The following is a 57671-nucleotide window of genomic DNA, read 5'->3' on the forward strand; positions in this document are numbered from 1 at the left end:
ACCAACTGCAAGTCGTTCTACAGCGGCAACAGTGGTGGAACGAATGCCGCCGACAGCGCCAACTTCGCGCTCATCGCGGACACATACCTCAACGGGCAGGTCATCATGACGGCCTGCGAAGCGCAGGAGTCCCGCGGTTCTGGCTTCTACATCACCAGCGGCCTGAACATCTTCAACGGTTGCCTCGCCGCCGATCCCAGTCGCGCCGCGTTGGTGGGAAGCAGCACCCCGCCGACCGTCCGTGCCGGATTCCACCTGGCGGACACGAACTCGGTACACGCGAACCCGAAGCACAACATCTTCAACGGATGCTACGTCCGCCCGGCCTTGACCTTGAACTACGCTGACGCCGCCGCCACGGACATGTACTGCGGCACCCACGCCGTCTACATCGATGACGCGGGCAGGGCGAATCGCGGCGACATCTACACCTTCGACCAAGCAGCCTACGACGCCTCGAAGCTCGGAGGGCCTGGCATCTCGAACGGTCGGAACACGGGGCTGCGCGTAGACGGCACGGCATTAACCTAACGCGACGAGAGGCAGATCATGTCGACCACCATTATCGGCGAGTACAAGACCGTAACCATCACCAATGGGCAACCTTCCACCGGCCCCATCGACCTATTGGGCAACCGCCTGATGGGTATCATCTGGCCCGCTGTCATGACGAATTCCGCGTTCAAGGTTCAGGTGTCCGGCAACGGCATCGATTTCGTTGACCTCAAGACGACCGAGGCGGCCAGCGCCGACCTTTCAGTCACCGTCTCCGTCGGCGAGGCGATCCCGATCACGAATGCTGCGGTACTCGCTGGCTGGCGGTGGATTCAACTCGTGGGCTCATCGAACGAACTCGGCGATCGCAGCCTGATCCTGGCGGTAAGGCCCGTTTAATGGGGCGTCTGCTCACCCTCCTCAGTCCGCGTGGTACGGGAGACACCACGGCCCCGAGCGGGTATGCAGTGGCGTTCACCACAGACCCGATCAGCGACGTCAACGCAGCGGCGGCCGCCTTTCAGATCACGCTGGCGGAGGTCGGGGCAACCTTCGATTACACGATCACCAGCTCCGGCGGCGGTACACCCGTGGCCGGCTCTGGAACTATCTCGACGGCTACGCAGAACGTGACCGGGGTGAACGTATCTGGTCTGAACGACGGCACACTTACCTTGTCGCTGACCCTAACCGATCTTTCAGGCAACACCGGGCTCGCTGCCACCGACACCGTGGTCAAGGCGTTCGCCCCCACCGACATTTCGAACATCGCCCTGTGGCTTGATGCGGCGGACACTAGCAGCATCACGGCATCGGGCGGTGCAGTGAGCCAGTGGAACGACAAGTCCGGGAACGCGCGCCACGCAACACAGGGCACACCGAGTAACAGGCCCACATCGGGCTCACGCACCCTCAACGGACTCAATGTCTTGGACTTCGTCCGCACCTCGCAGCACGTGCTTGAGCTCCCGTCTGGGATGTTCGGAGTATCGGCCGGACCGAACACGGTGATCATCGTCGCTTCAGCCGACGATACCACTAACAACCACCGCCTATACCAGGGCAGCATCTCTGGTACGGTCGGGGTGTCCGTTCGATACGCCTCTACCACGACCATGGGGGTTCAGAACCGCACGACCCTGACTCTCACAAACATCACTATTACGCGAAACACGAACCCTCATGTGTTCGGATTCCGCAGGTCGGGAACCTCGATAACGCCGTTCTATGACGGCACGGAAGGTTCAACAGCCTCCACCGCTCAGGATGCAACACTCACGACGCTAGGCATCGGGCGCGATCCTGCGGCCACCACGGATAGTACGGACGGGCTGTTTGCCGAGGTTCTCGTATTCGCCAAGTCGCTTTCGAACGCCGAACTGAACAAGGTGGGCAACTACCTTGCCAGCAAGTGGGGCGTTACTTGGGCTGGGGTGTAGGCGGATGGACTTTGAAGTGAAGGTGGAGGGTCTCGACCGCATCCAGAACGCTACGCAGGAGATGCAGCGATCTGTCGAGGCCGAACTGGTCAAGGGCCTATTCGCCTCCGCCAAGCGCGTCGAAGCCGAGGCCAAGCGGAGCATCACGGCGGGGGGGAAGACCGGTCGCGTCTACCGTCGCCGCACGGTCACCCACCAGGCTTCCGCTCCGGGCGAGGCCCCGGCATCCGACACCGGGCGGTTGGTCAACTCGATCAACTCCTCCGTCGAGGGGTTGGACGGCGTCGTCGTGGCCGGCGGCGGGCTGGTCAAGTATGCCCGCATGCTTGAGTTCGGAACCGCCAGGATGGCCGCCCGTCCCTTCATGTTCCCGGCCCTCGAAAAGAGCAAGGCCTGGATCCGCGAGCGACTCGCTAAAGCCGTCCGCATCGCGGCGGCGAAGTCCGTGGGGCGCTGATGCCAACACCGGATAACGCACTCCAGGCCGGCATCTACGCCCGGCTGACCGGCTACGCGCCGCTGACCACGGCGTTGCGCGGGCAGCGAGTGTTCGATTATGTCCAACCGAAACAGTCTGCCCCCTACGTCGTGATCGGCGACGACACCATCGGGGACTTCAGCACCAAGAACGGCAACGGCTGGGACTGCACGCTCACGATCCACGTCTGGGACTTCGAGAAGGCGGGCCGCAAGTCGGTCAAGGCACTGCTCGGGCACATTTACGACGCGCTACACCGGCAGGAGGCCAGCGTCAGCGTTTCGGGCTTCGCACTTATCGAGCTGCGCTTCGACGGCTTCCAGGCCACGTTCCAGGAGACCGCTATCGAGGGAGAGAACGACCACTACTACCACGGCGTCGCGCGGTATCGGGCGCTCGTGCAAGCAACTTAGAGCAACATCCAAGGAGGGATTATGGCATTACAACGTGGCCGCGACATGGTCATCAAACTGGGTTCGGGGCCGTCCGCGCAGCTGATCGGGGGGCTGACCGAGACGTCCATCAGCATGAACGGCACCGTGATTGACGGCAGCACGAAAGACACCGAGGGCTGGCGAGAACTGGTGGAGGACGCAGCGCTCAAGTCGTTCAGCATCGCCTGCTCAGGCATGTTCAAGGACTCGACCACCGACGACCTGATGCGTCAGAAGGCGTTCGGCCAGACCATCGACACCTACACCCTGGTCTTCCCGAACGGCGACACCATCGTGTGCGACTTCCAGATCACCGGCTACAGCCGAGCCGGTTCGGTCGAGGGCGTGGAGACCTACAACTACACGCTCGAAAGCTCCGGCATCCCCGTATTCACCAAAGCCTCAATCTAAAGGAGATAACCTATGGGCACCCTGACTGTTCAATCCTGTGACCGCGACGGCCTGCAATACACCCTTGGCGCCGCAAGCACCTCGGACAACTTCGCCAACGACGGCAAGACGCTGCTGGTCTTCGTCAACGCCAACGCATCCTCGCGCACGTTGACCATCGCGGCCAACGACACCACCAAGACCGGCTACGGCGACATCGACGTGCCGAACACGACCATCACCGTCCCCGGCTCCGGTACCAACGGCGGCCGCCTGATCGTGGGTTTCTTCCCCCAGGCCCGCTTCAACGACGTCGGCGGCCGCGTGAACTACACGCTCGACAACGCCACGGACATGTCCGTAGCCGCCGTCAGCGTGGCCTCCCAGTGACGGCCTTCGAACCTGCCCGCCCTCGTTATGTCCTTCCCTTCGCCGGGAAGGACTACGAGCTCTTCGGCACCATGGAGGTGATCGAGGCCATCGAGTTCTCCATGAAGGAAAGCGTGCTGGACGTCTGCTTCCGCGTCATCGACATGGGCGTTACGGATACCGCGAGAGTCATAGCGGCTATCCTCTCGGCCAGCGGGCACAAGGATCACTCGCCTCGTTCGGTGAGTCAGGCCCTCATGGACATGGGTGTGGCCGGGCAAGCGTTCACCGTGCTGAGAGCACATATCAGCTGCTTCCTGCAGATCATCCTGCAGCCCCCCGAACTGCGCGAGGAGACCGCGAAGCGGATGGGGGAGGTGATGGGGAAGTTCGACGCCCGGACCGCTTCCCCTGGCGAGAATACCAGCAGTTCTGCCTAGGGGCGCTGCGCTGGCCGCCATCCGAGTTCTGGAAGGCCACGACGTGGGACGTGATGCGGGCGCAGAAGGGATACCTGGCGAGCAAGGGCGTAAAGACAGACCAGCCGCATCAGCACAAGCCCACTAGCGAGGACGTGAAGCGATGGAAGGCGTTGATTCGGGAGGCCGAGATTGAAGAAGCCAAGCATAAGCAGGAAGCGAAATGACGGATATCGGTGAACTCGTAGTCAGGATCAAGGCCGACGCTGCTCAACTGGAGCGCGAGATCAAGAAGGCGAACGGCGTCGTCAAGAAGAGCGCAGGAGAGATGGAGCTTTCCGTCAGCAGCCTGCGTCGGCAGTTCATCGCACTGACCGCGGCCATCGGCGGAGCCCAGATCGTTCGGTCGATCATGACCTACGAGAAGCTGCAAGCGTCGCTCAAGACCGTGACGGGCTCCGCCGAGGCTGCCAGTCGGGCTTTCTCCCTGATCGAGGGCTTCGCTGCGACGACCCCGTTTTCGCTGGAGCAGGTAACTGCCGCATTCATCAAGCTGAAGGCCCTTGGCCTGACTCCTTCCGAGGAAGCGTTGCGCTCCTACGGGAACACCGCCTCCGCGATGGGCAAGTCTCTCAATCAGATGATCGAGGCCGTCGCCGACGCGACTACCGGTGAGTTTGAACGCCTGAAGGAGTTCGGGATTAAGACCCGCCAGGAAGGCGACTCCGTGGTGTTCACCTTCCAGGGGATGTCGACCAAGGTCGGTAAGAATGCGGCGGAGATCGAAGGCTATCTCCGCAAGATCGGCGACGTGAACTTCGCCGGGGCGATGAAAGAGCAGGAGAACACGGTCAGCACCGCCCTGTCCAACATGGGGGACAGTTTCGGCAAGCTTGCCAAGCAGATCGGCGACGCCGGCCTCAGCGAGATCATCATCGCGATTGCTAACACGATCCGCTCAATGAACGAGGAGATGGCGGAGACGATCCGCCTGATGACTCAGATCAATCAGGCAGGCACGGCGAACAATACTGCCTCTCCGATCGACCTTCAGGACAACTTCCCCACCACGACGGATCGGATGCGATTTGGCCAGCGCCCGAGGAGGGCATCGCAGGTCAGCGACACCCCATTCGGCCCTGAGTTTCAGCAGCCACGGTCCGCTTCCGTGGACGAGAAGGCGGTCGAGAGGATCAAGAAGGGGCGAGAGGCGCTGTCAGACTACAACCGCGCCCTCCGCGAGGAGCAAGTGCTTCTCGGCCTCTCTGGCCGCGACCGGGCTGCGCAGGAGTCGAGATTTCGCGTGGAGGAGATAGCCCGCAAAAGCGGCATCAAGCTCACAAATGAGCAGATCGAGGCGAACGCCGAACTCGCGGCCTCGAATTACGACCTGCAGGAGGCGCAGGAAAAAATGAAAGAATCTATGCGGGAGGCGGAGCAGATCCGCGCCCTGTTCTACGATCGCCTGACCAGCAGCCTGACCGACGTAGTGTTCCGCGCCAACAGCGCCCGCGACGCAATGCTCGGGTTCGCCGAATCCATCGCCCGCGCCGCCTTCGAGCGAAAGGTTGCCGGGCCGCTGGCAGATGCCCTAGTCGGCAGAAACGGCGGAACCGGCCTGTTGGACAGTGTCTTCGACAGCATTGGCGGCGCGTTCGGAGGCTTCTTCGCAGACGGTGGCCGCCCTCCAGTGGGCGTCCCGTCCATCGTCGGTGAGCGCGGGCCGGAGCTATTCGTGCCTGATTCAGCCGGCACCGTCATCCCGAACCACTCGCTCGGCGGGCAGTCCGTGACCGTGTACCAGAGCTTCAACCTGAACCCGGGGGCCACCGAGCAGACCGTGGCCCAGCTCCGCAACCTGGTGCCGAGCATCATGGCCGAGACCAAGGCCGCGGTGTTCGCCGAAATGCAGCGTGGCGGCACGGGTAGCAAGATCATCGGAGCGAGGAACTGATGCCCATCGACATGCCCACCCTCCCAGGATTCAACGGCAGCCGCTTCGGTTTGGAGACAAATACCCAGCGGTTCGAGAGCCCCTTCACCCGCTCCGTGCAGCGAGTCGCCCTCGGCGGCTCCCGATGGATCGCGACCTACAGCCTCCCCCCGATGAAGCGGGAGCGGGCCGCCGAGTGGCAGGCCTTCTTCCTGAATCTGGAGGGCGGGGCGAACACGTTCAACGCCTTCGACCCGGACGCAAGGCGTCCGCGAGGGGTGGCGACTGGCTCGCCGCTTGTGAAGGGCGGTTCCCAGACCGGCAGCACGCTGAACATCGACGGCGCGACCGCGAACATCCTGGCATGGCTCCGGCCCGGCGACTACTTCTCGGTGAACGGCGAGTTGAAGATGGTCACCGCCCCGGCGAACACGGACAGCAGCGGTGAGGCGACGATCAGCTTCAAGCCCGCCTTGCGGAACAGCCCCCCGGACAATACGCCCATCATTCTCGACAAGCCGACCTGCACCATGGCCCTGGTGGACGACCAGCAGGCCATCTGGGAGTGCGACGTGGTCGGTCTGTACCAGCCTAAGACGTTCTCGGCGATCGAGGTGTTTAGCTGAGGAACGGCTCTACTGGACCACTACGTGCCTGCCCATGAACAGGAGATGGAGGCCCGTTGCCCGGTCGTAGTAGATGACGAACAGCGGTCGGCCTTCCGAATCCGTTGCCCTCATCAAGTGGCACAGCTCGTGTCGTTTAACCCTGACGCAGCCGCCGAGATTCGCCTGATCGATGGCGGACTCCAGCGCAGCCTGCTGGGAAGGTCGATTCGATTCGGTCTCCATACGCCGTCAACCGTATCAGAAACAACATAGCCGTCAACGATTTATGACCGACACCCTGAACCTAGACCGCGCCATCCCGACCCTGACCGAGGAATTCGACCGCCTGCTCGAGTGGCGACGGGGCTGCACGCAGGTAGACGCCAAGCCGCTCCCGTTGAACGACCCCGGCTTCAATTGGGCCGCCGGATACGTCTGGAACCACCCGATCGTAGGCCCTGACGCGCCGAAGGAGAAGTGGCCCGCAAAGAAAGCCGCCTCCTACCCGGCGTGGACCTCGAACCTTGGCTCCGGCGCCGTGGATGTCTGTCCGAATGGCGACATGATCCGCAGAATGGGCCGCAGCCTGGGGCCGTTCGACCTGTCGGGCAGCCAGGAACTTCTGGTATCGGCGAAGCCGCTGCCCGCCTACCTGGCCAAGACCGTTGGCCCCCAGGACCGGGTGAACGGCGCGGCCCCCGCCTACATGGGCGGGGCCTTCGTCAGCTTCCCCTACTCGCAGACCTTCGGCGTGTTCGAGATGCGGGCAAGGATCGCCAAAGGCAAGGGCCTCTGGCCTGCGTTCTGGCTGCTGCCGTGCGACCACTCCTGGCCGCCCGAGATCGACGTGATGGAGGTGCTCGGCAAGAGCCCCGAGACCGTCGTCTCGACCCTCCACTTCAAGGACCCGTCCGGCAAGCACAAGCAGGCGTCCGGGATCCTCAAGGGGGCTGACCTGAGCCTCGCAGTCCACGATTACGCCGTGGACTGGGGGCCGGAGGTCATCCGCTTCTACCTCGACGGCCGCCTGTTCTTCACCCATCCGACCCCTGCCTCCATGAAGAAGCCGCATTACCTGATCGTTGACCACGCCGTCGGCGGCCCGAAAAGCTGGCCAGGAGCGCCAGACGCGACCACCAAATTCCCCGCCCAGATGAGGATCTCCCACATCCGCGCCTGGCAGCGGCCCGAGTACCTATGACCGGAACCCGCGACGCAGCCACCGCCACCCTGACCGCCGCCGAGCAGGACCTCATCCTGCCCGTGCTGTTCGCCAAGCTGGAGTTCGACAGCGGCGACGTGCTGGCCCATTCCTGGCTGGGCGAGATCACCTGGGGAGGCGACACCTACCTCGGCATCGGCCAGTTCGGCGGGGTGAGCCCGGCGGGCGAGCCGAGCGACCTTTCTCGCTCCGGCCTGTCCCTGACGCTCTCGAACATCCCCGGTGCCATGGGGGCGCTCGTCCTGGGCGAGTACTACCAGCGCCGCCGGGCCACGCTGTATCTGGGCTACCTCGACCAGACGACGATGCAACTCGTGGACGACCCCGTGATCGTCTACCGCGGCCGCATGGACAACTCGCGCATCAAGCAGGACGGGAAGACCTTCACGGTGACGGTCAACGTCGAGAGCGCCTTCGCCGCGTGGGACAAGCCGCAGATCAGGCGGTTCAACAACGCCTATCAGCAGTCGGTGTACCCCGGCGACCGGGGCTTCGAGTTCGCGGAGCAGGCAGCGGATAAACAAGTAGTTTGGGGCGGGAAGCTGACGTGAGGAATGAGGGCTGGGAGGCAATTCTCGCCGAGCACATCGAGCAGGCGAGGAACAATGCATTTGAATGGGGCATGAACGACTGCGCCCTCTGGTCAGCCGACTGGGTCAGGAAGGCCACGGGCGAGGACTTCGCCTCGACCTGGCGCGGCCGGTACACGACCGAGACTGAGCTGAACGCCCTGCTGGCCGCGATGGACATCGAGTCGCCGGGCGACATCGCCTCCGAGCACCTGCCCGAGATGGACGTGCCGTTCGCCCAGCGGGGCGACATCGTGCTGCACCCGCAAGGCTGCCTCGGCATCTGCAACGGCCTGGACAGCTACTTCCTTATGGAACAGGGCGTGACCCGCATCCGCACCCGCAACTGCGTCAAAGCCTGGGCGGTGCGCTGATGGGTCCGGCTGTTCCCGTCGTCGCGGCCCTCGCCGGCGCGGCAGCATCCTCGGCCATCGGGGCGACCGCCATCGGCGGCGCTTTCACCGTGGGCCTCCTGAACGCGGGCATCGGCTTCAGCGCGGGTGGCGCCATCGCATTCACGGGGGCCATCGCGGGCTTTGCCGTGTCCACGGCGGTGAACGCCGTCGGCAGCCGCATGGTCTCGAGCAAGCCCAAGCCGGGCGCGAACACCGCCCAGGAGGTTCGCGGCCAATCGGTCATGGTCCGCTCCTCGGTCGAGAGCCACAAGATCATCTACGGCCAGACCCGCGTTTCCGGCCCCATCGTGCTGGTCACCACCACGAACAGCGGTCCCGATTCCACCGGCGCGACGGTGACGGCCGACAACCTGTTCCTGCACATGGTCATCCCTCTTGCCGGGCACGAGGTGGAGGAGATCGGCACCGTTTATCTGAACGACGTGGCTGTCAGCCTCGACGGCAACGGCTTCGTGCAGACCGCCCCGTACCTGAAGGACGGCAAGTCCTACGTCCGCATCAAGAAATACCTGGGAACCGCCAGCCAGACGGCGGACCCGCTGCTTATGGCGGAAGTGTCGAGCTGGACCTCGGCCCACCGCCTGCAGGGCATCCCGTACCTCTACATTCGGATGCAGTGGAACCCGGACGTCTACCCGAACGGCACGCCCAACGTCAGCGCCGTGGTCAAGGGCAAGAAGGTCTACGACCCCCGCAGCGGGCTGACCGCCTGGACCGACAACTCCGCCCTGTGCGCCCGCGACTACCTCGCGTCCGATTACGGCTTCAACGTCGACGCCGACGAGTTGAACGACGACTTCTTCGAGGCCGCCGCCAACGTCTGCGACGAATCCGTGGCCCTCAACGCCGGCGGCACCCAGAAGCGGTACACGACCAATGGCGTGATCGACACGGCGGCCTCCCCGCTCGACAACCTGAACGCTCTGGTCGCGGCCATGGCCGGTACGGTCACCTACGTCCAGGGCAAGTTCCGGGCCTACGCGGGCGCCTACGACGCCCCGGTCGGCGACATCGACCTGGACATGGTGGTGGACGGCATCGACGTGGTCGAGAGCCCGCCCCGCCAGGACCTGTTCAACCGCGTGCAGGGCACCTACGTCGACCCGAACAAGAACTGGCAGCCGACCGATTTCCCACCGGTCACGAACAGCCTGTACGAGACGCAGGACGGGGGCGAGGTCATCCCCCGCGACGTGGTGCTGACGCTCACCAACCACCCCGAGGCCGCCCAGCGCATCGCCAAGATCATCCTGGAGCAGGGACGCCAGGGCATCCAGGTTGAGCTGAAGCTCAAGCACAGCGCCCTGTCCTACGCCGTGTGGGACACCGTGACGCTCACCAACACCCCGCTCGGCTGGGAGAGCAAGGTCTTCCGCATCAGTAACTTGCAGACGGAGGGCATCGGTCCGATCACCCTGAGCCTCCAGGAGGAGAGCGCGGCCAGCTACGACTGGGCGGCCGGTCAGGCGTCCACCTACGACGCGGCCCCGGACACGAACCTGCCCAGCCCGTTCAACGTGGCACCGCCCGTGTCGCTGACCGTGACCGAGGACTTGTACGTCACCCGCGAGGGGGACGGCGTGAAGGCGAAGGCCATCATGAGCTGGGTCGCCTCGCCGGACGCCTTCATCTATCTATACCAGCCCGAATACAAGCTCGCGTCCGATACCGAGTGGATCCCGCTACCGCGTACCCCTTCTACGACCGCCGAGGTGTTGGACATCGCGCCGGACATCTACAACTTCCGGGTCAAGGCGATCAACACGCTGAACGCTTCGTCGGTGTACACCGAGACCACCAAACAGATCTCGGGCCTCGCGGCCCCGCCGACCGCCCCGCAGAACCTCTACTGGACGGCCATCGGCGGGTTGGCCTACCTGAATTGGGCTCCGTCCCCCGACCTCGACGTGCGCATCGGCGGCAAGTACGTCTTCCGCTACTCGCCGGACACTTCGGACGGGTGGGCGAACAGCACCACCATCGGCAACGCCGTGCCGGGCAGTTCGTCGCAGGCTCTCCTGCCGCTCAAGACGGGCATATATCTGGTGAAGGCCGAGGACTCAAGCGGCGTGCAGTCATCCACCACCTCCAGCGTCATCGTGACGCAGGACACGATTTACGCCCTGTCGGTCATTGCCACGTTGACCGAGGACCCCACGTTCGGCGGTTCGAAGACCAACTGCTCGGTCTCCGGTGGCGTTCTCTCGCTCACCGACACAACCCTGCCCGGGACGTACCTGTTCAGCAGCAAGATGGACCTCGGGAGCGTAAAGCGGGTGCGCCTCACTGCGAAGTTAAAGGCCGCCGTGGTGAACCCATCCGACTTGTTCGACAGCCGCTCCGGATTGTTCGACGACGCGGAAGGCAGTTTCGACGGTGACGACACCGCGTCCGCTGATGCCGTGGTGTTCGTGCGGTCAACGCAGACTGATCCCAACGGCAGCCCGACGTGGACGGCTTGGAACCGACTGGATTCCGGTGAGTTCGTGGCAAGAGGGTTCGACTTCAAGGTAGAGCTGGTGTCATACGACTCAGCGTTCAACATCGAGATCAGCGAATTAGAAGCAGAAGCAGCGGAGTTGTAAGTGTCCCAGCATGATTTGGTAATCGATAACGCCACGTTCCCGTCCGTCCGTTCCGATGTGAACAGCGCCCTCCAGGCCCTCGGCAGCACGAGCAAGGGCAACAGCCGCCCGGCCACACCGTATGCCGGGCAGTTATGGCTCGACGACAACACCCCGAGCGCCACCGTGTGGTCGCTCTACATGTACGACGGCAGCGACGACATCAAGCTGGGCGAGTTCGACAGTACGGCCAACAACTTCATGCCGTTCGTCAACGGCGTCTCCCTGACCTCGTTCCTCTCGGCCTACACCTTCCCCGGCACGGAGGCCAGCCTCGCGTCGGCGTCCACCACGAACCTCGGCTCAACCGGCGTGTTCGCCGTCTCGATCACTGGCACGACGACCATTAACTCGTTCGGCAGTTCCGCCAGCACCTCGGCCCCGCTTTATTTCATCCGGTTCACCGGCGCCCTGACCATCACCCACAACGCCACCAGCCTGATCCTGCCGGGCGGGGCGAATATCACCACCGCGGCTGGGGCCACGGCGACAATGCTTTACCTCGGCTCGGGAAACTGGCGGATGCTCTCCTACGAACCCGCGCTCGCGGCCAACCGCCTGATCGGTGTGGGCTCGACCGGGGGTAAGGGGGCCGTAATTCCCTCAGGGGATTTCACGTTCAGCGGCTTGAACATGGGCCTCAACACCGGCACCAGCGCCAACCAGATCGTGAAGCTGGATTGGTCAGCCAGACTCCCAGCAGTGGACGGCAGCCAACTCCTCGGCATCTCGGGTATGCCTTCCGCCGTGACGGGCACGCTCTCCGGTGGCTCGACAGTCTTCACGGTCGACTTCACGACGTATTCGGCCTACAGGCTGGACATCGTCGAAATGGTATCGAGCCCAAACGGCGCGTTCACCATCGATCTCAGTAGCGATGGCGGATCGACTTACGTCAGTGCCACTCGAAACAACCGGGACAACGGAAGCGCAGCAAACACCACGTCTGATGGCAACTCTGGCGCCGGCTCGTCTCGCTACAACGGCTCCTTCGTAATCTCGCAGCCCTCTGCGTCTGGTGAAACCTGCCTCATCGGGTCCGGGGCGGTATCCGGCTCAACTGACACCGCGGCACACGTCCGACATGGGAGCAGCGCAGCCATCAACCGAGTGCGTATCACAGGATCATCGATCACTTTCACCGGTGGGAATGTCATCCTCCAGCCCATTTCCAAGCGTTAACCATTGCCTCGTTGCGCCTACGCAACAAATGGTATAGACTTTTTATAACCAGTCTAGGAGTAGATAATGATTGTCGACATTGGCGATACCCTCCGAAATCATGGCTGGAAAATCTTCATCTCGACTGTATCCGTCATCGGCACCACCATCGGCGGTGCGTACTGGTCGCTCGATAAGCGGCAGTCCTCGCTGGAAGACTCCCAGATCATGATCGAGAAGAACATCTCCGAGATCAACGGCAAGATGGACGTTGTCATTACGCTCCTAAGGGGTCGCAAATGAGCAAGGTCCATACCCTCGATACGCCCGCCTCCTACGCCTACGAGGACGAGGATTGCATCGTGAGGGTGACGGACAAGGCTGGCGAGCCCCTCACGAACGCGGTCGCCTTCTACGCGCTTTGCAAGGCCGCGATCGACCTGCTCATCGACTACGGCGACGAGGCCGAGGACTGAATGCGGCGCGAACCCTACGACGAGGCTTACAAGGCTGAGATCGTCAGGAGGGTTCTGGCAGGAGAAACCGCCGAGGCCATCAGTCGCCAGCCAGGGTCACCGAGAGGTGCAACCATCCGCGAGTGGGTTGTCAAGGCGAAGCATAAGGAGGCCCTCAAGGCCACAGTACGTCAGCACGTCGAGCCGAGGCCTGTCGTCCTGGCCCCCACCATCGAAGCCCACCGCCCGCGCCGGGTGCTCGTCATCCCCGACATGCACCATCCCTTCTGCCACCCCGACGCGCTGGAGTTCCTGAAGGCTGTACGCGATGCGTACAAGTGCGATTCCGTGGTGTGCCTCGGGGACGAGGTGGACTGGCACGCGCTCTCGCGCTACGACCACGACCCGGACGGCTTATCACCCGGGGGAGAGTTGGAGGCGGCGCTGGTCAGCATCGCCCCGTTCTACACCGCCTTCCCCGACGTGCTGGTATGCACCTCGAACCACACCGTGCGCGGCCACCGCAAGGCGTACTCCGCCGGCATCCCCGCCGCGTTCCTCAAGCACATCAGCATGGTGCTGCACGCTCCCGACGGCTGGGAGTGGAGGGATGAGCACCGCATCGACGGCGTGTCCTACATCCACGGCGACGCTGGGCGCTCCGGCCAGTACGCCCACATCCACTACATGAAGCAGGCCAAGCGCTCAGTGGTCATCGGGCACATTCATGCCTTTGCCGGAGTGGCATTTGAAGGACAGCACTTCGGCATGAACACGGGCTGCCTTATCGACTCGGAGGCCTACGCCTTCGCCTATGGAAGAAAGAACCTGCTCCCCGTATCCCTCGGGTGTGGCGTGGTCATCGAGGGAAGGGAGGCGCATTTCATCCCGATGCACCTGGACGACAACAAACGATGGACAGGAAAGTTATGAAGGCAGAGGAGATCGCCCGCAGGGCGGCGGATCTGGTCGGGGGCGACCGAGCCAGGCAGCACGGCGACAAGCACGAGACGCACCGCAACATCGCCCGACTGTGGAGCGCGTGGCTGCGCCATCCCGTTTCGGCGGCTGACGTGGCGGCCATGATGGTGCTGCTGAAACTGGCCCGCACCAAGGGCGGAAGCCTCAACACGGACAATTTCGTGGATATGGCGGGCTACGCCAGCATCATGGGAGAACTCGCCGATGGAGCCGACTCGTAATGCTGTTCTCGAAAGACTGGCTCTTCTGCTTGAGCGGGAGTGCCGCCTGGCTGGCGTGGATATTGAGCCGGAAACGACGAAAATCATCGAAAAGCTGAAGAGGAACCATGAAGGTATCGGATCGCGGGATCGCACTGATTAAAGACCACGAAGGGTTGCGGCTGGAGGCGTACCTATGCCCCGGCAACGTCTGGACAATCGGCTACGGCTCCACCAAAGGCGTGAAGCAAGGCATGAAGGTGACCAAGAAACAGGCCGAGGAAATGCTGCGTCGCGATATTGGCAGGTTCGAGCGGGCGGTGAACAAGTTGGTCACCATGGAATTGTCGCAGGAGCAGTTCGACGCGCTGGTGTCGCTCGCCTTTAACATCGGCGAAGGCGCGTTTGCAAAGTCCAAGCTATTGGAGGTTCTAAACGCGGGGAAATATCGCGACGCAGCCGCGCAGTTCCCGAAGTGGCGCAAGTCGGCGGGCAAAGTGCTGCCTGGCTTGGTCAAGCGCCGCGCCGCCGAGAAAGCCCTGTTCCTCGAAGGCACCGCCCCCGAGCCCTTGAAGCCGCTCACCAAGAGCCGTGAACTGATCGGCAGCACCGTGGCTGCGGTCGGCACTGCGGGCGACGTCGCCCTCTCCGAGGCCAAGGACGCGATCGAGCCGGTCATCGGCTACTCGGAAACCCTTCGCTGGCTTTTCATCGCCCTCGTATTCGTCGGCCTCGGCCTGACCATCTATGGGCGGCTCAGCAACCGGAGGAAGGGCATTGTTTAACGCGAAACTGATTGCCATCCTCGCGCTGTTGTGCATAGCTGCGGGGGGTGGGCTTTACTGGAAGGGCTACTTCAGCGGCAAGGCGACCTACGAGCAGCAGCAGGTGAAGAAAACGAATGAGATCAAGAGGAAACATGCGAAGGTCAAGCGCGACGCTCCTGGCGACACTGATAAGCAGCCTGTCATTGAGTGGCTGCGGCAACGCACCCGTCAGTGACGCGGCACCCGAGCCGTACTATCCATCCTGCGAGACCGTCCGGCACCTGAACCAAGCCAGCACCCCGGACATTGTCTGGCGTGACGTGCGCGGGATGGTGATCGTCATGGAGCAGCTCCGCGAGACCATGCCCGAGGACGAGCGGCCCCGTTTCGGTGAGTGCAAACTGTGAGCGTCGTGGTCTGCGACTTCTGCGGCAAGCGGCCGCCCGAGGGCGAGCTCATCGTCGCGGCACCAGGCGGACAGGTCCACATCTGCGAGTCCTGCGTGTTCGTGTGCCAGAGGGTGATCGAGGAGGAGAAGCAGAAGTGTTCTGGCGCAGCTGGATAATCGCCGCGTTTGTGATCGAGCTGCTGACGGGTTGTGCCATGTGCCCCATCGACCCCTCCGGCTGCCCGCCGTTCCCCGTAAGCTACGAGCCACGTCTATGAACGCCGTGAGCCCCTCCTTCGTCGCCCGCGAGGCCGAGCGCATGGCCCAGAACGCCAGCGGCAAGCAGGCCATGCTCCTGAACCACATCGCCGTGGGCTGCATGGTCGCCATGGCGCTGCCAGCAGTCCTGCAGGCGTTCAGCGCGGTATTCCGCAGCACGAATCACCTGACCCACGCCCAGCGCCTGAACATGGAGCGTGTGGGCCGTCAGATCGACGAGAATAGTATGTGGGAGGGAGACAGGCGGCGGTAGGGGGCGAACACGCGGCCCGCCCCACTTAATCTCTACGCAACCTTGGCGATGGTCCTACCTTCGTCGTTGCAGATGTATGCGAAGCACTCTACGGCAAGGCGATGCCACTGCCCGTCCTTCTCATAATCCACGAAGCGTACTCGCACGCCCTCGGGGCCTCCGGTAGAGCGATTATCGATCGATTCATCGAATGTATGTACAGCTGAGGGAGATAGACCCGTGGTGCGAAATACGCCGGGTCCCTTCGTCAGCGTGTCGTGCAATTCTCTGTCCGAAACAAATTGAAACCCGCTTTCGTGGATCTCCACGTCGGTCACGTTCTGAATGATACGCTGGGTATTGCGGTTCGTCATAACTTTTATAAGCATATTTATAGTCCTTCTATTAATGCTAATGACATTGTCGCCTCAATGATGCGACTTGCAAATAGTGAATCAGACGCCGCCTTAGGTCAAGCGCACGATCGCTGTAGTCGCTTCTATTTCCGGTTGGCTCCCCGCCGCGGGCATGCTACACCTTGTCGGGCCGAATCCCAGCCGACCGCCCAGCATGTCCTTCGCCAGCCGCTTCTCCTCCAAAGATCGCCCCGACTCATTCGTGGAACGTGTCAGGCCGTCTCGCGGCCAGGGGCTTTTCTCGTTCTCCGAACCCCCTCCCCATACCGTGCACGGCCCGCCAGGGCCTTCCTCCGCGACCGTACCTCCCCAGCCGTCCGCTTCAAGCTGCAATGGGTCCCCTCCCATTTCGCTTGACCCGGCCGTTGCTGAGTCGGTTGATCGCTCCGACGTCAGGCCCCCGCTCGCGGGGCCTTCAACGTCTCAAGGAGGTTCCATGGACAATCCCCTCTCATCAGGCGAGAAAGCCAAAGCCCGCGACATCCTCGCCGCCATCCGCACGCTCAAGACCGTCGAACGCGAGCAGCGTCCCCCCACCGACGACGAGATGCAGGCCCTCCGCCGATTCGGCGGCTTCGGGGCGGTGGCCCTCTCCATCTTCTCCGATCCCGTCACTGGCCAGTTCAAGGACGGCTGGCGCGAGATCGGCGAGGAGCTCCGCTCGCTCCTGACCCCCGAGGAATACGACTCCGCCAAGCGGACGACCTTCTCCCAGTTCTTCACCTCCCCCGTCGTCATGCGGGCCATGCACGACGCCCTTTCGCGTTTGGGCGTTCCTACCACCGCGACCGTGCTCGAGCCGGGATGCGGGACCGGCAATTTCATGGCTCACGCTCCCGCAGGTCAGCGGTTCATCGGCGTCGAGCTCGACTCCCTCACCGGCCGCATTGCCCGCGAGCTGCATCCCTCGGCAGATATCCGCATCGAAAACTTCCGCGACTCGAAGCTCCCTCCTCTCGACGCCGTGATCGGCAACGTCCCCTTCGCCAACGTCCACCTCGACTTCCACGGCCGGAAGCTCTCCCTCCACGACTTCTGCATCGCCAAGTCGGTCGAGGCCCTGAAGCCCGGCGGCGTCCTCGCCGTGGTCACCAGCCACTTCACCCTCGACAAGCAGAACGCCGCCGTCCGCGAACTGCTCGCCTCGCAGGCCGACTTCCTCGGGGCCATCCGCCTGCCGAATGACGCCTTCAAGCGGGAGGGCACGGCGGTCACCACGGACATCCTGTTCCTGCGTAAGCGGGCCCCCGGCCAGGCGCCGAACCACGCGGACCCGGAATGGCTGGAAACCTCCGAGATCGGCATCGCCGGGGCCGACCTGCCGGTCAACCGCTACTTCCTGAACCACGACGAGATGGTCCTCGGCGACTGGAGTCGCGAGCACCTGCTCCACGGGGCGGTCGGGTTCAGCGTGAAGTCGAACGGCGACCTGGCCAGCCAGCTCAAGGAGGCCATCGCCCGGTTGCCGCAGGTGAAGCAGTCCGAGGCGGAGCGGCCGAATCCGCCTCCGGCCGTTCTACTAGACCCCGAAAAACGAGTAGATGTAGTAGAAGTCCAAGTAGAAAAACCAGCCTTCGTCCCGCCCCCGCCGCTCCGGCATATCACCGAAGGCTCCCTGTTCGTCGGCGACGACAAGGTCATCCGCCAGGTCGAGAACGGAACTGCCGAGCCCGTCACCTACTGCGGCGTCCTCCTCAGGTCCGACGGCACGCCCCAGGCCCGAAAGATCGGCTCGCTCATCGGGCTGCGCGACCTCGCCCGCCGCGTGCTCCAGTCCCAGAACGAGGGCTGGCCCGAGGCGAACCGCCAGGAGGCACGCCGGGCGCTCAACGCGGCCTACGACCGATTCGTGGCCCAGTACGGCCCGGTCAATAAGACCACGTTCACGGAGACCAAGAACGGCACCATCCGCCGCATGCCCAACCTGGTGAAGTTCCGGGAGGACCCGGACGCCATGCTCGTCATGAGCCTCGAGGAGTACGACGAGGCGACCGGCAAGGCGGAGAAGGCCGCTATCATGAAGCGGGACGTGGTCGGCCCGAAGCCGCCCGTCACGCACGTCGCCTCCGCGGAGGAAGGGCTGCTGGTCTCGCTGAACGAGCGAGGGGCCGTCGACCTGCCGTTCATCGCCTTGCTCTACGGGAAGCCCGAGGAGGCCGTCGTCGCCGAGCTTGGCGACCTGATCTTCAAAAACCCTGAGACCGGGAAGTTCGAAGTCGCCGACGACTACCTCTCGGGGAACGTCCGCCACAAGCTCGCCGTCGCCGAGAAGGCAGGGCCGGGGTATGCCCGGAACGTCGAGGCCCTGCGCTCAGTCCAGCCCGAGGACGTGCTACCCGGCGACATCGACGCGAACCTGGGCGCCCCATGGATCCCCGAGAAGGACATCAAGGCGTTCGCTGAGGAGCTCTTCGGCGGCTCGTTCACCGTCGGACACCTGAAGAAGGATGCCGTCTGGAGCCTGGAGCCCGACTACCGGGCCATCCAGTCGGTCGCGGCCACCGCCGACTTCGGGACCGGCCGGATCAACGGCACGGAGCTGCTCGCCCAGGCCTTGAACCTGAAATCACCGGTCATCTACGACACGATCCGCGGCGTCAACGGCGACGAGCGGGTCCTGAACCCGACCGAGACGCAGGCCGCCAAGGAGAAGCAGAAGCTCATCAAGGAGCGGTTCAAGTCGTGGATCTTCGCCGACCCCGACCGCACCGAGCGGCTGGTGAGGATCTACAACGACACCTACAACAACATCCGGCCACGGCTGTTCGATGGCAGCCATCTAGATTTTCCGGGGATGAGCAGGGCGATCACGCTCAAGCCCCATCAGGTCGACGCGGTCTGGCGGTGCATGACGGCGGGGAACACGCTGCTCGCGCACGCCGTCGGAGCGGGCAAGGCCCAGCCACTCGACGCGAAAGTCCTGACACCAACTGGCTGGGTGCGGATGGGCAACCTCCGGCCGGGGGATAAGGTAATCGCGGGCGATGGCACCGTGACGCAGGTCACTGGAGTTTTCCCGCAAGGTGAGAAGGCAATCTGGCGGGTTGCCTTCTCCGATGGCTCATCTACGCGAGCATGCGGAGAGCATCTCTGGCTGACCCAGACGAGTGCGGAACGGCAGCGATGGAATGAGGCGAAGCGCGAAGGGCATGTCACCGTCAAGGGGCAACCCAAAGTCAGAACTACGGAGGAGCTAGCCCGAACTATTCACGAACGGCACTACGTGCCGCTGACCGGCCCGGTTGAATTCACTGCCGTTGAGTTGCCACTCGACCCATACACCCTCGGCGTGCTCATCGGCGACGCATCCTTCCGCCAGTTCTCGGTCCAACTGGCAGTCCCCGAGTCCGTTCAACTCGATTACCTCGCGCTGCCCGCTGGCGTGACGGCGAAGACCTGGTCGAAGCCGGGGAAGTGTCCCGTCGCGTGGATGGTCGCGGGCGGCGTCAGGCCGAACCCGCTCAACAAGATCATCCGTGAGCTTGGGCTGTGGAACTTGAAGAGCCGCGACAAGTTCATCCCTAACGACTACCTCTACGCCTCCCCGGCCGACCGCCTGGGGATGATCCAGGGCCTGATGGATGCCGACGGTGGGGTGGTGGGGCGGACGGCCCGGTACACCAGCTACTCGGAGAGATTGGCCGACGGAATGGTCGCGCTGGTGAGGAGCTTGGGCGGCATCCCGCACAAGCGCATCATGGAAGGCGCTGCGCCAGGAAGCGTCAAATTCACCGTAGACGTAAAGCTGCCTGATGGAATGGTTCCATTTCGGCTGAAGCGAAAGGTGCTAGCCTGGAAGGGGTCCACAATAAATCGCCGCACCCCGAAGCGGTGCATCGTCTCTATATCCCCTGACGGGGTCGCACCCTCCCAGTGTATCGCAGTAGCCCACCCGTCGCGCCTCTACATCACGGATGATTTCATCGTCACCCACAACACCTACGAGATGTGCGCCGCCGGAATGAAGATGAAGCAGGCTGGCATCATTAAAAAACCGATGTACTGCATCGCGAACAACATGCTGGAGCAGTTCGCTCGCGAATTCCTCCAGTTATATCCTGATGCCAAGCTTCTCGTCGCGACCAAGGAGGATTTCACGCGAGAAAAGCGAAAACTCCTGACGGCTCGGATCGCTTCAGGAGACTGGGATGGCATCATCACCACTCATTCGAGCTTCGAGCGGATTGGTATGTCGCGTGAGTTCCAAGAGCGGTTCCTGCGCGATCAGATCAAAGAATACGAAGATCTCCTGATTGACAAGGCCACGCTGGGCCGGAACATCACGAAGACGCTAGAAAAGCAAAAAGTGGCGAGGGAAGAAAAGCTCAAAGCTCTTCTGGCTGAGGACAAGAAGGACAGTGGTTTGGTCTTCGATGAGTTGGGGATTGACCACCTGTTCGTAGACGAGTCGGCGATGAGTTTCAAAAACCTCGAAACTCCCACCAAGATGGAGCGTGTCGCAGGCATCCAGACCAGCGGCTCCGAACGGGCCTTTGATCTGTACATGAAGTGCCGCTACCTCGACGAACGCCACCCTGGCCACGGCGTCACGTTCGCCACAGGCACGCCGATCACGAATACCATGGTCGAGATGTACACCAACCAGCGGTTCCTCGACCCCGAGGGGCTCCGCTCGCGCGGCATCGAGCACTTCGACGCTTGGGCCGCCACGTTCGGCGAGGTTGTGGACTCCATGGAGATCTCGCCCGACGGTGCATCGCTCCGGCCCCGCAGCCGCTTCGCGAAGTTCGTGAACCTGCCCGAGCTGGTCCAGATGTTCCGCGCCTTCGCCGACGTGCAGACGGCGGAGATGCTGGACCTGCCCCGGCCGAAGCTTGAAGGCGGGAAGCCCCAGACCATGGCCTGCCCCATGTCCGAGGAGCAGAAGGGTTTGCAGGCGGGGCTCATCAAGCGGTACGACCGCATCCGCAACGAGAAGGTCGATCCACGCGAGGACAACGCCCTGGCGATCACCACGGACGGCCGCAAGCTGGCCCTCGACGGCCGGATGCTCGGGACCGGGGGCGACTTCCCGGAGTCGAAGATCAACGCCCTGGTCAGGAACGTGGCCCGGATCTGGAACGCGACCGCCGAGAAACGCGGCACGCAGATGGTCTTCTGCGACATGGGCGTGAACGCAAACCCGTTCTCGGCCTACGACGAGATCGTGGAGAAGTTGGTCGACCACGGCATCCCACGGGCCCAGATCGCCGTGATCGGCGATGCCGACACCGACGCGAAGAAGCAGGCACTGTTCGAGAAGGTCCGTCAGGGCACCGTTCGCGTGCTCCTGGGCTCGACGTCCAAGATGGGCACGGGCACCAACGTCCAGAAGCGACTGGTGGCCCTCCATCACCTCGACGCCCCCTGGAAGCCCGCCGAGGTCGAGCAGCGAGACGGCCGCATCCTCCGTCAGGGCAATGAGAACTCCGAGGTGGCCATCTACCGATACGTCACCGAGGGTTCGTTCGACGCCTACATGTGGCAGGCGTTGGAGACCAAGGCCCGATTCATCGCCCAGGTGATGAGCGGCGACTGCGCGGTCAGGAAGGCCGAGGACATCGGCGGCCAGGAGCTGAGCTATGCCGAGGTGAAGGCCATCGCCTCGGGCAACCCGGCCGTGCTGACGCTGGCCGAGGCCGACGCCGAGCTCCAGCGGCTGGCTATTCTGCGGAAGAACCACCTGGACGAGCAGTACCGCGCAAGGCAGTCGGTCAGGGACCTCCCCGACGACATCCGGCGGCTGGAGAAGCGGCTGGAGGGCTTGGAGGCCGACAAGGCGACACTCGCGAAGAGCGAGGCTGTTCCGTCGCAGGAGGCAGTCGCCGATCGCATGAAGCGGATGCCGGAGAAGGTGAGCGAGACCTACCGCACCCCGCTCGGGCGATACCGCGGACTGGAGGCCAGCCTGATCCTGCACCCGCTCGGCGGGACGGAGGTCGTGCTGGACGGGGCGACCCGACGCCGGGAGACGCTGCTGCGGGACAACCCCGGCCCGCGTGCCGTGCTGAACGCGCTGGAACGGCTGGCGAACAGCTATGACTACGATTGCCGGAGCCACCGGGCGGAGATCGGTGTGAGGCAGGGCCAGCTCAAGGACTACGAGGCCCGCCTCGGAAAACCGTTCGAACATGCCGACTACATGAGCCAGCTGGCGGGCCTTCGCGACCTGCTCAAGGCCGGCCTCTCGGAGAACCCACCCGAGGGCATCCCTCCCGCCGGCGAGGTGGCCGAGAAGATCAAGGCGTTGCGGGAGGCGAACACCGTCGAGGCCGCCCCCGAGCGTGCGGTGAGGAAGGCCGCAAGGGCCGAGAGGCCGGTGACAGCCCGGCTCAGGGAAAAGCTGGCCGAGCAGCAGGCGGCCGAGGTGCCAGCTTCGGTCGAGGCCAACCCGGAGCCGGACGCAGCCCAGCCCGAGCCTGTTCAGGCGCCAGAGCACGTGGTCGTCCCCATGCCGGACCGGGTGAGGCTGACGAACGGCCACGCCAAGGCGGTGGTCAGCCGCCGCCAGGCGAAGGCGGAGCAGTTGAGACTGTTCTGATCATGCCGACTGGAACGGCAGAAGGAGCTGCTGGCCAGGGCGTGGCGACGACTCTGTATCCAGCGAGGAGATGGTCACGCCGAGCAGCCGGATACCTTTGCTGACCGGGAAGAGCGGCTCGGTGAGCGCGAAGACCAGCTCCTCGAGCATGGCCCGCGATGCGACCGTTTCATCGAGGGTCCGGCTGCGGGTGATCTGCTGGAAGTCGGCGTACTTGGCCTTGAGAGTCACCGTCCGCCCCCGGATGGTCGCGTTCTCGCAGTACGTCCAGACCTTGCTGATGAGCGGATCGAGGGCGGCTCGGGCCTCCTCGGGCGTGAAGATGTCGGTGCTGAACGTCGTCTCCGCGCCGACGGACTTTCTGACGCGATCGGGGGAGACGCGCCGCTCGTCGATGCCCCTGGCCAGCCAGTAGTAATACGGGCCCGCCTTGCCGAAATGCTCCTGCAGGAATTCCAGAGTCTGGGCCTTGAGGTCGATGCCGGTGTAGATCCCGAGCCCCTCCATCTTCGCCTGCGTCGCGGGGCCGATCCCGTGGAACTTCCCCACCGGCAGGGCCTCGACGTAGCCCGGCCCCATCTTCGGCGTGATGACGAACAGGCCGTCGGGCTTGTTCTCATCGGAGGCCATCTTGGCCAGAAACTTGTTGTAGGAGACGCCGGCGGAGGCGGTCAGGCCCGTCTCGGCGCGGATCCTGGCCCGGATCTCCTCGGCGATGTTGGTCGCCGATGCCATGGCCTTCAGGTTCTCGGTGACGTCGAGATAGGCCTCGTCGAGCGAGAGCGGCTCGACGAGCGGCGTGTACTCGGCGAAGATGGCGCGGATCTGGTGCGACACCGCCCGATAGATGTCGAACCGCGGCTTCACGAAGATCAGCTCGGGGCATTTCCGCTTCGCCGTGACCGAGGGCATCGCAGACCGGACGCCGAACCGGCGGGCCTCGTAGCTCGCGGCCGCGACCACGCCCCGCTCGTGCGAGCCGCCGACAGCGATGGGCTGCCCGCGTAGCTCGAGATTGTCACGCTGCTCCACAGACGCGTAGAAGGCGTCCATGTCGACGTGAATGACCTTCCGCTGCCGATCAGGCCCGACCACGTTCGCTTCCCCGGGCTTGATGACCTCGCTTCGCCCTTCCCTCTCTCGAATCGGCCCGGCGCTGGCCGGTTCATCACCACGCCGACCGGTCTCGTCAGTAACCCTATCACGCAAATGGCCACTAGTGAACAGGCGAGCCTGCGCGATAGGCCGACTTGGCGACCACGATGCGGGGATTGGTGGGAACGGCTGGGATCGAACCAGCGACGCCAGCATCTTCAGTGCTGCGCTCTACCTAACTGAGCGACGTTCACAGGATTTGATATTGGCACCAGTAGCGCGACTCGAACGCGCTCCGCACGGTTTTGGAGACCGGCATGCTAACCCTCACAACCTACTGATGTGAGGTCACCAGCTAAATCGAGGTCGTGGGAATGGTAGGGCGGGCAGGATTCGAACCTGCGAAGCCGAAGCGACGGTTTTACAGACCGCTTCCTTTGTCCGCTTGGATACCGCCCCGTAAGGGCGGCAATATCGAGATCCGTTGTCCATATGCCTAGCCAATAATTGGTAGCGGGAGCCAGATTTGAACTGGCGTCCTCCAGGTTATGAGCCTGGCGAGCTACCGGACTGCTCCACCCCGCTTCGATGACCATATGGCATCTGCTGTCTTGGCGCAAGCACTATGTTGCAAGCTGCCGCTGTCCTGTTAAGATGGGCAATCTGTCGACCACAGTCGCCCTCCCAACCCTGAGGCTCCCATGGCCAAGAGAGCAGCGAAGGCCGCCCCCAAGCGCATCGAGCCCGAGGACGAGAGCCAGGACATCGAGGAGCAGGTGGCCATCGAGTCGCAGGAGCCCGATGAATCCGGCGTCAAGGGGATGACCAAAGCCGAAGCGATCCGCCGGGCCCTAGCTGCCGGACACGAGGGGCCTCAGGAGGGCACCGCGTATATCCTTAAGGAATTCGGGATCGAGGTCGCGCCACAGCATTTCAGCGCCACGAAGTCGCAGATGAAGAGCCGGGAGACCAGCAAGAAGTACAAGCCGGGGCGAAAGTCCAAGGCAGCGGCCCCCAGCCAGGGGGTCGAGGGCTACCTGGCCCCGCCTCCGAAGCAGGCGCCCTCGGGCGGAGAACCCGACCTGCTTGAGGCCATGGAGGCCATGAAGCCGCTGGTCGCCAGCCTCGGCGCCGAGAAGGTCAAGCGCATCGTGGACCTGCTGGGGTAGCGTGCCTGTGAAGGGCTATCTCCCCATCCTGGTCACCGTCGGATTCAGCGCCGTCGGCGTGCTGGGCGACTACCTGCTCAAGCTCGCCAGCGCCCAGAAGGCCCCGCTGCGCTCCGGCTGGTTCTACGTCGGCTTCGCCGTCTACGCCTCGACCGCGTTCGGCTGGGTCTACGTGATGCGGCACCTGAAGCTGGCGACCATCGGCGTCGTCTACTCGGTCTCGATGATCCTGCTGCTGACGGCCATCGGGGCCTTCGCCTTCAGGGAGTCGCTCAACGCCTACGAGGTCATCGGGCTCGTCATGGCCGTCGCCTCGCTGGTCTTGCTGATGCGGTTCGCCTGATGAGTCGATCCGCTTACGCGGTCTGTTTCGAGATCGGCTACCCCTCCCCGGACCATCCACAGCCATGCCCGCCCGAAAAGCCAAGCCCGAGCGCGACGTCACCAAGGCCTACCCACTCTCCCAATTCGCCGACAAGCTCCGGAGGCTGGCCGACGCCGTGGAGGGCGGCCAGCGGTTCCGCATCCAGGTGGCCGGGGAGCGGGTGTCGATCCCGCCCGACGCGATGATCAGCGTCGAGCACGAGCGCGGCGAGGACGGGGAGGAGGTCGAGTTCCAGATCACCTGGAAGTCGCCGGTGCTTCCGGAGAAGACCGAGAAGCCCGCGGCCAAGGGGAAAGCGAAGGCCGGAGGCGGGGCGAAAGCCCGGTCGAAGGAGGGTTGACCGTGCTCTGGCCGAAGGTAGCTCCGGCGATGGATGAGTGGTAAAATGACGCAAGACTTGCGTCCTAGGAGGATGCCACTTTGGATCCGCAACAAATCGTACGCTCTCGCTTTCCTCATGCCCAGGCGATTCACCGGGAGCCGGTCTACGTTCTCGGCCAACGAGAGCCGTACATGCCGGGCGGCTGGGTGGTGCTCTCCTCGCCAACCCTTGGTGCAGAGCATCTTGGCAGTGGGCCGACCGAAGACGCTGCTTGGGCAGCCGCTGCAGATACTATCAGCGAGCAGACTTCCTCTCCGCGGCTCAGCTTCAAAGAGTGGCTAGAGGAGCAGGCGAAACGTGAGGGGGGTGTCGAACTACGCCGACGGCTTATCGAAGATTGGAAGGACGCTGTTGCTGACCTGCTCGCTCAGATGATTAAGTGGCTCGCGGAGGAAGACACCCAAAAAGTCCTGACCGTCGAAACGGGAAAGATCTCAAAAGAGGAGCAAGGATTAGGGATTTACGACGTCGCTGCTCTTCGCATCAATCTGGCGGCGAAATTCGTTGAGGTAATTCCAGAGGGACGCAACATCGTGGGTGCCATAGGCAGGAGCGGGGACCTTGGGCTCCGTGCCGAGGGACGGGTAGACATGCGAAACAGGACGCGGAAGTACATGCTTTTCCGTGTTGCCTCTGCTGATGCCAAGAAGTGGAACATCGTGGATGACGACAATTATACGATCCAAGATTTTTCGAAAGAAACCTTTGTGGCGGCGTTGCAGGATCTTCTGTCATGAGGACGCTGGACGATGCCTGGCTGTGGTATGAGGATACCAAAAAAACGCTCCGTCGAATGGAGCGAATGGGTAATCGTTATTGGGACAGGATTCCGTGGGATGCGCCGCCTTGGAGGGGCGACCGACACTTCATCGACCTGACCAAAGAGGCGATCGTTAGAGCTGCGGTGAATGCGTCAGTGCATCTCGACGATTTGGCTGTGGTGGTACTGTTCTCGGTTTTCGAGGCCAACGTGCGTGGCGCAATCCTCGACCAAATGCAAGCCGAGGAACCACAATACCAACACCGAGCGATTCGAGATGCCATCAGGGCGGCTCGGGACCGTATTGGTGAAGGGAGTTTTTATGCCGTCTTGTCCTCGTTTAAGGGGTCGGACAACAACCTGATCGAAGACGTAAACCAAGTCCGGAAATACCGTAACTGGGTTTCCCACGGCAGACGTGGCGCACAGCCCGCCTTGGTAATCCCGCCAGTCGCTTTTGAGCGGCTGAAGAAGTGCATGACTTTGTTTTTCCCGCCCGTTCCCGAGGAGTGGGTGGCCATCAGTGCTTACTATGTGTGGGAGGAAGAGACGCGACCTGGCGCAAGAGATTCGGTCTACTGGAATAAAGGGAAAACCCAACTGCAGGAGATGATGAGAACTGGCGAACTTTCACTACCTTAATATTATGGACGCTGCTCGTCCTAAGTCCGCTTAGCACCGTTGCTTGGCTATCACTCAATCAATAGATTCTCAGCGATCATCAAGAATAGGAAGGCGAGAGGCCCATAATCCAAACTCGATGACCCTGGCATCGGCCTGACTTATCTCGACGTCGAGGGCACCTCGGGCATCGTCCACGTCGTGCCGGACTCAGGTATGCGCGGTTTATCGGTAGGAGCCTTCTGAGATCCCGCTAGCCAAGAGCCGGTCAATGGCCTATCCTGCTCGCATGAAACGCTTTATCGCTGCCTTCCTGCTCCTCGTCTGCTGGCCTCTCCCGGCTCTCGCTGGGGACTTCGCGGCCAAGGTCGTCGGCATCTCCGACGGTGACACGCTGACCGTCCTGACCGCCGAGAAGCGGCAGGTGAAGGTCCGGCTGCATGGGGTAGATGCTCCGGAGACCGGCCAGGACTTTGGCACGCGGGCGAAGCAGGCCGCGTCCGAGATGGCCTTCGGCCAGCAGGTGACCGTTCGGGAGATGGACCGGGACCGCTACGGCCGCACCGTGGCCGAGGTGTTCCTGCCCGACGGCCGCTCGATGAATCATGAGCTCGTCCGAGCTGGGATGGCGCACTGGTATCGGCAGTACGCCCCCGCCGACCGCGAGCTGGCCACGCTGGAGGCCGAGGCGAAGGCAGCGAAGCGAGGGCTATGGGCCGTGCCGCCCTGGGAATGGAGGAGCGGCAAGGGCGTCCCCGTTACGGCGGGGGTCTTGGGGAACCGCCGGAGCTTCGTCTACCATACACCGAACTGCCGGGGCGCGGCCTCGATGAGCGAGAAGAACCGCGTCCCGTTCAAGACGGCGGCAGAGGCCGAGTCGGCGGGATATCGGAAGGCGGGGGATTGCCGGTGGTAGAGCCCCATCGCGCGCTGGCGTTGCTTCGGGGTCCAACTCTTGCGGTTATTCGCCATGCCTCCGAAGAGCCACGACATAGCTGATTGGCAGTTGCAAGGGACGATCAATACCACTCGAGTGTCCCGCGGCGTGATGCCATGAGTAGCCATGACATCGCGTGTTTGGATAGTGCGTCCCGTCTCTTCGCCTGATAGGCCCGCACACCCGACACCAGGGTTCCTACGGCCGCCACCCCCGCCACCATCGTCAGAGCCGGGATATTGAATCCTTCGCCGACCACTGACGATCCCACGGTGGCGATGGTCCCGATGCCAAATTCCTTGGAAAGTAAGGCGTCTGTCCTGCTGCGTTTGAGACTGTCCTTCAGTTCCTGTAGATCGTCCCGCACGTCCTCTTCATATTGCCTCTCGATCTCTCGGATGTCAGCGGTATCTCCCTGGCAGGCTGCAATTCGTTTAACGTAGGCGTCAATATGATTCATAAAATTATGGCGCATCTTCCTGAGCCGCTTCCCCGGCTTCTTCAACTCTTGCTCTCGAAGTTCGATGAGCTCGCCGAGCGTAAATTGATCTGGATCGAGCACTTTGACGGCGATGGTGACCAGTCGCTCCACGTCGGCGCTCGCTTGACCATCGGGAACCTTCTGGATCGCGGCTATGGATCGGGCCAGCAGACGGTATGAATTCGTTTGATCTGTGACGAGCCGCTTTTGCGTTCCGGCGCAAGACTCGGCGAGGATCGACATTATCGCCAAGCCTACGTTCCTGCTCATGACCCAGTCTTCGTAGGGTCCGAGGTTGTCTGGCATGGCCAAATTTGTTTGCTTGAGCGCTTCCAAAGTCTCGCCGAGGAACTTGTCCGGGTAGATAAGGTATCGATTAGTTTCAGGGATCCGCTCGTCCCACCGGAAATCATCCGGCAGAGGAGATGTAACGAGCTCTTCAATCAATTGATGGGCCCGCTTCTTCTGCGTCCGATTTGGGACCACCCCCGCCCCGATTAACTCAACGGCTTTATTGAATTGGGGGCTGGAGTACTCATTTCGGAGCTGAAAGCCTTCGTGGGGGACGATAAACTCCAACCGATCCCAGAGAAGTAGCGCAGTTTTCAGCAGGCTTTCGTCGCCGTGAGGGTTATGAGGGCCGCCACCTCGCAGCACGGTATGGGGGTAGTAAAGCGCGGTCAGCATGGCCCAACTCCTAGTCGGCCAATTCCAAGTTCACCGACGCCCTGTAATGCACCGGCTCCAGCAGACAAGTCTTCGACAACGCCCCGCTCAGTATGTATACCCGCGGCCGGCGCGAGAAATCGAAGACCCGGTAGAGGTGGAACCGCTCCTCGATATCCTCCGAGCAACGTCGCTCGTTCTCCGTGACCACGAAGGGGAAGTACTTTCCGAGGCACGTTGTCTTGACCTCCAGGCATCGCTCACTATCGTCGGCATCGTCAAATGAGAGCACGTCGAACCCGACGCCATCGCCGCAGGTCTGGGAGATCCATTCTACTCGGCTCGCCAGGTCGTCACGTCCTGCAGCCAGAAGTCGCTTCCTCTCTATCTCCAGCGTGAACTGCTCCCCCATCTGCCCTAGCTGTCGATTCAGGGCGTCCCGCCTCGCGAAATCGACCTTACGTCCCCGCCGCGAGAGCCAAGGCTTTGAATCGCCGCTCGGAAGCACCATCCGGTCGGGCGGATCGTCGAAGTAGCCCTCCACGCCCCCCTCAGCTAAGGATGGTGACGCTGAAGGGTTCAGCACGGGAGACGCCTCCAACTCCTTCGCCAGCTCGGGATGGGAGTCCAGGTAGGCCTCGACCACCTGGGGAAGGAGCCGCTTCTGGTAGTTCTTGGCGGGCTTGTAGCCGTTGATGTAAGGCAGCCCCATCTCCAGTAGCACGGCACTGATGTTCTGGTGCTTGAACTCGACGGAGCCCTTGCTCCGGCCGTTCAGTTGCTCCCGGAGGGCCTGGTTGCGCCCAGCTTTGTTGAAGGGCCGGTCGGCCAGGTCGTGCCGCAGCATGTCGAAATAGTCGGCGACGATCAGTGAGACTTCCTCGGCGGTCCAGTCTGCACGCTTCTCGGAGTCGGTCGTCTCCTCGCCTTTCTTCTCGACCTCGAATCCCAACTGCCGCAGAACTTGGTTCGCCTGGCCGGGTGCCTCCCCGCCGCTGAACGCCTCCGGCCGCAGAATTTCGCCGTGAAGGTGACGGAAGGCCAAGCCGATCACCGCCTTGGGCGGGTAGCGGCGCCCCTCGTAGACGACCTCGTAACCCGTTGGCGCGCCGAACGGATGCTCGACCCCGGCGTCTAGCTCGCCCAGGGCGAGCCTGACGTGTTCGGCGGTCAGGCCTTTGGGAATCGATTGTGGCATCGCGGAAAGCAGCGCTACAGGACGAATCGGACCACGGTTCCAAGATCGTAGCTGCTCGAGATCGTCGACGCCAGGACACTGACCCCACGCACGCCCGGATGCGCTGGCTAACGCTCTTCAGGTGGCAACTCGGCCAGATCCGCTCGCGCCTCGGCTTACCCGATGTGCCGGGCTTCGCCCTTGAAGACTTCGCGGCCATGCCAATCGAGATGCTTCGGCTCCGGCCGCCAGTCAGGGTGCTGGGCTTCCCGAATCGGCCTGCCGTGGTAGGCCAGCAACGCCTCTTGGAAGCCGGTGGTGCCGTTCGCCTGGTCTGAGACGAGCAGCACGCCTTCCCTAACGGTGAAAGCCCCCAGGTCGAACGTCTTGTGGTGCAGGACGCAGAGGGCAAGGCCGTTGTCCTCGGTGTCGGGTCCGCCAACCTGGTGCCAGCGGATATGGGCGGCGTCCAGGGCGATGGACACCGAGCCGAGCCGCACGTCGAAGCCGCAGACGGCGCAGCGAAACTCGTAGGCCTTGAGCACCCGCTGGCGGAAGGCCGGATCGCGCTTGCGGCGGGTGACGGCCGTCTCCAGCGTCAGGCCGACCGCGTTCAGGATGTCCGGGTGGAGCGACTCTGGGAAATGCTGCTCGAGGATCCGGCTGGCGATGGCAGCGACGAGGCCGGGGTCAGCGGAAAGGGCGGCCTGCACCTCAGGCGAGAACTCGGCCCGGACGTCGTGCGTCCGCAGCTCGGTGACCCGGGGGATGTCGTCGCCGGTCTTTAGAGTCAGGCCCTCCGGGGCGTGGACTGTCCAGACGGCGTCGCGCTGGAGCCGCCAGAAGGGCTGCTCGGGGTGGTCAGACTTGCGCGGCGGACCGAACTCGCGAAGCAGGGCGGTGAGGTCTGGCTCGACCTGCTGGAACGAGAGATCCTTCTGGCCCGCCTGCCACCGACCGAGAGCGTAGAGGACGAGGAGCGGCTTGTGCGGGGCGCGCTGGTCGCCCTGCTTCCAGATGCTCAGGCCGTCGAAGCGGTGAAGGACGGTTTCGCTGCCCATGGGTGCCCCATCATGAAGCTAACCGACTGGTGCCACGAACGCCACAGCCCGGATGCTGGATGGGGCCGCACACCCGCAAAGCCGGTAGCGTTTGGTCTACCGTGCTGGGCCTGTCGTACCGGTTGCAGAGCCGTCCGACTCCGACCTGATGCAGGCGGGGCAGATGCCCCCGACATTCTCGGATGTCCTCGCGGGAGGGGCTGGGAGGATACCATTCCCGTCAGCATGTCCGTCGAGGATCTCCTGGACGCGCTGGACGAAACTCGAGTGGTCAGCGGCGTACATTCCCCCTCTGGCCCCTTCATAACCGCAATTCCAAGCAGCGAGGGCTTGACCGTAGCGGAACGCATCAGCCAGATCACTATCGGTTAACTTTTGGAAGCCTTCGGCCCCGCCCCTACCCGCCCGTTCGATGAAGCCGGCGGTGCACCAATCCCCCGAGCCAGCCGTGTCGCGGATCGAATCGACCGGGAACGCCTTCATTTCAACCCATCGACCCGCCCGGTGGCTCTGGGATACACGACGATATCGCAAGCCAGCCTCGCCAAGCGTTTCGACCTGCAAGCGCGGGATCCCCTCCATCCCGATCTCGGGCAGCTCCCGCAGCCTTTCGTGCGAATACTTCACGATGTGGGCGGTTTCCCAGGCCTGGCGAAAGAGAACCTGGTTCCCGATGCTCGATGGCTCGAATACGACCAAGGCGCCATTCTCGGCGCACGCCTTGGCGAGAATGATTCCTCCCGGCGTCGCCCTGTCGAAGAAATAGACCTGAGCCCCCGCCGCCATCGCGGCGATCTCTTCGGCTACCGTGGCGAGGACCGGCTTGAACGCCGGGAACTGCGACCCGCACTCTGGGCATCGCCATGAGAAGGAATGCCGGGGAATGTTGCCGCTCCCCTGAGTGATCCGTTCCACGATCACGGGCGTGCTGCCATCATCAGCCGTGCTGATAAAACGGTCGGACACCCCCCATCGTCGAAGGTCCGCGAGGATGCGATCAGCAGCGGCACCCGACCGCAGGCGGGCGACAGGTTGGGAGTTCCAACCAAGGTAACGCAGGGCTATCAAGACGTTTCCGCAAGTCCCGCCGGCCCAGTAGCTCGTGGGAGCTCCGCTCACCTCGCTGATCACGATGTCGAGCGCGAGAAGTCCCGAGCCGACCACTGCAGGGTGGCTCATGTCTGGGCGCATGGTAGCCTGCTTTCGTGATCGCTTCATGTTCCGGCTCCTTCCGAATCGTGAGGCGTTCCGTATGCCTCGCCGTGCAGCCACAGATGGACGAATTCCCCCGCCGGGCCCGAGATCCGCGCATCGAGGCGGTCGAAGTCGACATCGTAACCGATGGCTTCGACGTACATTACCGTAAAATTTTGCTCCAGGGCAGCCATCAGGGCCCCCAGGGAGAGGGCCTTGCTGCCCACCGGTGACAGGACGATCTGCGACCCCCCGACTTCCGAGAAGACTCGCCGACGCGCGTCATCGATCCGTAAGATCGACCGGTAAAGATCGACGGGGCTCTTCTCATCCGCGTACACCAGATCGCGAGCGTCTACCTGCCAAGACTCCTGCAACTCCACCGCGTATTCTTCGATCAGCTCGTCGGATAGTCGAGGTCGGGCGGCTGGGAACGGCAAGATCGGGCAGACAACGGTATCGGGCTGGGCGTTCCGAATGACCTGGTAGATCTGCCGAAGGATCGCCTGCCTGCCCCGACTTAGCTGCGGCATCCAGAGCGTCGCGGCGCGAGACTTATCGTGCAGGCCCCAGCCTCCCCGGAAACCATGTATCGGGGCCGGGAGGTCCCCCGTTATGGATCGGATCGCATGATCGGTCGGCGGCTCGTCCATCACTACGACGTGCAGGTTCCTCGGGGTACCGTTGCCCCCTCGCTTCACGGTCTCGAGCAGGTGGCGGATCAGCGGGAAGGCGACCCCAAGGGAGAGGGCACTAACATCAACGAAAATATCCGTGAACCCTTGGAGCGAAATTCCGTTGACGAGCGAAACGGCATTCCTGCCGCCGACGGCCGCGTTGTCGGTGGCGAGGACCTGAATATGGCGGATCATCGCGTTGGGTAGCCAGGACCGCAGTAGAGCGCAATTCGCCTCCGCCCTCCTGAGTAGCTCCGGATGCGGGCCGGGCCTTTCCTCCCGAAGGAATAGTCCCTGTAACCGCCCGGCAGCCACCTCCGTCATGAGCTCACAGATATGTGTGGACCGAGGATCGAAGCCGCCCCCGGCGACGAGCATAACCCGACGGTCATCGTGAGATAGGTATTCGCGGATGAATCCGGCGGCATGAACGCCCCTGTGGTAGATGCAGGGGTCCCAGCGTCGAGCCACGCTCATGACGGCCGCTCCTCAAGCAATGCGGCCAGGGCCTCCGCCTCGCCCTCAAGAAACCCGCCACGCCTTAATGAGAGACCGTGCGCCAGGTTGACCATTCCGCCTAGCTCCAGAAGGCACCAAATTTTCGATCCCTGCTTGTAGTTTGGGACAAGAAGGATGGCGTTATAGGCGACCGCGAATTGGAGGACTCGTGCCAGATCGGGGTAATTCTTCGCTAGATTCTCGAACTCCTCCTGCGATATGCCGTAGGAATTCGGTGTAAGCCATCCGTTCGGCTCCTGCGTGACTTCCACGCACCGCTTGCCAATCCAGGTGACGAGCTGCCTAACCTCCTGGAAGTACGGAAACGACCATTTATTGATGATCCATTCGGCCCGCTGCCGAAGTAGCCGGCTCTGTGTCCCTGCGCTGAGTTGAGGCCCCTTCGATCGGATTACCTGCGTGGCCACTGTCTCAACCAGGACTGCCGACAGCTGTAGGAACAGCTCGGCATTTTCAGAGCTGGAATCGCAGAGATCGTCGATCCCGAAATAGAAGGGGCGATTGTATCGGTGCAGGAGATGGAGCTTGGCCGCCTCGTGTACGTCCGAGTTCGCAGCGATAGGGCGAGAGGGCTCCGGGTCCGTCTCGAAGAGAGTCGCGACTTTTTTCCTCCGCCGATCGTAGCGATGCAAGAGCACCATCAGCATCGCGAGGCGAACATCCGGCGGGACGGCACGCCCGCCCGAGCGGAAGCTGTCAACTTCTTTCTCGAATTCCTCACGCCGTGAATCCGTCACCCTTAGCCGTCGCTGAGCGGCGTTGACCATCTCACCGTACTCGCGCAAGGCGGATGGGCTGATCGATTCCTCTTGATCACTCAGCAGGTCAGAGAGGACGATCAGCCGCCTCGGCCCCAACAAGGAGTGCTTCTGGAGGTACCGTCCGGCCATGTCTTTCGCCATTCGCCGGAATGCAGTGCGCTGCTCCCTCCTGGGGCCACTGCTCTGGAGCAGTACGATTTCGATGTCGCGACCGGCAGTCAGGCCGGGAAAATCCGCCTCGGCCCGATCTTCGGTGACCGCGTTCAAAGCCTCCTGGGGCAGGAGAATATCAAACCGCGCGATCATCCAACGGGCGATCCGCAGCTCTCTCCGAGCCAGCCAATGCTGAAGCGCCCGGAATTGGCTCGGATGTAGGACATTAGCGTCATCGAGGATGACGAGGGGAAGGAGCGACAACGGCGAGGTGGCATCGTTCTGAGGGACGACCTCGATCCGGTCGATCACGTCGAAGGGGCGATAAGCACCGGTCACCGCCGGGCTGAGGTCTTCCTCTCGGGGCGCTATGAGAGCTCCGACGATCTCGTAAGCGGCTGCCTCTACCTCTCTAGCCCTCGCCAGTACCCCCTCGGCGTCCGGCCCTCCGATAGCATCAACCGCCGTCTCCGCGTCCGAGCGGGGAACTATGCGTATCCGCGAAGCCGAAACGCCCTCCGACGCTAAATGGCGAAACCATGCCAGCACCGCTCTGGCCTGAACAAAGGTTGTCAGCAGGCCGATCTTCAAGGTTTCGTTATAAGGAAATTCCCAGAAATCCCGATAATCCGTCTCCATGGTGAGACGACAGCCGATCACCGCGGGCCGGTCATCGACGATCCCTCCACATTCCACCAGCGCCCCTGCCAGAGACTGGTATCCCGACGAGCTCCGGTTGCGCAGCAGGGCGGTAAGGGTCGGATACTCGAAGAGTCTCGCCAGGGTGGTCTTGCCGCTGCCGGGCGTCCCCTGCATGAACAGCAGGCGATCGTAGAGCGTTCCCGCCTGACCGCGGCCGCGCAGGAAGAATGTGACGGGCTCCGGGCTTACCACCGCCAGGAAGGCCTCATCGTCCCGTAGGTATTCGCTGGCGCGTTTTAGGAACGGGTTCTCCATCCCGGTGTGCCCTCTTAAACGTGCCTCTGACGCCTGCGGAACAGCGGCCGCATCGCGTGCTTATCTTCGCCGCCCAGGGTCTCGGCCCAGAGCAGAGCGACCGAATTGTTCGGCGTGTTGTGCTCGAGTATTAGCGGCAGCGCACAACTACCGAACCCGAGCCGCGCATCATGGCCGCCGAGCTTCATGTGCTTGGTTTCGATTGTGTCGTCGTAATATCGATTTGTTAGCGCGACGAAATCCGGGTGGCTCCCCGCGTCGATTGGCGTGCCCTCCGGCAAGACGATTCCGAAAGAGAACTCCACGGAGTTGAACCAGCTCCCCTCGCCGTGTTCGGTGAGCGCGGCCTTCTGCCGCTCCTGCACGACGCGCTGGGCTCGGTGCGTACCGATATAATGGTGTACATTGAGCGTCCACCCGCTCTCGAAGTGGGTGGGAAGAACTTCCTGCACCTCTTTCCAAAACCTCGCCAGCTTCCCTTTCCATTTATCGCCCTCCTTGCGAAGGAGCGTCGTGCCGCTGGCGATGAAGTCGTCGATCAGGAATATGGAGGAGAATCTCGCCGACTTGTCTTCGGCCCGGAGGTCGTCGAGCAGGTCATCCCACTTCTCCCGATTGATCCTCGGCGCGGTAACTACCTGCTCGTTGCTGATCGTGCCCGCGTTCGCCCTCCTGAAGACATCAATCCTGGCCCCGTCGCTCAGTTCGACGAACAGAGTCTGCCGCAGGAGCTTTCGATAGAGCTTGGAGGGCTCTTCGGCGGCCCACACCCTGTATGGCGGTATGCCCAATCGCGCTGCGACGGCGTTCTGAAGCCGCCATTGCACCGTCTCAGGGTAGAAGAGCTCGACTAGATGGTTCATCTCCGACGTGCTGATATACACAAGGGAGCCGCGGATGAGCCCATAAGCAGCCTCCCTCTCGGCCGGGGAGAACTGCTGGATCCAGTCCGCCAGGGATTCGATAAACCTCATCCCGGCCAGGAAATCCTGGTAACCGTCGTATTTCATCCGTGACATCAATCGCAGCCAGTCGAACTCCTGGCGTGAGCGATCGGTGTCCCACCCCATGATCTCGCTTAGCCGGCCGAGGATGAAATCCTGGTTCATCGACCACCACGTTTCGTCGCTATGGGAGCTAATCGTAAGCCCTTGCGAGTCGTCTTCAGCCTGCGCAGATAGCCGATGGTTGCCTGTGAGCCTCGATGACCGGCGGGGGCGAGATTCCACGCCCCCTTCGGATCAGGAGATACTTCGTCAGCGCTCAGCGAGTGAGCGCTGTCCAAGAGCGCAAAGTCGTTTCCAGGCCAGCGACCTCGGTCGCCGATTCGCAGCACGGGCCTGCCGTCCCCTGCCATCTCGGCCACCCGCTCGACCGCAGTGAGTTTGGTCGTTTCCGGCGCCACGATATCAACCGAATGGCCCGATCTCAGGGCTACAGCACCAGTGTAGCTCGAAGAGAGCAGCAGTGCATGGACGTACTCCCAGAGCGGCCCGGGAAAGACCCCGTCAGCAGGCGTCAGGGTGATCTGCTTCAAGCGGAAGGAGAAGGAAGCCAGCCGCGTGATGTATGGATCGGCTCGCATCCGGTCGGCGACTCGTTGGAGCTCGGGGCCAACTTCTTCGCGACCGTCCGGGCACTTGTCGTCGCCTAAGGATCCAACCTCAGCACCGTTGTAATAGCCGATGATCACTTGGTCCCACAAATCTCTTGGCAGGGCCTGTTGGAGGGATCGCCGCACCGATTTCCCTCGCCCCGTCGCAATCCCGATGTATCCCCCGGCGCGAAGGAGCCGCTCGAACTCTGCGGCCATGATATCCGGCAGGGGGCCGTATCGCTCGCCCTCATGGCATAGCGTGCCGTCGTAGTCCAACGCGAGACCGCCGTAGGCGGAATCGGTCAGGGTGGAGCAGGCCAAGCGATAGGCTTCTCGCCACGAATCCAGGCGCCCGGAACGCGACAACTCGGCGACCTTCGTGCGGGCCTTTCGTTCGATGGCAAGTTGCTCACCCGGCGGCAAGCCGCTATCCTCAGACGTCAGACCTCGATAGACGTTCAGGTGGTAGATTTCCCTCCCAAACGACGGAACTCCGGGGTCCCCCGGATCGAATCCCCTCGCTCTGCCAGCACTCGCCGTCACGAAGAAGCCCCGAGACATTGCGGCGATCGCCGCGAGATAACCGGAGTGCGACACGTCGAGCCGGACGACGGGGACATCCGGCGGCAGTAAGCCGAGCATCGCGTCGGCAATCTGGCGATCGTCATCGCAGATGATCGCCAGAACCGCTGATTCCGGACCCCGCTTCGCAATCCAGTGGTGCCTGCCATGCGCGAAGTGCCGGTAATCGGCCACCTGGACCGACCCGACGGCGGCCTCCGTAAACTTCGATTCGATGTCGATGGCGGCTGGGAGGGTTGAGGGGCCGTGAAGGACGACGAGCGTGTTGCGGCTCCACAACTCCGCGCACCGGATGTCGATGGCCTGGGCATCCGTCCACGAGTGGTCGCAGATCAGATCGTAGAATGAGCGGGGCAGACCTGGGTCGGCGCCGAGAGCATCGGCGTAAGCGCGGGCGAGAAGGACCGAGAACGCCAAGAGGGAATTCACAGCAAGAAAGCCGTCCTTGCCGCAGGGCGGGGCGAAATCGAAGAAGTCCACGAAGCGATACTTCGCGGCGGCATCGGCTAGCGGAGACTCTGGTGTGGCACACCATGCCATCAGACTCCTCGGCTCCGCCGAGATGAGATGGCGGAATCCTCCAAGAACGTCCGGATTCTTCCCACCAGCAGTGGGGATGAAGACCGCCAGATCGCGCAGGTCAGCCGGGGACGCTATCAGTTGGAGTGGCGTCATCGCCTGGGCGATGCGCTTGGTGTGGTGGGTGTGCAGGGCGGCCGCGAGGTGGGCGACCGTAAAAGAGCCGCCCGAGCCGACAGCGAGGAGGGGAAGGCCAGTCAAGCCGCGGAATGCCCGAACGATGCTGTCGAGCGGGTGCCTCATGGACCATTCAAAGGTGGCCGGCAGGGAATCTAGCTCGGCCGCAAAAGGTTTGCCCACGGGCGATTTCCATGAATGAGCGGGTTGGCCAAGCCACCGGAATCACCGCGCCTCCGTCACGAAACCGACCGCGAAACGGCCCAGCCTCCCTCGTGATAGGTGCGTACCGATGACGTTGCATGGCCCCCGAGGCGCACTGACTCTCGGTCGGGCCGTATGGCGAATGCCTATTCTATCGACCGTGCACGGCGAATTCTTGGGTGAAGCGGCGGGGCATCTGACTCTTTGACCACTAATGGCCGCAAGTTCCCTAATATAATATGCTCCGTCAATCCTCACCACGCAGGTTCAGTTTCTCGTGCCTCCAACCCCTGTCCCGAGACTCGCCGTCAGGCCGAGTCGCAAGCCGCCATGCGGTGCCGATTAGCGGCCAAAGCGACGTCCGCCATCGCGTTGCAACCCCAATGCAACCCAGCACGCGGGCCACGTACGCAAGTCTTTTCAGAAAATTGCTTTAAGGAAACGAGACGGCGGGTGCAATTCCCGCCGCCTCCACTTCGCAGCAAACTGTTAACTGATGAGAGTTTGCGACAACAGGCGACGCAAGCCCCGGCCCCGCCGGGGCTTGTTCGTTTTCGGAGCCTTCCTCGCCTTGGTCGTCGCCGACACGCGGTGACAGGTCGCGACCCGGGGCGCCGCCCCGATTGCAGACATCGTGCAGACAGCCTGCGGAGGCCGAGGCGAGCAGTGAGGGAAGGTTGCTCAAGGGCCTCGGCCCGGTCCTCCATGCCGATGTGGGTGGACTTGGCCGTCTCCCAGATGTCGGCGTGCCGGGCCAACTCCTTGGCCTCCATGATCGAGGCGCCCGAGCGGACCAGCCCCGTGATGTGGCTGTGCCGCCCGGCGGTGTCATCCCCGGCCTCGAGGCAGGGTTACGTGCAGCCCAAGGGTGCTTCCTTTACTGAACTTGTCAGCACAAACAGACAAAACATAATATTTATGTCAAACAAATTGAATGAGTTTCGTGACATTCTTAGCGGGCCCTCTCCTCGAACAGCTCGTCCCGGATCCCGGCCCGGAGCTTGATTTCCTTGATGGCGCAGTAGACGACCGGCACGACGAGCATCGTCATCACCTCGATGAGCATGCCACCGAAGCTGGGGATGGCCATTGGGACCATGATGTCGGACCCTCGGCCGGTGGACGTGAGCACCGGGATCAGGGCAAGGATGGTTGTCGCCGTGGTCATCAGGCACGGCCGCACCCGACGCATCCCGGCCTCAATCGTCGCGACCCTCGCGTCCTCAACCGTCTCGATCCGTGCCGAGCTGAAGCTCTGGTCCAGGTAAGTGGTGATGACCACACCGTCGTCGGAGGCGATGCCGAAGAGCGCCAGGAAGCCGACCCAGATCGCCACGCTCAGATTGATCGTGTGCACCTGGAACAGCTCGCGCATGTTGGTCCCAAAAACCTCGAAGTCGAGGAACCAGTTCTGACCGTAGGCCCAAACCATCAGGAAGCCGCCTGCCCAGGCGACGATGATCCCGGAGAAGACGAGTAATGTTGTCGGCACCTGTTTGAACTGGAAGTACAGGATCAGGAAGATCAGAAACAATGCCAACGGCAACACGACCGAGAGTGTCTTCTGGGCCCGGACCTGGTTCTCATAGTTTCCGGAGAACCGGTAGCTGACACCGGCCGGCAGCACGAACTCGCCCGACTCGATCGTGTCTCTCAGGAAGGCCTGGCAGTCCTCGACCACGTCGACCTCGGCAAAGCCTGGCTTCTTGTCGAGCAAGACATAGGCGACAAGGAAGGTGTCCTCGCTCTTGATCGCCTGCGGGCCGCGGACGTAGCGGATGTCGGCGAGCTGCTCCAGCGGGATTTGCGTGCCGTCGGGGGCGGGAACCAGGATCCGGCCGAGCGTCTCGATCTGGTCGCGTAGCTCCCTCAGGTAGCGCACGCGCACCGGATAGCGCTCGCGTCCCTCGACGGTCGTCGTGATCCGCTTCCCGCCGATGGCGACCTCAATCACGTCCTGCACCTGTCGGATCATCAAGCCGTAGCGTGCGATGGCGTCGCGGTCGATGTCGATCTCCAGGTACGGCTTGCCCACCACGCGGTCGGCGACCACGGCCGACGGCTCGACGCTGGGAACCTGCTTCAGCAAGCCCTCCAGCTCAAGGGCAACCCGCTCGATCGTCTCCAGGTCCGGCCCACGCACCTTCAGGCCCATCGGCGCCCGCATGCCGCTCTGGAGCATGACAATTCGGGCGGCGATCGGCTGGAGCTTCGGCGCGGAGGTAGTGCCGGGGATGGTGGCGGCGTCGACGATCGCCTGCCAGATGTCGTCGGTCGTCCGGATCTCGTCGCGCCACTGGCGATAGGGGCGTCCGGAGGGGTCGGGGACCAGCTCGCCCCGATCGTCTCGGGCGAACTCGCCGGCCTTCTCGTCGTAGCGGAAGTTGAGCCGGTGGCCAGACGCGTCGGTAATGTACTCGGACTTGTAGGTGATGATCGTCTCGATCATCGAGATCGGCGCCGGGTCGAGCGGACTCTCCACCCGGCCGAGCTTGCCGACCACGAGGTCGACTTCGGGGATGGCGTTGATTGCCATGTCCTGAAGCTGGAGCACGTCGAGCGCCTCGCCGATCGAGGCGTGCGGCATGGTCGTGGGCATCCACAGATAGGAGCCCTCGTCCAGGTCGGGCATGAACTCCTTGCCCAGCCCGGGGAACGTGTGCGCCATCGTGACCCAAGGCTTCGAGAGCCGGACGTCCTCCGGGTCGCCCCCGGCCTGACCGACCGCCCAGGGGACGACGCCGAAGACCCGGTCGAACCCGAGCCAGGCCGAGGCGCCCAGCAACACAACCGTCACGGGAACCGAGAGGAACAGCAGCTTGTGGTCAAGGCACCAGCGCAGCAGCGGCCGGTAGATCACCATCTGGAACAGCACGAAGGCCCCGAGCAGCCCGCCGATGAGCGTTGCCACGAAGGCGAGGTTGCGGAGCAGGCCCTGTTCGACGCCCAGCGGTTCCCAGTGCCTTGTCAGGACAATGCCCACGACCGCCACGACCAGGGCGTTGGCCGTAGAGACGGCGGCCCGGCGGGACCACGGCGGCAGCGCCGGCTCGACGAGCCGGTAAGCTCCCAGTCCCGCAAGGATCGCCCCGGCCCACCACGCCAGCGTGACACCGACCACCCCGCCGGCCACGATCAGGCTTATCGAAAACAGTGCCTTCAGCTTGCCCGTCCCAGCCCGCCGAGTGAACAGGACATGGGCCGCCGGGGGAATGATCGTCAGGGCCACGATCACCGAGGCGATCAGCGCGAACGTCTTCGTGAACGCCAGTGGCCGAAAGAGCTTTCCCTCGGCGCCGATCATGGTGAACACGGGCAGGAAGCTGATCACCGTCGTCGAGACGGCCGTCAAGACCGCCGAGGCCACCTCGCTCGACGCTCGGTAGATGACCTCCAGCCGGGGCTCGTCCGGGTCCGCCTCGTCAAGGTACTTGAGAATATTCTCGCAGACGATGATCCCCATATCCACCATTGTGCCGATCGCAATTGCGATGCCGGAGAGGGCCACCACGTTGGCGTCGACCCCGAAGGTCTTCATGGCGATGAAGCACATCAAGACCGCCAGGGGCAGCAGGACGCTGATGAGGAAGGAGCTGCGCAGGTGCATCACCATCACGATCACGACGATGATCGTAACCAGAATTTCCTCGACCAGGGCCGTGTTCAGCGTGCCCAGGGTCTCGGAGATCAGACCGGCTCGGTCGTAGAAGGGGACGACCGTGACCTGACTGGTCGTCACCCACTCGGGCCAGTCCTCGCGGGGGGTTCCCCGAAGCCAGCTCAGCCACTCCTGATCGTTCAGGCCGCCGCCATCGGAGAATGCCTTGAAGCCGTGCCCGGCGGCGAAGGACTCGACGGTGTCGCGGTCGATCTGGTCGAAGTCGACGTCGGCGGTGGTCGGCAAGCCCGGGGCAATTTCGGCAATCTTCGCCTTGATGTTCTTGATCGCCGCCAGCGGGTTGTACCCGTAACGGACCACGACCACGCCGCCGACGGCCTCGGCCCCGGCCTTGTCCAGCGCCCCCCGGCGGAGGGCCGGGCCGAGGGAGACCGTCGCCACGTCCTTCACGCGGATCGGGACGTTCTCGTTCTGTGTGATCACCGACTTCTCGAGATCTTCGACCGACTCCAGGAAGCCGAGCCCTCGGATGACGTACTCGACCTTGTTCACCTCGATCGTCCGGGCGCCGACGTCGACGTTGGACATGCGCACGGCGTTGAAGATTTGATCGAGCGTAACCCGGGAGGCGCGCATCGCGTCGGGGTCGACATCGATCTGGTACTCCTGCACGAAGCCGCCAACCGAGGCGACCTCGCTAATCCCCTCGGCCGCCTGCAAGGCGTAGCGGACGTACCAGTCCTGGACGGTGCGCAGCTCGTTGCGATCCCAGCCTCCGGCGGGGTTGCCGTCGGGGTCTCGGCCTTCGAGCGTGTACCAGAAGATCTGACCCAGGGCGGTCGCGTCGGGCCCGAGCGCCGGCTGCACGTCCTCGGGCAGCGTGCCGGCAGGCAGGCTGTTGAGCTTCTCCAGCACCCGGCTCCGGGACCAGTAGAACTCGATCTCCTCGTCGAAGATGATGTAGATTGACGAGAAGCCGAAGAACGAGTAGCTGCGGATCGTCTTGACGCCGGGGATACCCAGCAGGTTGACCGTCAGCGGGTAGGTGATCTGGTCCTCGACATCCTGCGGTGATCGGCCCATCCACTCGGTGAAGACGATCTGCTGGTTCTCGCCAATGTCGGGGATCGCGTCGGTCGGCACCGGGTCACGCGGCAGGCCGCCGAGGTCCCAGTCGAACGGTGCGACCATCGCGCCCCACGCCGTCACGGCAATGACGACCAAGGCAACGACAAGCTTATTCTCCAGGCAGAAGCGAATGACCCGGTCGAGGGTCGACGCCCGGGGGGGCGATTCGGGCGGGGCGTGCTGCTGGGGCTCAGTCATGGTCGTGTCCCTCCTCGGAGTCCCGAGCCGAATCGCCCAGGGCGACCCGCTGCACCTCGTCGACGCAGCGGAGCATGGTCGCCCCGTAGTAGGGGTTGCGAGGCTGCTCGCCGGCCTGAAGCCAGGCGGCGCCCCGGCCGTCGAAGGCCATCGGGCAGTGCATCCGGTAGACGTCCCCGCCGATCTCGGGGGCGAAGGTCTCAAGAATGACCGGCATCTCCTCGGACAGGAGAGCAAAGCCGGCCCGCAACGGCTCAATTCCGGCTGCGCCGGCCATCCGGTCAATGGCCGTCCGCAAGTTGGCTTGCTCGCGTTCCCAGGTCTCTCGGGCCTCGCTTTCTAGGGCCGACGCATCGATGCCGGCCAACGCCCGGTCGAGTGCCCCGGCCGCCTCGCCGGCGCGAGCCGGGTCGTCTGAGGCCAGGGTGTCCTGGGCCTGAAGGTAGGCGTTCCAAAGTGCCTTCAATTGCTCCCGGAACGCAGGGGGGGCCTCGACCGGCCGGGGGCCGACCGTCTCGGCCGGCGGGCCGTCCCAGATCAGCGAGGTGTCGGTGGCGCAGGTCAGCATCGTTGCGCCGAAGTAAGGGTTCCGCACCGCTCCATCGGCCTGGAGCCAGGCGGCCCCTTTGTTGTCGAAGGCCATCGAGCAGAAGTGCTGAGAGATTGGCCCGACGGATGTTGGCAACCCAAAGGACGAGACAACGGTCAGCATGGTTTCGGACCACGACTTGAAGCCGCCTCGGAGTGCCTCAAGGTCGTTGGCCTGCTGGAGAGGCTCGATCGCCGCGAGCAGTTCGCCCCGGGTAGTCATCCAGGCGTCGTGCGCTTCCCCCTCCAGCAGCGTCATGTCGATTGACGAGAGTGCCTCCTCGGCCTGATCGACCGCCGATCGGGCGCGGTCGGGATCGTCGCCGGCAAGGGCTTGCTGGGCGTTCTGGTAAGCGTTCCAGAGGCCGGTAAGCTGCTCCCGGAAGGTATTGGAGACGTCGAACGGGCCGTTGGCCAGCAGTGTGCCAGGGTCATCGGTCACACCGAAGCGGTCGCGGAGTCGCCCGATGTCGGTCATTAATTGCCCGACGGCGTCTCGGATCCGGCGGTCGCTGGCGGCCCAACGGCCCTCGACAGCGTCGTTGCGGAGCTGCATCGCCAGCTCCTTCCAGAGCATCGCGGCGTGCCCGTCGAGCTTCTCGGCATCGACCCCGGCAATCGCCTGCTCGAGGGACTGGAGGGCGGCTCGCATCGCCTCGCGGTCGCCGGAGTCCATTGCGGAAGCCGCCTCACCGGCCGCCGAGAGGACCCGGCCGAGCTGCCCGGCGACGGAGGGCGGTAGCGCCAACTGATCCCCGCCGCCGTCCGAACCAGCATCGGCCATCGCTCCTTCGGGGTTCATCATGCTCGGCTTCGCGGCGATCTGCAGGGCACTGTCGAGCTTGAAGTTCCCCTGAGTAACGACTCGTTCTCCCTCCTCCAGACCGGCCCGGACGATGTAGGAGTCACCGGCTCGGGGTCCGAGGACGATCTCGCGGCCCTCGTAGGTTGGCCTGTCGGCGTTGGGCCGCTCAACGTAAACAACCGCCCGGGTGCCGGTCTTGAGTACGGCCGAGGCGGGCACCACGAGCGGCTCGGCCGACTCGTCGGCCGCGGCCGCGGCCGAGACGTAGCCGAGCGTCTCGGTCCGCACCAACGGCATGCCGCAGACGTCGCAGTCACCGGCGATGTCCTTCACCACTCCCGGGTGCATCCGACAAATCCATTTCCCCACCAGCGCCGCGTCCATCACCCGCCCGGCCGTGGCGACCTGGGCTCGCACGACGGCACGGACGAACATGTCGGGCTTGAGCTTGCCGCTCGGGTTCGGCACGTTGACCCTCACCTTCACCGTGCGGGTGGCGGCGTTGAGGACCGGGTCGATGAAGGCGATCGTCCCGGTGAAGACCTCGCCCGGGTAGGCCTCGCTGGTGAACTCGACCTCCTGGCCATAGCGGAGCCAGGGCAGATCCGATTCGTAGGCGTCGAGCTTGACCCAGAGGCGGGAGAGGTCGGAGATCGTGTAGATGCGGGTCCCCGTCTCGACGTAGGCCCCTTCCTGGAGGTTCTTCTGAATGACGATGCCAGACATCGGAGCGTAGATCGTCAGGTGGTCCGACGGTTCCTGCTGGGCCTCGATCTCCTGAATCTGCGCCTCGGTCAGTCCCCAGAGCCGGAGCTTCTCGCGGGCCGACTCCAGCAGCCGCTCGGCCCCAAGCACGCCGGAGGACGACCGCCGCTCCTGGGCGGCCTGGCGGGCTCGGATCAACTCGGCCTGGGCGGAATACAGCTCGGGGCTGTAGATCGAAACCAGGTGGTCCCCCTCCTGCACCTCGACGCCGGTGTAGTCCACGAACAGCCGATCGAGCCGGCCGGGGACCCAGGCGGTGATGTAGCCGAGTCGAGTCTCGTCGTAATCCACCTTGCCGACCATGCGGACGGTGGCCGTCACATACCGCCGCTCAACGGGCTCGACTTTCAGGTCGAGCAGTTCGCGGGCCTCCCGGCTGATGGAGACCTCGCGGAGGCCCTCGGCCTCCTCGCCGCCGTCGTCGGTGGCCGGGATGAGATCCATGCCGCAGAGCGGGCAGTCGCCGGGGTTGGGCTGGCGGATCTGCGGGTGCATCGAGCAGGTCCAGACGGTCGCCGCTGAGGCCCCCGGAGACGCCGCCCCAGCCTCTCCACCACCATCGCCGCCTCCCTCGGGGGCCAGCAGCGATCGGCCAAGACCGATACCAATGCCCAGCGCCGCCAGTACGACGACTGACGTCACCAGGCCGCCTGCCAGCCGAGAGACTCGACCCGAGCGACGGGATGGATTGGGGGATTGCGACGGGGTCGGAGGCCCGGACAGGGCCGGGGCGGCGCGGTCGGGCGACGGCTCGGATTTGGAGACATGTGCAGACATGGGTTACCTCCCGCACGCCCGAGTGGGCGTTCGATCGATCGGGGCGGGCATCGAGACAAGGGCGGCCATCGCAGAGACGAAAATCAGGTCGATCGGGACGATAAACCGATCAATTTTTTCAAATGGTCGTGGCAAGGCCTGTGAAGCAAAGGCACCGGGACAGTCCCCAGGCGCGACCCACCGCCGATCGAGCCGGCCGGCACAACTCGGGCATCCCTCGTGCGGGGCTCAAACACACAGCGAGGGACACCATCGGGCCGACCGGACCCGGGGCGACGGTGGGCCGCCCCGGGGACCGTCCCCGGATCGGCGGCCGGGGAATGCCCGGCCGCCGACGGTCGGGTCAGCCCCGGGGACCGTCGTCGTGATCGTGGCCTTGCTCGTCGCCGGTCTCGCCCGAGGCGGCACCGAGGTAGGTCTCGGACTTCTCCTTGACGGCGGGGATGCAGGCCGGGCAGCAGACGAAGACGGACTTCTCGCCCCGGCTAACCTTGATCGGCCCGCCCATGGCGTTCAGGTCGGCGGCGCTGATCGGGCAGGTCCCCTGGGCAGCCACGGTTTCGCGGTCGGCCTCGGTGGCTTTCCTTGCGGAGATGACCGAGCCGAAGCGGCGATCGGGGGCAGCCTCAACTTTGGGCAGGCAGCCGCGGCAGCAGAGGTAGAGCCGATCGTCCTCGCCACGGGTCACCCGGATCGGGCCGCCCATCGCGTTGAGGTCCTGACCGCTGACGGGGCACGTCGCCTGGGCAGAAACGCCGAGTCGGTCGTCCTCGGTCGCGGAAACAGCGACGATCTCGGCGGGAGCCCCGAGGGCAAAGGGGAGGGTGAATTGCGCCGTCTTCTCGGCGGGGTTGGGGAGTTTCCAGACCTGGATCGTGACACGCGTTCCCTCGGCCGGCAGGCCGCTCAGGTCGGCGTCGAGCGCCAGGGCGTTGACAGGCCCACCCTCGGTCGTTGCGACGGGCTGGAGTTCGTACGGGGCTGTATACTGCTTGGCGCCGGGCAGCAGGAAATACGCCCGGGCCTTCAGGCCTGCGACAACTCCCCGAGCAAGGTCGACACCCATCGGATAGACCTGCAGGCCGTCGGCTCCGATGACAACCTCGAACGCGTGGTGGTCGGTTTCGGCGACAGTCCCGCCGTGCTCGGAGTGGTGGCCCTGGGCATCCTGACCATGCTGATGCTGGTCATGCGGGTCTTCCCGCGGGGCTGCCTGAAGAGTCGAGGCGAGCCCGAGTGCCAGGGCGAGCGTAGCCGCGGTCGCGAACGGGAAGAGGCGACGAGGGGAGGTACGACGAGAGAGGCGGAAGGTCATGATTCGGAGACTCCTGAACGTGATGATCGTCATGCCAACCATCCGGCCGGCGGGAGAGTCCCGCAAACTGTGGAGGCAGTGCGGCCTGCTCGATCCGCCCGTCGCGGCCGATTTCGGTTCTCGGCCGAGAGAGGATGTGGTCGGATCGGGGAGATGCCGGTCCAAGGCACGGACGACGATCGCTGGACCAGCGATTTCGCAATTGGCCGGAGCGGTGAGGTCCCAACACCGAGTGGTCGGCGCGGACCGGTCCAAGTGCTAGTTCAGGAGATGGAGCGTGCGCAGATAGATTGGCACGCGAGGAAACCCGGCGGAATCGGAGGGGGCCGGGCGGGAGTCCGCGCCGGAATGGTTGCCGGAGAGGATGGCGGAGACGAACGCCAAAGACAAGGGCGAGGTGGTGGGTCGTCTCTCCGGAAGACGGGATTCCGATCGAGAGGCGGGAGGGGCCGACTCGTCGGCCGGGCAGACGCAAGAATGGCACGAATCAGCGACCGGAAGAGCCGCCGAAGGGGTGATACGTTCTGATCCTGGGGGAATGACCTCGGACGACGGCGCGGGGGCCGAGCAGCAGCAAGCAACCGCCTCACGCTCCATCCGGCAAGCGGCAGATTGTGAGGCCGTCTGGACACCCTTCGAGCAGGCCAAGGCCGCGTCCGCCGCGCAGAGCATGCCGAGGATCGCGATCACTGCGATCCAGGGAACTCGACGGCGGTAACTGCGGAAGACCATCAACAGCATTCCTCGATGGTGCCCAGAGAAATTAAGGTATATTTAGGTTATCGCCAGCGAAGCGATCGGTCAAGGACGATCTGAGTGGAGCCTGTGCTGGCCAAGCGCTCACAATTCCTGGAGAAAGTTCAAGACTCCCAGGCTCAGACGCTGCGACAGAAGGATCGAGTACGCCCAGTTTCAGCAGGACCAACCGAGGCAGCTGGGCCTCGCGGATCGAACACGGAACTGGACGTTGGCAGCCGCCTTGCCGAGGAGCTGGTAAAGCGAGACAACTCTCAGTCAATCCGAGATTCAGTCCCAAGACCGCCGAAGACCTGCTCTGGAACTGAGAACCCCTTTCTCCCGTACCGATACCTCAGGATCAACAAAGCGTTCGTGGAGTGAAGGTGTCTGATGGCTCGATCATTAAAGAGGTGAACCACCCTAAGGATAACGCGCCGCGCGCGGAGCGGACGGTGAGCCGCGTCGCCCCCTCACGGCGTTGCCTCGCCGCCTCCGAAGGCCTACGGGCCTGGGAGAGCCATCCTCCGAGGAGTCCAAGCGCACCGGGTCACCGTTCACTCCACGCTCGTCGTTCGTGGGCAAGTCGATCGTGACCACCTGCCGGCAAAGACGTTCAAAGGAATCACCTGGAGTTTTGTGAAATGATCAACAGGATCGCAAGGAGACGATTGGTTCGGTCGGCGCTCGCAAGCAGCATGGTGATCGCGTTGACGATGGGGCTGATCCCGGACTCGGCGTGGGGACAGATGAGTGTTCGGCGCCGACCGCTCGGCGGTTACGGGGCGGCGACCATCGCCCGGTCCTACCGCATGGACAAGGGCGCGGCGTACATTCCCTATGGCGGCGGCTTCGGAGGCTACATCGCTCAACGAGTTCTGGAGCCGACGTCGCCGGTTGCCTCGGTGACAACCCCGCAGCCGTCGCCCCGCACAGCGATCGGCGGCACCAGCATGGCCCGAACGCCGATCGGTGGCGCCTCCCGCATGAGAGAACGCCGCCTGGTGCCGTCGGCCGGGTCGATGGGGATGACAGGCATGATCCGCTCCCCTGCCGTGGGGAGGCCGGGGGTGATGCCTCCCCGGCTCAGCTCACCGTTCGGATCGCCCTCGGTGCTCGGAGGCGGTTGAGTCGATCGTCATTCAGGATTGGTCCGGTCGCTCTCGCGTCCGGAAAACGGACCGGAGCCGATGGGTGGAGGAGGTGGAGGGGCTTCATCGGCCGGTGTGGCGTCAAGGGCCTCCGTCGGGGGATGGTCCCTGAGCTGAATCCCGACGGCTCGCTCCAGCGAGGCGAGGCTCTTGTTCAGCTCGGCCTCGAAGCGGGCCACCTGAAGGTCGATCTGGAGGACCTCGCGCCAGGCGCTGATCAAGGTCAGGAAGTCAACGCGACCGGCCTGGTAGTCGGCCACGGCGATGTCCAGTGCATCTCTCGCTCGGGGGAGAATGCTTTGCTGAAACAGGTCGAGCGTCTCTCGCTGGGCGCGGGCCCGGGAGAGCAGATCCTTCAGCTCCCGGTAGATGCCGTCTCGCTCGGCGTCGTAAAGTTTGGCATCGGCCACGGCCCGGGCCTGGGCCTCGCGGATGGCGCCGTCGATCTTGGCCCGGTAGATCGGCAGGTTGAAACCGACGAACAGGCCAAGGTTGTCGTTGCCGTTGGCCACCGGGGATATGGCGTTGTCCTCAGAGACCAGGCCGTAGTTGAAGCCGAGCGTGACGTTGGGCGCCGAGCGTTTCTTCGCCAGCTCGACGGCCGCCGCGTCACGCGCGACAGCGGCGAGCCGGCCCCTCAGTTCCGGCCGGGAGGCGACGGCCAGGCGGTAGAGCCGGTCGATCTGCCCGGGGACGTCACCTGCCGGTAGGTCGAGGGTCGTCTGCAGGGGGGCCTCGGGGGTGACGTGCATCAGCTCGGCCAGATCGGCGCGGGCCGACTCGATCCCCTGGCGGATGCCGACGAACTCGCGGTCGAGGTCGGCCAGGGCGACCTCGGCGCTGAGCACGTCCTGCTGGCTCGACTGGCCGCTTTCGTACTGGATGCGGGCGATCTCGATGAAGTCTTCGACCAGTGCCCGGTTCTGCTCCAGGATCTGGGCCGACCGCTCATTGGCATAAAGATCGGCATAGGCCCGCTTCACCGCCTCAACCACGTCGAGCTGGGCGGTCACGAGCTCGGCAATGGCGACCTGCACGTCCTTCTCCGCCGCCTCGCCGCGCAGGGCCAGCGTGCCGAACCAGGGGAACTGCTGCGCGATGAGAAGGTTCCAGGGTACCTGACCGGCGGCAGTTTGCAGGCTATTGCTGCCGCTCGGGTAGATCGTGTTCGAGACGACCGGATCGTCGAGTGATGTCACCTGCGGAATGCGGTGCTCGAGTGCTTTCACATTAAAAGAGGCCGCCTGGACTGCCCGGTTCTCGACCAGAGCGAAGCGGATGTAGTCGTCGACCGGCCGGGGCCCGGAAAGCTCTGGGGGTGCCGGGGCGGGGTCAAGCGCAACGGCCATCGGGTCGTCTGGACCGATTGTCTGGGGAGGCCGGATCGAGGCATCGTGCAGATTCCCAGCAACCTCAGCATACTCCGGCGTGGAGCCGGGCAGGGCGCATCCGCATCCGAAGCCACCAGCCAGCAGGGCCGCCCCCATTGCGGCGGACCAGCGTCGTGTCATCGTTCCCCTCGCTCCGGTTCAACGGGAGCCGGCGCGCCGAGACGCCGACGGAATTTCGAGGATGAGCCCAAGATCATTCAATCGGACGTTCGAGGGATCGGCCTTTGCCGATTCTCCGGCCAGATGGCCGGACCCGTCTCCTGCCGATCATGCTTGAGCGAACCTCCTTGGCTAGGCTTTCCCACGAATGACGAACTCAGGGTTGACGGTGATCCGGTGCGCTCGGACTCCTCGGAGGATGGATCTCCCAGGCATGTAGGCCTTCGGAGGCGGCGGGGGAACGCCGCGAGGAGGGCGACGCGGCGCGCCGTCCCCTCCGCGCGCAGCGCGTCGTCCTCAGCGTGGATCAGCTCCTTCTTAATCGAGGGGAGGAAGCTCTCCCTCGGCGCGTGATTCCAGCAGTTCCCCCAGCGTCTCATACTGCGGGCGATCCCCTCGCCGGCCAGGATGCGTTCAGGTACTCGCTGGGATACTGGCTGCCCCGATCCGAGTCGGCCACCCGATCGGTCCCGGGCATCCGCCGCATGATCGCCATCTCCAGGGGATCGACAACCAGGCGACTCTCGATCCGTTCCGACCTTGACCAGCCGCCGATCCGTCGCGTGCGCAGGTCGTTCACCGCCGCCAGCGACGACCAGTCCCCCCGCGTCGAGAGGGAGGCGATATCGGCCGTCCAGGTCCAATCGGCCCCCCGGTTCCAACGCTCGCCCCGCAGGCGACGCAGTTCCTCCTCGGCGGGGGACAGGTTCTCCTTGCCGGGGAAGGTCTGGTCCTCCTGGGTGGCCAGAGCCTTGCTTGCAGCTCGGGAGCAGGAACTGGCCCAGGTTTCGCGAGTAACCCCGGTGAGGCTCTCGCCCCCTTCGGTCACCCTTCGCTCGACCTCAGCCTTGAACGCGGCGGTGAAGGACCCTCGACTCGTTGCCATCGTTGACCTCCTCACGAGTAGTTTGCGCTCTGATCTGAGCACTCACCATTCGAGGGGAAGTCCACCTCAGTCTCCTGCTTCAGGGACAAACTCTGATCGAGTCGTCGAATCCCCGGCGTCCATTATCCTCGAACGGCTTCAACCGCTCCTCGGAAGATCCGCAAGCCGTCTCCTTCGGGCCGAGACGCGATCCGAGTCCATCGAGGATGGTGAATAAATTCGAGAAACCGCTCCGGGTGAGGCATGAGTCCAAAGATTCGACCAGTCGGGTCAATCACGCCCGCAACTCCCGCAGGAGAGCCATTCGGATTGCTCGGGTATAACTCGGTCGGACGATTTGATTCGTCAATGTAGCGAAGGGCGAGCTGACCGGCGGCAGCCAGGGAGTCGAACGCTTCCTGGCTCTCGACAACGAACTTCCCTTCACCATGAGCCACGGGAAGCTCGATCGGATCTCCGTCGGGAAGAAAGGGAGACCGCCCGGGAGACGTGGCCTGAAGTCGAACCCATCGGCACTCGAAACGCCCGGAATCGTTGTGAGTGATGGTCGCTCGGGGCCCTCCAGGCAAGAGCCCTGCTTTCACGAGGACCTGAAATCCGTTGCAGATGCCAAGGATGAGCCCACCTCGGTCATGAAAGCGCCGAAGCGCATCGTCGAGGGCCTTGAGCCGAGTCGCCAGAATGCGACCGGCGCCCAGGTCATCTCCATAGCTGAACCCGCCGGGGATGGTCAGGATTTGGAAGGCATCGAGCGCCCCGGGACGCTCCAGAACTCGGTCGATGTGGGCCGTCTCAACGTAAGCCCCAGCAAGTTGCCAGGCCGCGACGGTTTCCTCATCGCAGTTTGTACCAGGAGCCCGAAGGACGATCGCACGGGGCAAGGGCATGGTTCCACGGGGAAAAAGGCCAACTAACGAGGAAATGTCAATTGATCGGAATCAGGAATGACGAGCCCAAAGAGTGCTTCCATTCCTTAAAGGCGATCGAGTGTGCAAGGGACGTTTCGACCGAAACGAAGAACTCGAGCACGTCCCTTCAAGTTCAACCCCGAACCGGCGACTACCACGTCTGAGGACCGTTTCAGTCATCGTCTCGATCATCGTCGAGATCAAAGCTTGAGTCGAATCCTCGGTAGCGGTAGCGATTCGGGGCAGCTCTCTAGTAATCGCCCGTATTGTCGTACTCGGGATTGGCGCGGTAGGAGAGATCGCGGCGGATGAGATCGGCCTCGTAGATTTGGACCACGAAGTCGGCCGCAATTTTCAGTCGAGAGCTGGCCCCCTTGAGGGATTCATCACGAGAACCGCGTCGAAATTCGACGACCCCGACGTGCTTGGCCTTGTTCTTGACATAATTGATCCCTGGGATGCCATCGGCGTCTCCAGAGATCAAAAGGGCAACGTCATAGGTATCCTGAAGCGCGACCATATCAACGGCCATGCTGGTGTCGAGCCCTTTTTCGGTGAGGTTGTGATGCAGGAGGTCGACCTTCCAATGACCTTCCTGGCGAATCTCAACGAAGTCCGTGGCCGACTGCACACCGTGGTAAAAGCGCTTCTTCCGTTCCAGGGCCCGACGCTTTCCCTCGTACCATTCACGTGTTTCAGCGAAGCAGAGACCCCAGGCCTCGTCCAGCCGACGCTCGGGGGAAATGTCTGGAGACTTCCGGATCACGTCTTCGACATAACTGTCGCGAAGTCTCGGATTCAGTTCAAAACGGTTCCGAAGCCGGCTCTCAGCCTTGGAATCGTTCAGGTCCCATTCATCCATTTTGCCGACAACATACCAGTAGATCCGAGCATGCTGTGCAGATTCCCAGGGAGCCCCCTCGGCAAAGGTTCGGCCCCAGTGACTGACACTTTGCTCAAAAATATAACGGTAGAATGAACCGTAATCGTCGACACGAAGGTTCAGATGTTTCAGGACACCGTCGAGGTTCGAGCCATCGACAAAGGTGACGAAGCGCTGCATCTGCGCATTCCTTCCGGGCGGGTCACCGGTTCAAGAGGTGATGATTAACAGAGTCGAAACCATGATCATCGATCGGACGAAGCCATCGCGTCCGTAAATCAGCGACGGACGCATCGATCACCGTCTGGCCAAGCAGGCCTCGAACGGACAAACGGGGCCCGTGCTCCGGGGCGGCAACGACGGTTCCGAGGCGACCCACAGGCAGTCCCTCGAAACGATCGAGTACCTCGGCAACGTGCTCCGGACGAACTTCAAGCAGAAATCGAGAGGGGGATTCGGAGAACAGGAGAATCGGATCACTTGCGGCATCATCGAGACAGGGGACATCGCGTACCGAACACTCGGCCCCAAGCGAACCGGCCAGGCACATCTCGGCGAGGGCAACGGCGAGGCCCCCCTCGCTCAGATCGTGGCAGGCTCGCAGCCACCCGCGAACATTACAGTCGTGAACCGCTCTGAAGATGGCCAGCCCGAGTTCGGGGTCAACCTGAGGAACCCGACCGCCAGCCTCTCCCAGGTGTTTGAGGAGGGCCGAACCTCCGAGTTCGTTCCGCGTCTGGCCGACAATCAACAGGTGGTTTCCTGCGGCCTTCAGGTCCATCGTCAGACACTGACGCACGTCGGGAACCTGGCCGATTGCAGAGATGAGCAGCGTGGGAGGAATTGCAAGACTTTCCCCCTCATGCGTGTATTCGTTGTAAAGACTATCCTTCCCAGAAATAAAGGGAGTTCGATACGAAAGCGCTAAATCGTGACACGCCTGCGCAGCCAGAACGAGTGAGCCAAGCGTTTCGGGCCGTTCTGGGTTACCCCAGCAGAAGTTGTCGAGCAACGCGATCCGATCGGGATCGGCACCGACGGCAACCACATTTCGAATCGCCTCGTCGATCACACAGCCGGCCATGGCGTAGGGATCGAGATCGCCATACCTTGGGTTCAGGCCGCACCCCACCGCGAGTCCTCGCAGCGAGCCGCGAACGGGCAAGACCACCGAGGCATTTCCAGGCCCTTCCTCATGTTCGCCGACCAGTGGTTTGATCACGGTTCGGCCTTGCACCTCGTGGTCGTACTGTCGAACGATCCATTCCTTCGAACAGATCTCCCAGTCATGCAAGAGGGCGAGAAGCTCGGCGGTATACTGGTCTCGCTCCGGAAGCGAGAGAGCGGTCTCGACTGGAGGAGTGAAGGCCGCCTTGCGCGTGACCTTGGGCCGACCCTCGTGGAGGAAGTGCATCGAGAGATCGCCAACAACCTCTCCGTGATAGCGCAGGGTTAACCGACCAGTATCCACAAACTGCCCAAGATCGGTGGCCTCGACCCCCTCGGAGGCGCAAAGCGAAACCAACGCGTCGAGATGTTCTGGTGGGACGGCAAGAACCATCCGCTCCTGAGCCTCGGAAATCCAGATCTCGGTATACGAAAGCCCTTCGTATTTGAGGGGCGCCCGCTCCAGATCGACCTCGGCTCCGAGTTCCGCCCCCATTTCTCCGACGGCCGAGCTGAATCCGCCCGCTCCACAATCGGTAATCGCGCGATAAAGCCCTTGGGATCGGGCTTGCAGCAGGGCATCGAGGACCATCTTTTCGGTGATGGCGTTGCCAATCTGCACGGCTCCACCAGAGAGTTGCTCGCTCTCTCCGGTCAATTCAGCCGAACTGAACGTCGCGCCATGAATGCCGTCGCGTCCGGTCTTGCCACCAACGGCGACAATTCGATCTCCCGGATTGACGGATTTGAATGCCATTCCTTTTGGGAGAACGCCGACTGTTCCACAAAAGACGAGTGGGTTGGCCAGATAGCGTTCGTCCGTGACAACGGCGCCGTTGACGGTCGGGATTCCCATGCGGTTGCCGTAGTCGCGGACCCCGGCAACCACCCCTTTGAGGACGCGGCGCGGGTGCAGGACTCCGGTCGGCAAGCCATCGACAGGAGTGTCGGGAGGGGCGACACAGAAAACGTCAGTGTTGCAAATCGGTTTCGCGCCGAGCCCCGTTCCCATGGGGTCGCGAATCACACCACCGATGCCGGTATTCGCCCCCCCGTACGGGTCAATCGCAGAGGGGTGATTGTGCGTCTCGACCTTGAAGCAAACGTCATGCTCGTCGTCGAACCGGATCACTCCGGCGTTGTCCTCGAAGACCGAGACAAGCCAGTCAAGCCCATCCGCTTCTAGGTCCTTGGTTGCCTTGAAGATGGTCTGCTTGAGCAGATTGTCAATCACCTCGCCTTCGAACTCGACCCGACCTCGGAGGGTTTTATGAGAACAGTGCTCGCTCCAGGTCTGAGCAAGCGTTTCCAACTCAACGTCGGTCGGCTCGCGCCCAAGTTCAACGAAGTGGGCCTGGATCGCCCGCATCTCGTCGATCGAAAGGGAGAGTTGTCCCTCTCGACTCACACGCATCAAGGAGTCGTCATCCATGTTCCGTAACGGAACATCGACCCGAGAAAACGTGTAAGGGCTCCCTTGACCCAAATGATCCAGTGTCAAGGGTCCGACGATCGCCTGTTCGACGGCGTCGTTGGCCAGGACTCGGCGGATCAACGCGTCAAGGGAGTCGGTTGGTCCCTCGATCATGTACGTGCGAACGGAGCGGACCTCAGCGACGGCAAGGCCAAGATCCCGAAGAACCGCCCGCGCACTTTCCGCAACCGGATCCGTGACCCCGGGACGGGGCAGCACGTGAACCAGGGCATTGTCGAAAACGGGACGAGACGTCCCCTTCGGTTCCTCCTGGTTGGAGGAAATCGCGAAGGTCTCGACGATCGGGTCAGCGAGAACCTGTTCGGCCGCGCGACGGAGATCGGATTCCGAAAGTTCGCCTTCAACGAGAAATCCGCGAGCCGAGCGAATCGTCCAGGAGCCGCCGAGCCCCAGGTCGGCGGCCTCAGCCGACACCCGACGGCCTTCGGAATCGGCCAGGCCGGGGGCGGGATCGATCTGAAGATGCCAGAGCATGTAGACGTTGCAATTCCAGGTCAGAGTCGTTCAAATCGGCAAACGTTTCGATCGATGACGCTGACTCGGGCGTCGTTCCAAGATCGATTTGCCGCACCAGAGAATCCAAACGCATGGCTCGAAACGGTTCATGGAAGGATCCATGCAAACTGAGATCGTGTCCAGGTCGCCGTTTGAAGAGCTTAGGAATTCATCCGAGTATCGGTGAGTCGGAGTCTGCGCGTCAAGGTCTCAGTGGGGGCGATTCACGACGAAAGCCCTCCCGACACGTAATGTGCCGGAGGGCTTCGCTGATTCGTGATCGAATCTCAGATCAATTTACTTCAAATCACTCGGA

The 57671-nt window shown here is 63.3% G+C and carries 51 protein-coding genes and 4 tRNA genes (2 of these 55 cut by a window edge); 33 read left to right on the forward strand and 22 right to left on the reverse strand.

Annotated elements, in window-relative coordinates:
• The 24 genes from GA615_RS13420 to GA615_RS27845 all read left to right on the forward strand — a co-directional run.
• Nucleotides 1-531, forward strand: partial view of a right-handed parallel beta-helix repeat-containing protein gene (locus GA615_RS13420; protein ID WP_152051822.1) — the end only. 1026 nt of this gene lie to the left of the window's left edge; only the last 531 of its 1557 coding nucleotides appear in the window; the start codon falls outside the window, past its left edge; its stop codon occupies nucleotides 529-531.
• Nucleotides 532-549: 18 nt separating this feature from the next.
• Nucleotides 550-894 carry a hypothetical protein gene (locus GA615_RS13425; RefSeq protein WP_152051823.1) on the forward strand — a complete coding sequence of 115 codons (345 nt, stop codon included), beginning with the start codon at nucleotides 550-552 and terminating at the stop codon, nucleotides 892-894.
• 68 nt (nucleotides 895-962) lie between these two features.
• Nucleotides 963-1934, forward strand: coding sequence for a hypothetical protein (locus GA615_RS13430; protein ID WP_152051824.1), 972 nt, complete (start codon nucleotides 963-965; stop codon nucleotides 1932-1934).
• A 4-nt stretch (nucleotides 1935-1938) separates the two neighbouring features.
• Nucleotides 1939-2391, forward strand: coding sequence for an HK97-gp10 family putative phage morphogenesis protein (locus GA615_RS13435; protein ID WP_152051825.1), 453 nt, complete (start codon nucleotides 1939-1941; stop codon nucleotides 2389-2391).
• Nucleotides 2391-2825: a DUF3168 domain-containing protein gene (locus tag GA615_RS13440; RefSeq protein ID WP_152051826.1), complete on the forward strand. Its 435-nt coding sequence runs from the start codon at nucleotides 2391-2393 to the stop codon at nucleotides 2823-2825. Before GA615_RS13435 ends, GA615_RS13440 begins: the two co-directional genes overlap by 1 nt.
• A gap of 21 nt (nucleotides 2826-2846) precedes the next feature.
• Entirely contained in the window at nucleotides 2847-3257 is a 411-nt protein-coding gene (locus GA615_RS13445; RefSeq protein ID WP_152051827.1) for a phage major tail protein, TP901-1 family, read from the forward strand.
• Nucleotides 3258-3269: 12 nt separating this feature from the next.
• Entirely contained in the window at nucleotides 3270-3626 is a 357-nt protein-coding gene (locus tag GA615_RS13450) for a hypothetical protein (protein WP_152051828.1), read from the forward strand.
• On the forward strand, nucleotides 3623-4045 hold the full coding sequence (locus GA615_RS13455) for a hypothetical protein (protein ID WP_152051829.1): 423 nt from the start codon (nucleotides 3623-3625) through the stop codon (nucleotides 4043-4045). The genes GA615_RS13450 and GA615_RS13455 overlap by 4 nt, the downstream gene beginning before the upstream one ends.
• Nucleotides 4046-4247: 202 nt before the next feature.
• On the forward strand, nucleotides 4248-5978 hold the full coding sequence (locus GA615_RS13460; RefSeq protein ID WP_152051830.1) for a tape measure protein: 1731 nt from the start codon (nucleotides 4248-4250) through the stop codon (nucleotides 5976-5978).
• A complete protein-coding gene (locus GA615_RS13465) occupies nucleotides 5978-6583 on the forward strand; it encodes a hypothetical protein (protein ID WP_152051831.1) in 606 nt (201 codons plus the stop codon). The genes GA615_RS13460 and GA615_RS13465 overlap by 1 nt, the downstream gene beginning before the upstream one ends.
• Before the next feature lie 268 nt (nucleotides 6584-6851).
• Complete coding sequence (locus GA615_RS13470; RefSeq protein ID WP_161602324.1) at nucleotides 6852-7766, forward strand: glycoside hydrolase family 16 protein; 915 nt, start codon at nucleotides 6852-6854, stop codon at nucleotides 7764-7766.
• On the forward strand, nucleotides 7763-8338 hold the full coding sequence (locus GA615_RS13475; RefSeq protein ID WP_152051833.1) for a hypothetical protein: 576 nt from the start codon (nucleotides 7763-7765) through the stop codon (nucleotides 8336-8338). Before GA615_RS13470 ends, GA615_RS13475 begins: the two co-directional genes overlap by 4 nt.
• Nucleotides 8335-8730, forward strand: a complete 396-nt coding sequence (locus GA615_RS13480) for a DUF6950 family protein (protein ID WP_152051834.1) — start codon at nucleotides 8335-8337, stop codon at nucleotides 8728-8730. The genes GA615_RS13475 and GA615_RS13480 overlap by 4 nt, the downstream gene beginning before the upstream one ends.
• Nucleotides 8730-11357 carry a phage tail protein gene (locus GA615_RS13485; RefSeq protein WP_152051835.1) on the forward strand — a complete coding sequence of 876 codons (2628 nt, stop codon included), beginning with the start codon at nucleotides 8730-8732 and terminating at the stop codon, nucleotides 11355-11357. The genes GA615_RS13480 and GA615_RS13485 overlap by 1 nt, the downstream gene beginning before the upstream one ends.
• On the forward strand, nucleotides 11358-12578 hold the full coding sequence (locus tag GA615_RS13490) for a hypothetical protein (RefSeq protein ID WP_152051836.1): 1221 nt from the start codon (nucleotides 11358-11360) through the stop codon (nucleotides 12576-12578).
• A 66-nt stretch (nucleotides 12579-12644) separates the two neighbouring features.
• A complete protein-coding gene (locus GA615_RS13495; protein ID WP_152051837.1) occupies nucleotides 12645-12860 on the forward strand; it encodes a hypothetical protein in 216 nt (71 codons plus the stop codon).
• A complete protein-coding gene (locus tag GA615_RS27480; RefSeq protein WP_161602325.1) occupies nucleotides 12857-13033 on the forward strand; it encodes a hypothetical protein in 177 nt (58 codons plus the stop codon). Before GA615_RS13495 ends, GA615_RS27480 begins: the two co-directional genes overlap by 4 nt.
• Nucleotides 13034-13945, forward strand: a complete 912-nt coding sequence (locus tag GA615_RS13500) for a metallophosphoesterase (protein WP_152051838.1) — start codon at nucleotides 13034-13036, stop codon at nucleotides 13943-13945.
• On the forward strand, nucleotides 13927-14214 hold the full coding sequence (locus tag GA615_RS13505; protein ID WP_161602326.1) for a DUF6378 domain-containing protein: 288 nt from the start codon (nucleotides 13927-13929) through the stop codon (nucleotides 14212-14214). Before GA615_RS13500 ends, GA615_RS13505 begins: the two co-directional genes overlap by 19 nt.
• 107 nt (nucleotides 14215-14321) lie before the next feature.
• Entirely contained in the window at nucleotides 14322-14978 is a 657-nt protein-coding gene (locus GA615_RS13510) for a lysozyme (protein ID WP_152051840.1), read from the forward strand.
• Nucleotides 14971-15195 (forward strand): hypothetical protein, encoded by a 225-nt coding sequence (locus tag GA615_RS13515; RefSeq protein ID WP_152051841.1) that lies wholly within the window; start codon nucleotides 14971-14973, stop codon nucleotides 15193-15195. Before GA615_RS13510 ends, GA615_RS13515 begins: the two co-directional genes overlap by 8 nt.
• 177 nt (nucleotides 15196-15372) lie before the next feature.
• Nucleotides 15373-15525, forward strand: coding sequence for a ClpX C4-type zinc finger protein (locus GA615_RS28710; RefSeq protein ID WP_390622231.1), 153 nt, complete (start codon nucleotides 15373-15375; stop codon nucleotides 15523-15525).
• Between the two features lie 40 nt (nucleotides 15526-15565).
• Nucleotides 15566-15880: a hypothetical protein gene (locus GA615_RS13525; protein ID WP_152051843.1), complete on the forward strand. Its 315-nt coding sequence runs from the start codon at nucleotides 15566-15568 to the stop codon at nucleotides 15878-15880.
• An 831-nt stretch (nucleotides 15881-16711) separates the two neighbouring features.
• Nucleotides 16712-22816, forward strand: coding sequence for a helicase-related protein (locus GA615_RS27845; protein ID WP_201750186.1), 6105 nt, complete (start codon nucleotides 16712-16714; stop codon nucleotides 22814-22816).
• On the opposite strand, the gene dinB is transcribed toward GA615_RS27845, so the two are convergent.
• The 5 genes from dinB to GA615_RS13555 all read right to left on the reverse strand — a co-directional run bounded on the left by dinB (nucleotide 22817) and on the right by GA615_RS13555 (nucleotide 24496).
• Nucleotides 22817-23911, reverse strand: a complete 1095-nt coding sequence (gene dinB / locus GA615_RS13535; protein WP_152051845.1) for a DNA polymerase IV — start codon at nucleotides 23909-23911, stop codon at nucleotides 22817-22819.
• Nucleotides 23912-24088: 177 nt separating this feature from the next.
• Nucleotides 24089-24165, reverse strand: a tRNA-Phe gene (locus GA615_RS13540).
• A gap of 12 nt (nucleotides 24166-24177) precedes the next feature.
• Nucleotides 24178-24253, reverse strand: a tRNA-Trp gene (locus GA615_RS13545).
• 33 nt (nucleotides 24254-24286) lie between these two features.
• A tRNA-Tyr gene (locus GA615_RS13550) sits at nucleotides 24287-24370 on the reverse strand.
• Between the two features lie 49 nt (nucleotides 24371-24419).
• Nucleotides 24420-24496, reverse strand: a tRNA-Met gene (locus GA615_RS13555).
• Between the two features lie 116 nt (nucleotides 24497-24612).
• Between GA615_RS13555 and GA615_RS13560 the strand changes: the two genes are divergently transcribed.
• From GA615_RS13560 to GA615_RS13585, 6 genes are all read left to right on the forward strand, one after another.
• Entirely contained in the window at nucleotides 24613-25080 is a 468-nt protein-coding gene (locus GA615_RS13560; protein ID WP_152051846.1) for a thioesterase, read from the forward strand.
• Nucleotide 25081: 1 nt separating this feature from the next.
• Nucleotides 25082-25423 carry a transporter gene (locus GA615_RS13565; protein WP_152051847.1) on the forward strand — a complete coding sequence of 114 codons (342 nt, stop codon included), beginning with the start codon at nucleotides 25082-25084 and terminating at the stop codon, nucleotides 25421-25423.
• Between the two features lie 64 nt (nucleotides 25424-25487).
• Nucleotides 25488-25805 (forward strand): amphi-Trp domain-containing protein, encoded by a 318-nt coding sequence (locus GA615_RS13570; RefSeq protein ID WP_152051848.1) that lies wholly within the window; start codon nucleotides 25488-25490, stop codon nucleotides 25803-25805.
• Between the two features lie 80 nt (nucleotides 25806-25885).
• Entirely contained in the window at nucleotides 25886-26584 is a 699-nt protein-coding gene (locus GA615_RS13575) for a hypothetical protein (protein WP_152051849.1), read from the forward strand.
• On the forward strand, nucleotides 26581-27249 hold the full coding sequence (locus tag GA615_RS13580; protein ID WP_152051850.1) for a hypothetical protein: 669 nt from the start codon (nucleotides 26581-26583) through the stop codon (nucleotides 27247-27249). The genes GA615_RS13575 and GA615_RS13580 overlap by 4 nt, the downstream gene beginning before the upstream one ends.
• A gap of 250 nt (nucleotides 27250-27499) precedes the next feature.
• Nucleotides 27500-28144, forward strand: coding sequence for a thermonuclease family protein (locus GA615_RS13585; RefSeq protein ID WP_201750187.1), 645 nt, complete (start codon nucleotides 27500-27502; stop codon nucleotides 28142-28144).
• Nucleotides 28145-28247: 103 nt separating this feature from the next.
• On the opposite strand, the gene GA615_RS13590 is transcribed toward GA615_RS13585, so the two are convergent.
• From GA615_RS13590 to GA615_RS13625, 8 genes are all read right to left on the reverse strand, one after another.
• The gene (locus GA615_RS13590; RefSeq protein WP_152051851.1) at nucleotides 28248-29333 is read right to left on the reverse strand and encodes a hypothetical protein; all 1086 of its coding nucleotides are present in this window, start codon (nucleotides 29331-29333) and stop codon (nucleotides 28248-28250) included.
• 10 nt (nucleotides 29334-29343) lie between these two features.
• Nucleotides 29344-30510 (reverse strand): DUF3883 domain-containing protein, encoded by a 1167-nt coding sequence (locus GA615_RS13595; protein WP_152051852.1) that lies wholly within the window; start codon nucleotides 30508-30510, stop codon nucleotides 29344-29346.
• Between the two features lie 155 nt (nucleotides 30511-30665).
• Nucleotides 30666-31550, reverse strand: a complete 885-nt coding sequence (locus tag GA615_RS13600; protein WP_152051853.1) for a phosphorothioated DNA-binding restriction endonuclease — start codon at nucleotides 31548-31550, stop codon at nucleotides 30666-30668.
• Nucleotides 31551-31646: 96 nt separating this feature from the next.
• Nucleotides 31647-32768, reverse strand: a complete 1122-nt coding sequence (locus GA615_RS13605; protein WP_152051854.1) for a carbohydrate kinase family protein — start codon at nucleotides 32766-32768, stop codon at nucleotides 31647-31649.
• Nucleotides 32765-33898, reverse strand: a complete 1134-nt coding sequence (locus tag GA615_RS13610) for a hypothetical protein (RefSeq protein WP_161602328.1) — start codon at nucleotides 33896-33898, stop codon at nucleotides 32765-32767. The genes GA615_RS13605 and GA615_RS13610 overlap by 4 nt, the downstream gene beginning before the upstream one ends.
• Nucleotides 33895-35811: a hypothetical protein gene (locus GA615_RS13615; RefSeq protein ID WP_152051856.1), complete on the reverse strand. Its 1917-nt coding sequence runs from the start codon at nucleotides 35809-35811 to the stop codon at nucleotides 33895-33897. Before GA615_RS13615 ends, GA615_RS13610 begins: the two co-directional genes overlap by 4 nt.
• 14 nt (nucleotides 35812-35825) lie before the next feature.
• On the reverse strand, nucleotides 35826-36920 hold the full coding sequence (locus tag GA615_RS13620) for a phosphoribosyltransferase-like protein (protein ID WP_152051857.1): 1095 nt from the start codon (nucleotides 36918-36920) through the stop codon (nucleotides 35826-35828).
• Nucleotides 36917-38530, reverse strand: coding sequence for a sucrose-6-phosphate hydrolase (locus tag GA615_RS13625; RefSeq protein WP_152051858.1), 1614 nt, complete (start codon nucleotides 38528-38530; stop codon nucleotides 36917-36919). The genes GA615_RS13620 and GA615_RS13625 overlap by 4 nt, the downstream gene beginning before the upstream one ends.
• Before the next feature lie 27 nt (nucleotides 38531-38557).
• On the opposite strand from GA615_RS13625, the gene GA615_RS13630 reads away from it, so the two are divergent.
• The gene (locus tag GA615_RS13630; RefSeq protein ID WP_152051859.1) at nucleotides 38558-38845 is read left to right on the forward strand and encodes a hypothetical protein; all 288 of its coding nucleotides are present in this window, start codon (nucleotides 38558-38560) and stop codon (nucleotides 38843-38845) included.
• A gap of 997 nt (nucleotides 38846-39842) precedes the next feature.
• Here GA615_RS13630 and GA615_RS13635 read toward each other — a convergent pair.
• The 3 genes from GA615_RS13635 to GA615_RS13650 form a co-directional block, all read right to left on the reverse strand.
• Entirely contained in the window at nucleotides 39843-43835 is a 3993-nt protein-coding gene (locus GA615_RS13635; protein ID WP_152051860.1) for an efflux RND transporter permease subunit, read from the reverse strand.
• Nucleotides 43828-46770 carry an efflux RND transporter periplasmic adaptor subunit gene (locus GA615_RS27850; protein WP_201750188.1) on the reverse strand — a complete coding sequence of 981 codons (2943 nt, stop codon included), beginning with the start codon at nucleotides 46768-46770 and terminating at the stop codon, nucleotides 43828-43830. The genes GA615_RS13635 and GA615_RS27850 overlap by 8 nt, the downstream gene beginning before the upstream one ends.
• Before the next feature lie 343 nt (nucleotides 46771-47113).
• A complete protein-coding gene (locus tag GA615_RS13650; RefSeq protein ID WP_152051861.1) occupies nucleotides 47114-48085 on the reverse strand; it encodes a hypothetical protein in 972 nt (323 codons plus the stop codon).
• 538 nt (nucleotides 48086-48623) lie between these two features.
• On the opposite strand from GA615_RS13650, the gene GA615_RS13655 reads away from it, so the two are divergent.
• Together GA615_RS13655 and GA615_RS13660 are read left to right on the forward strand one after the other, a co-directional pair.
• Nucleotides 48624-48803, forward strand: coding sequence for a hypothetical protein (locus GA615_RS13655; protein ID WP_152051862.1), 180 nt, complete (start codon nucleotides 48624-48626; stop codon nucleotides 48801-48803).
• Nucleotides 48804-49464: 661 nt separating this feature from the next.
• Nucleotides 49465-49950 (forward strand): hypothetical protein, encoded by a 486-nt coding sequence (locus tag GA615_RS13660; protein ID WP_152051863.1) that lies wholly within the window; start codon nucleotides 49465-49467, stop codon nucleotides 49948-49950.
• An 8-nt stretch (nucleotides 49951-49958) separates the two neighbouring features.
• Here the strand turns inward: GA615_RS13660 and GA615_RS13665 are convergent, their stop codons facing one another.
• From GA615_RS13665 to GA615_RS13690, 6 genes are all read right to left on the reverse strand, one after another.
• Nucleotides 49959-51482, reverse strand: coding sequence for a TolC family protein (locus tag GA615_RS13665; protein WP_152051864.1), 1524 nt, complete (start codon nucleotides 51480-51482; stop codon nucleotides 49959-49961).
• A gap of 415 nt (nucleotides 51483-51897) precedes the next feature.
• Nucleotides 51898-52407, reverse strand: a complete 510-nt coding sequence (locus GA615_RS13670; protein ID WP_152051865.1) for a DDE-type integrase/transposase/recombinase — start codon at nucleotides 52405-52407, stop codon at nucleotides 51898-51900.
• 122 nt (nucleotides 52408-52529) lie between these two features.
• On the reverse strand, nucleotides 52530-53294 hold the full coding sequence (purQ, locus tag GA615_RS13675; RefSeq protein ID WP_152051866.1) for a phosphoribosylformylglycinamidine synthase I: 765 nt from the start codon (nucleotides 53292-53294) through the stop codon (nucleotides 52530-52532).
• A gap of 271 nt (nucleotides 53295-53565) precedes the next feature.
• On the reverse strand, nucleotides 53566-54378 hold the full coding sequence (locus GA615_RS13680; protein WP_152051867.1) for an NYN domain-containing protein: 813 nt from the start codon (nucleotides 54376-54378) through the stop codon (nucleotides 53566-53568).
• Nucleotides 54379-54400: 22 nt separating this feature from the next.
• Nucleotides 54401-57334 (reverse strand): phosphoribosylformylglycinamidine synthase subunit PurL, encoded by a 2934-nt coding sequence (purL, locus tag GA615_RS13685; RefSeq protein WP_152051868.1) that lies wholly within the window; start codon nucleotides 57332-57334, stop codon nucleotides 54401-54403.
• A gap of 328 nt (nucleotides 57335-57662) precedes the next feature.
• Nucleotides 57663-57671, reverse strand: the end of a protein-coding gene (locus GA615_RS13690; RefSeq protein ID WP_390622232.1) for a fasciclin domain-containing protein. 468 nt of this gene lie beyond the right edge of the window; only the last 9 of its 477 coding nucleotides appear in the window; its start codon lies off the right edge, out of view; it ends in the stop codon at nucleotides 57663-57665.

This window comes from Tautonia marina, assembly GCF_009177065.1.
In the GTDB taxonomy this organism is placed as follows: Bacteria; Planctomycetota; Planctomycetia; order Isosphaerales; family Isosphaeraceae; genus Tautonia; species Tautonia marina.

Excerpts from the sequence above, each read along its gene's own strand:
- GA615_RS13665 (WP_152051864.1), bottom strand. The coding sequence starts at position 51,482 with ATGACACGACGCTGGTCCGCCGCAATGGGGGCGGCCCTGCTGGCTGGT.
- GA615_RS13680 (WP_152051867.1), bottom strand. The coding sequence starts at position 54,378 with ATGCAGCGCTTCGTCACCTTTGTCGATGGCTCGAACCTCGACGGTGTC.
- GA615_RS13660 (WP_152051863.1), top strand. The coding sequence starts at position 49,465 with ATGATCAACAGGATCGCAAGGAGACGATTGGTTCGGTCGGCGCTCGCA.
- GA615_RS13605 (WP_152051854.1), bottom strand. The coding sequence starts at position 32,768 with ATGAAGCGATCACGAAAGCAGGCTACCATGCGCCCAGACATGAGCCAC.
- GA615_RS13440 (WP_152051826.1), top strand. The coding sequence starts at position 2,391 with ATGCCAACACCGGATAACGCACTCCAGGCCGGCATCTACGCCCGGCTG.
- GA615_RS13585 (WP_201750187.1), top strand. The coding sequence starts at position 27,500 with ATGGCCTATCCTGCTCGCATGAAACGCTTTATCGCTGCCTTCCTGCTC.
- GA615_RS13610 (WP_161602328.1), bottom strand. The coding sequence starts at position 33,898 with ATGAGCGTGGCTCGACGCTGGGACCCCTGCATCTACCACAGGGGCGTT.
- GA615_RS13595 (WP_152051852.1), bottom strand. The coding sequence starts at position 30,510 with ATGCCACAATCGATTCCCAAAGGCCTGACCGCCGAACACGTCAGGCTC.
- purQ (WP_152051866.1), bottom strand. The coding sequence starts at position 53,294 with ATGCCCTTGCCCCGTGCGATCGTCCTTCGGGCTCCTGGTACAAACTGC.
- GA615_RS13630 (WP_152051859.1), top strand. The coding sequence starts at position 38,558 with ATGGCGGAATCCTCCAAGAACGTCCGGATTCTTCCCACCAGCAGTGGG.
- GA615_RS13670 (WP_152051865.1), bottom strand. The coding sequence starts at position 52,407 with ATGGCAACGAGTCGAGGGTCCTTCACCGCCGCGTTCAAGGCTGAGGTC.
- GA615_RS27845 (WP_201750186.1), top strand. The coding sequence starts at position 16,712 with ATGGACAATCCCCTCTCATCAGGCGAGAAAGCCAAAGCCCGCGACATC.
- GA615_RS13465 (WP_152051831.1), top strand. The coding sequence starts at position 5,978 with ATGCCCATCGACATGCCCACCCTCCCAGGATTCAACGGCAGCCGCTTC.
- GA615_RS13500 (WP_152051838.1), top strand. The coding sequence starts at position 13,034 with ATGCGGCGCGAACCCTACGACGAGGCTTACAAGGCTGAGATCGTCAGG.
- GA615_RS13425 (WP_152051823.1), top strand. The coding sequence starts at position 550 with ATGTCGACCACCATTATCGGCGAGTACAAGACCGTAACCATCACCAAT.
- GA615_RS13570 (WP_152051848.1), top strand. The coding sequence starts at position 25,488 with ATGCCCGCCCGAAAAGCCAAGCCCGAGCGCGACGTCACCAAGGCCTAC.
- GA615_RS27480 (WP_161602325.1), top strand. The coding sequence starts at position 12,857 with ATGAGCAAGGTCCATACCCTCGATACGCCCGCCTCCTACGCCTACGAG.
- GA615_RS13445 (WP_152051827.1), top strand. The coding sequence starts at position 2,847 with ATGGCATTACAACGTGGCCGCGACATGGTCATCAAACTGGGTTCGGGG.
- GA615_RS13600 (WP_152051853.1), bottom strand. The coding sequence starts at position 31,550 with ATGGGCAGCGAAACCGTCCTTCACCGCTTCGACGGCCTGAGCATCTGG.
- GA615_RS13560 (WP_152051846.1), top strand. The coding sequence starts at position 24,613 with ATGGCCAAGAGAGCAGCGAAGGCCGCCCCCAAGCGCATCGAGCCCGAG.
- GA615_RS13450 (WP_152051828.1), top strand. The coding sequence starts at position 3,270 with ATGGGCACCCTGACTGTTCAATCCTGTGACCGCGACGGCCTGCAATAC.
- GA615_RS13505 (WP_161602326.1), top strand. The coding sequence starts at position 13,927 with ATGGACAGGAAAGTTATGAAGGCAGAGGAGATCGCCCGCAGGGCGGCG.
- GA615_RS13590 (WP_152051851.1), bottom strand. The coding sequence starts at position 29,333 with ATGCTGACCGCGCTTTACTACCCCCATACCGTGCTGCGAGGTGGCGGC.
- GA615_RS13620 (WP_152051857.1), bottom strand. The coding sequence starts at position 36,920 with ATGAACCAGGATTTCATCCTCGGCCGGCTAAGCGAGATCATGGGGTGG.
- GA615_RS13485 (WP_152051835.1), top strand. The coding sequence starts at position 8,730 with ATGGGTCCGGCTGTTCCCGTCGTCGCGGCCCTCGCCGGCGCGGCAGCA.
- GA615_RS13475 (WP_152051833.1), top strand. The coding sequence starts at position 7,763 with ATGACCGGAACCCGCGACGCAGCCACCGCCACCCTGACCGCCGCCGAG.
- purL (WP_152051868.1), bottom strand. The coding sequence starts at position 57,334 with ATGCTCTGGCATCTTCAGATCGATCCCGCCCCCGGCCTGGCCGATTCC.
- GA615_RS13510 (WP_152051840.1), top strand. The coding sequence starts at position 14,322 with ATGAAGGTATCGGATCGCGGGATCGCACTGATTAAAGACCACGAAGGG.
- GA615_RS13435 (WP_152051825.1), top strand. The coding sequence starts at position 1,939 with ATGGACTTTGAAGTGAAGGTGGAGGGTCTCGACCGCATCCAGAACGCT.
- GA615_RS13470 (WP_161602324.1), top strand. The coding sequence starts at position 6,852 with ATGACCGACACCCTGAACCTAGACCGCGCCATCCCGACCCTGACCGAG.
- GA615_RS13495 (WP_152051837.1), top strand. The coding sequence starts at position 12,645 with ATGATTGTCGACATTGGCGATACCCTCCGAAATCATGGCTGGAAAATC.
- GA615_RS13655 (WP_152051862.1), top strand. The coding sequence starts at position 48,624 with ATGACCTCGGACGACGGCGCGGGGGCCGAGCAGCAGCAAGCAACCGCC.
- GA615_RS13615 (WP_152051856.1), bottom strand. The coding sequence starts at position 35,811 with ATGGAGAACCCGTTCCTAAAACGCGCCAGCGAATACCTACGGGACGAT.
- GA615_RS13460 (WP_152051830.1), top strand. The coding sequence starts at position 4,248 with ATGACGGATATCGGTGAACTCGTAGTCAGGATCAAGGCCGACGCTGCT.
- GA615_RS13650 (WP_152051861.1), bottom strand. The coding sequence starts at position 48,085 with ATGACCTTCCGCCTCTCTCGTCGTACCTCCCCTCGTCGCCTCTTCCCG.
- GA615_RS27850 (WP_201750188.1), bottom strand. The coding sequence starts at position 46,770 with ATGTCTGCACATGTCTCCAAATCCGAGCCGTCGCCCGACCGCGCCGCC.
- GA615_RS13580 (WP_152051850.1), top strand. The coding sequence starts at position 26,581 with ATGAGGACGCTGGACGATGCCTGGCTGTGGTATGAGGATACCAAAAAA.
- GA615_RS13635 (WP_152051860.1), bottom strand. The coding sequence starts at position 43,835 with ATGACTGAGCCCCAGCAGCACGCCCCGCCCGAATCGCCCCCCCGGGCG.
- GA615_RS13625 (WP_152051858.1), bottom strand. The coding sequence starts at position 38,530 with ATGGCATGGTGTGCCACACCAGAGTCTCCGCTAGCCGATGCCGCCGCG.